50 protein-coding genes and 1 pseudogene (2 of these 51 running past the window's edge) are annotated in these 57554 nt (G+C 63.3%); 30 read left to right on the top strand and 21 right to left on the bottom strand.

Annotated features, from left to right (window positions below; all coding sequences use genetic code 11):
- From treY to BTW08_RS13480, 7 genes are all read right to left on the bottom strand, one after another.
- Positions 1-2226 carry the 5' portion of a malto-oligosyltrehalose synthase gene (treY, locus tag BTW08_RS13510; RefSeq protein ID WP_075563049.1) on the bottom strand. Its footprint begins 504 nt before the window's first position, so 2226 of the gene's 2730 nt are visible here — the first part of the coding sequence; the start codon lies at positions 2224-2226; its stop codon lies beyond the left edge, outside the window.
- A complete protein-coding gene (gene malQ, locus BTW08_RS13505) occupies positions 2223-4445 on the bottom strand; it encodes a 4-alpha-glucanotransferase (protein ID WP_075563048.1) in 2223 nt (740 codons plus the stop codon). Before malQ ends, treY begins: the two co-directional genes overlap by 4 nt.
- Positions 4442-6193, bottom strand: coding sequence for a malto-oligosyltrehalose trehalohydrolase (gene treZ, locus BTW08_RS13500; protein WP_246837746.1), 1752 nt, complete (start codon positions 6191-6193; stop codon positions 4442-4444). The genes malQ and treZ overlap by 4 nt, the downstream gene beginning before the upstream one ends.
- A 134-nt stretch (positions 6194-6327) precedes the next feature.
- Complete coding sequence (locus tag BTW08_RS13495; protein WP_075563047.1) at positions 6328-7551, bottom strand: alpha amylase C-terminal domain-containing protein; 1224 nt, start codon at positions 7549-7551, stop codon at positions 6328-6330.
- Positions 7552-7823: 272 nt separating this feature from the next.
- Positions 7824-9314 (bottom strand): glycogen synthase GlgA, encoded by a 1491-nt coding sequence (glgA, locus tag BTW08_RS13490; RefSeq protein ID WP_245392087.1) that lies wholly within the window; start codon positions 9312-9314, stop codon positions 7824-7826.
- A gap of 494 nt (positions 9315-9808) precedes the next feature.
- Complete coding sequence (locus BTW08_RS13485; protein ID WP_075563046.1) at positions 9809-13000, bottom strand: multidrug efflux RND transporter permease subunit; 3192 nt, start codon at positions 12998-13000, stop codon at positions 9809-9811.
- Positions 13000-14289: an efflux RND transporter periplasmic adaptor subunit gene (locus BTW08_RS13480; RefSeq protein WP_083627871.1), complete on the bottom strand. Its 1290-nt coding sequence runs from the start codon at positions 14287-14289 to the stop codon at positions 13000-13002. The genes BTW08_RS13485 and BTW08_RS13480 overlap by 1 nt, the downstream gene beginning before the upstream one ends.
- A gap of 174 nt (positions 14290-14463) precedes the next feature.
- Between BTW08_RS13480 and BTW08_RS13475 the strand changes: the two genes are divergently transcribed.
- A complete protein-coding gene (locus tag BTW08_RS13475; RefSeq protein WP_075563045.1) occupies positions 14464-15096 on the top strand; it encodes a TetR family transcriptional regulator in 633 nt (210 codons plus the stop codon).
- A gap of 235 nt (positions 15097-15331) precedes the next feature.
- On the top strand, positions 15332-16285 hold the full coding sequence (locus BTW08_RS13470; RefSeq protein WP_075563044.1) for an SMP-30/gluconolactonase/LRE family protein: 954 nt from the start codon (positions 15332-15334) through the stop codon (positions 16283-16285).
- A 78-nt stretch (positions 16286-16363) separates the two neighbouring features.
- Here BTW08_RS13470 and BTW08_RS13465 read toward each other — a convergent pair whose 3' ends face one another.
- The 3 genes from BTW08_RS13465 to BTW08_RS13455 form a co-directional block, all read right to left on the bottom strand.
- Complete coding sequence (locus BTW08_RS13465) at positions 16364-17206, bottom strand: fructosamine kinase family protein (RefSeq protein ID WP_075563043.1); 843 nt, start codon at positions 17204-17206, stop codon at positions 16364-16366.
- Positions 17169-19037, bottom strand: coding sequence for a monovalent cation:proton antiporter-2 (CPA2) family protein (locus BTW08_RS13460; RefSeq protein ID WP_075563042.1), 1869 nt, complete (start codon positions 19035-19037; stop codon positions 17169-17171). The genes BTW08_RS13465 and BTW08_RS13460 overlap by 38 nt, the downstream gene beginning before the upstream one ends.
- A gap of 108 nt (positions 19038-19145) precedes the next feature.
- On the bottom strand, positions 19146-20318 hold the full coding sequence (locus tag BTW08_RS13455; RefSeq protein WP_075563041.1) for a GNAT family N-acetyltransferase: 1173 nt from the start codon (positions 20316-20318) through the stop codon (positions 19146-19148).
- A gap of 202 nt (positions 20319-20520) precedes the next feature.
- On the opposite strand from BTW08_RS13455, the gene BTW08_RS13445 reads away from it, so the two are divergent.
- Positions 20521-20820, top strand: a complete 300-nt coding sequence (locus tag BTW08_RS13445) for a DUF4190 domain-containing protein (RefSeq protein ID WP_246837743.1) — start codon at positions 20521-20523, stop codon at positions 20818-20820.
- A 124-nt stretch (positions 20821-20944) separates the two neighbouring features.
- Positions 20945-22120, top strand: a complete 1176-nt coding sequence (pncB, locus tag BTW08_RS13440; RefSeq protein WP_075563038.1) for a nicotinate phosphoribosyltransferase — start codon at positions 20945-20947, stop codon at positions 22118-22120.
- A gap of 118 nt (positions 22121-22238) precedes the next feature.
- On the opposite strand, the gene BTW08_RS13435 is transcribed toward pncB, so the two are convergent.
- The 4 genes from BTW08_RS13435 to gap all read right to left on the bottom strand — a co-directional run bounded on the left by BTW08_RS13435 (position 22239) and on the right by gap (position 26266).
- Positions 22239-23042: a dienelactone hydrolase family protein gene (locus BTW08_RS13435; protein ID WP_075563037.1), complete on the bottom strand. Its 804-nt coding sequence runs from the start codon at positions 23040-23042 to the stop codon at positions 22239-22241.
- A 74-nt stretch (positions 23043-23116) separates the two neighbouring features.
- Positions 23117-24421: a GGDEF domain-containing protein gene (locus tag BTW08_RS13430; RefSeq protein WP_075563036.1), complete on the bottom strand. Its 1305-nt coding sequence runs from the start codon at positions 24419-24421 to the stop codon at positions 23117-23119.
- 63 nt (positions 24422-24484) lie between these two features.
- Positions 24485-24892, bottom strand: coding sequence for a hypothetical protein (locus tag BTW08_RS13425; RefSeq protein ID WP_139313657.1), 408 nt, complete (start codon positions 24890-24892; stop codon positions 24485-24487).
- A 372-nt stretch (positions 24893-25264) separates the two neighbouring features.
- Positions 25265-26266, bottom strand: coding sequence for a type I glyceraldehyde-3-phosphate dehydrogenase (gene gap, locus BTW08_RS13420; RefSeq protein WP_075563034.1), 1002 nt, complete (start codon positions 26264-26266; stop codon positions 25265-25267).
- Positions 26267-26594: 328 nt separating this feature from the next.
- Between gap and edd the strand changes: the two genes are divergently transcribed.
- The 8 genes from edd (at position 26595) to BTW08_RS13380 (ending at position 35126) form a co-directional block, all read left to right on the top strand.
- Positions 26595-28445 (top strand): phosphogluconate dehydratase, encoded by a 1851-nt coding sequence (edd, locus tag BTW08_RS13415; RefSeq protein WP_083627869.1) that lies wholly within the window; start codon positions 26595-26597, stop codon positions 28443-28445.
- Entirely contained in the window at positions 28442-29401 is a 960-nt protein-coding gene (gene glk / locus BTW08_RS13410) for a glucokinase (protein WP_075563032.1), read from the top strand. The genes edd and glk overlap by 4 nt, the downstream gene beginning before the upstream one ends.
- Complete coding sequence (locus tag BTW08_RS13405) at positions 29398-30315, top strand: D-hexose-6-phosphate mutarotase (protein WP_075563031.1); 918 nt, start codon at positions 29398-29400, stop codon at positions 30313-30315. Before glk ends, BTW08_RS13405 begins: the two co-directional genes overlap by 4 nt.
- Entirely contained in the window at positions 30312-31187 is an 876-nt protein-coding gene (locus tag BTW08_RS13400; RefSeq protein ID WP_246837742.1) for an aldo/keto reductase, read from the top strand. The genes BTW08_RS13405 and BTW08_RS13400 overlap by 4 nt, the downstream gene beginning before the upstream one ends.
- Positions 31188-31296: 109 nt before the next feature.
- Positions 31297-32265 carry a carbohydrate kinase gene (locus tag BTW08_RS13395; protein WP_075563030.1) on the top strand — a complete coding sequence of 323 codons (969 nt, stop codon included), beginning with the start codon at positions 31297-31299 and terminating at the stop codon, positions 32263-32265.
- Between the two features lie 318 nt (positions 32266-32583).
- The gene (locus BTW08_RS13390; protein ID WP_075563029.1) at positions 32584-33285 is read left to right on the top strand and encodes a CoA transferase subunit A; all 702 of its coding nucleotides are present in this window, start codon (positions 32584-32586) and stop codon (positions 33283-33285) included.
- 1 nt (position 33286) lies between these two features.
- Positions 33287-33934, top strand: coding sequence for a CoA transferase subunit B (locus BTW08_RS13385; protein ID WP_075563028.1), 648 nt, complete (start codon positions 33287-33289; stop codon positions 33932-33934).
- A 16-nt stretch (positions 33935-33950) separates the two neighbouring features.
- Positions 33951-35126, top strand: coding sequence for an acetyl-CoA C-acetyltransferase (locus BTW08_RS13380; RefSeq protein ID WP_075563079.1), 1176 nt, complete (start codon positions 33951-33953; stop codon positions 35124-35126).
- A gap of 102 nt (positions 35127-35228) precedes the next feature.
- Here the strand turns inward: BTW08_RS13380 and BTW08_RS13375 are convergent, their stop codons facing one another.
- The 3 genes from BTW08_RS13375 to zwf are packed head-to-tail and all read right to left on the bottom strand — an operon-like array spanning position 35229 to position 38099.
- Positions 35229-35891 (bottom strand): bifunctional 4-hydroxy-2-oxoglutarate aldolase/2-dehydro-3-deoxy-phosphogluconate aldolase, encoded by a 663-nt coding sequence (locus BTW08_RS13375; protein WP_075563027.1) that lies wholly within the window; start codon positions 35889-35891, stop codon positions 35229-35231.
- Between the two features lie 32 nt (positions 35892-35923).
- Entirely contained in the window at positions 35924-36628 is a 705-nt protein-coding gene (gene pgl, locus BTW08_RS13370) for a 6-phosphogluconolactonase (RefSeq protein ID WP_075563026.1), read from the bottom strand.
- Entirely contained in the window at positions 36615-38099 is a 1485-nt protein-coding gene (zwf, locus tag BTW08_RS13365) for a glucose-6-phosphate dehydrogenase (protein ID WP_075563025.1), read from the bottom strand. Before zwf ends, pgl begins: the two co-directional genes overlap by 14 nt.
- 233 nt (positions 38100-38332) lie before the next feature.
- On the opposite strand from zwf, the gene hexR reads away from it, so the two are divergent.
- From hexR to BTW08_RS13345, 4 genes are all read left to right on the top strand, one after another.
- On the top strand, positions 38333-39193 hold the full coding sequence (hexR, locus tag BTW08_RS13360) for a transcriptional regulator HexR (protein ID WP_075563024.1): 861 nt from the start codon (positions 38333-38335) through the stop codon (positions 39191-39193).
- Between the two features lie 137 nt (positions 39194-39330).
- Positions 39331-40185 (top strand): putative selenate ABC transporter substrate-binding protein, encoded by an 855-nt coding sequence (locus BTW08_RS13355; RefSeq protein ID WP_075563023.1) that lies wholly within the window; start codon positions 39331-39333, stop codon positions 40183-40185.
- A 5-nt stretch (positions 40186-40190) separates the two neighbouring features.
- Positions 40191-40925, top strand: a complete 735-nt coding sequence (locus tag BTW08_RS13350; RefSeq protein WP_075563022.1) for an ATP-binding cassette domain-containing protein — start codon at positions 40191-40193, stop codon at positions 40923-40925.
- A complete protein-coding gene (locus BTW08_RS13345) occupies positions 40922-42418 on the top strand; it encodes an ABC transporter permease (protein WP_075563021.1) in 1497 nt (498 codons plus the stop codon). Before BTW08_RS13350 ends, BTW08_RS13345 begins: the two co-directional genes overlap by 4 nt.
- A gap of 279 nt (positions 42419-42697) precedes the next feature.
- Here the strand turns inward: BTW08_RS13345 and BTW08_RS13340 are convergent, their stop codons facing one another.
- On the bottom strand, positions 42698-43009 hold the full coding sequence (locus BTW08_RS13340) for a DUF6482 family protein (RefSeq protein WP_075563020.1): 312 nt from the start codon (positions 43007-43009) through the stop codon (positions 42698-42700).
- A gap of 14 nt (positions 43010-43023) precedes the next feature.
- On the bottom strand, positions 43024-43239 hold the full coding sequence (locus BTW08_RS13335; RefSeq protein ID WP_075563019.1) for a DUF2945 domain-containing protein: 216 nt from the start codon (positions 43237-43239) through the stop codon (positions 43024-43026).
- A 178-nt stretch (positions 43240-43417) separates the two neighbouring features.
- Between BTW08_RS13335 and BTW08_RS18995 the strand changes: the two genes are divergently transcribed.
- Together BTW08_RS18995 and BTW08_RS13330 are read left to right on the top strand one after the other, a co-directional pair.
- Positions 43418-43657, top strand: a complete 240-nt coding sequence (locus tag BTW08_RS18995; protein ID WP_139313656.1) for a hypothetical protein — start codon at positions 43418-43420, stop codon at positions 43655-43657.
- A gap of 356 nt (positions 43658-44013) precedes the next feature.
- Entirely contained in the window at positions 44014-44160 is a 147-nt protein-coding gene (locus tag BTW08_RS13330; protein ID WP_083627867.1) for a DUF4113 domain-containing protein, read from the top strand.
- Positions 44161-44643: 483 nt separating this feature from the next.
- On the opposite strand, the pseudogene BTW08_RS18990 reads toward BTW08_RS13330, so the two are convergent.
- Positions 44644-45156: pseudogene (locus tag BTW08_RS18990) on the bottom strand (SOS response-associated peptidase); the annotation flags it as partial.
- Between the two features lie 223 nt (positions 45157-45379).
- On the opposite strand from BTW08_RS18990, the gene BTW08_RS13320 reads away from it, so the two are divergent.
- A complete protein-coding gene (locus BTW08_RS13320) occupies positions 45380-45811 on the top strand; it encodes a hypothetical protein (RefSeq protein ID WP_139313654.1) in 432 nt (143 codons plus the stop codon).
- A 606-nt stretch (positions 45812-46417) separates the two neighbouring features.
- Here the strand turns inward: BTW08_RS13320 and BTW08_RS13315 are convergent.
- Positions 46418-46726 (bottom strand): hypothetical protein, encoded by a 309-nt coding sequence (locus BTW08_RS13315; protein WP_075563017.1) that lies wholly within the window; start codon positions 46724-46726, stop codon positions 46418-46420.
- A gap of 293 nt (positions 46727-47019) precedes the next feature.
- On the opposite strand from BTW08_RS13315, the gene BTW08_RS13310 reads away from it, so the two are divergent.
- From BTW08_RS13310 to BTW08_RS13260, 11 genes are all read left to right on the top strand, one after another.
- The gene (locus BTW08_RS13310; protein WP_075563016.1) at positions 47020-47709 is read left to right on the top strand and encodes a beta-ketoacyl synthase chain length factor; all 690 of its coding nucleotides are present in this window, start codon (positions 47020-47022) and stop codon (positions 47707-47709) included.
- A gap of 149 nt (positions 47710-47858) precedes the next feature.
- A complete protein-coding gene (locus tag BTW08_RS13305) occupies positions 47859-48125 on the top strand; it encodes a phosphopantetheine-binding protein (RefSeq protein ID WP_075563015.1) in 267 nt (88 codons plus the stop codon).
- A 16-nt stretch (positions 48126-48141) separates the two neighbouring features.
- The gene (locus BTW08_RS13300) at positions 48142-48828 is read left to right on the top strand and encodes a hypothetical protein (protein WP_210403250.1); all 687 of its coding nucleotides are present in this window, start codon (positions 48142-48144) and stop codon (positions 48826-48828) included.
- Positions 48815-50638, top strand: a complete 1824-nt coding sequence (locus BTW08_RS13295) for an AMP-binding protein (RefSeq protein WP_075563013.1) — start codon at positions 48815-48817, stop codon at positions 50636-50638. Before BTW08_RS13300 ends, BTW08_RS13295 begins: the two co-directional genes overlap by 14 nt.
- Positions 50628-51383, top strand: a complete 756-nt coding sequence (locus BTW08_RS13290; protein WP_075563012.1) for a glycosyltransferase family 2 protein — start codon at positions 50628-50630, stop codon at positions 51381-51383. The genes BTW08_RS13295 and BTW08_RS13290 overlap by 11 nt, the downstream gene beginning before the upstream one ends.
- The gene (locus BTW08_RS13285) at positions 51380-52399 is read left to right on the top strand and encodes a glycosyl transferase (protein ID WP_075563011.1); all 1020 of its coding nucleotides are present in this window, start codon (positions 51380-51382) and stop codon (positions 52397-52399) included. Before BTW08_RS13290 ends, BTW08_RS13285 begins: the two co-directional genes overlap by 4 nt.
- Before the next feature lie 60 nt (positions 52400-52459).
- Positions 52460-53014, top strand: a complete 555-nt coding sequence (locus BTW08_RS13280; RefSeq protein ID WP_075563010.1) for an outer membrane lipoprotein carrier protein LolA — start codon at positions 52460-52462, stop codon at positions 53012-53014.
- A 32-nt stretch (positions 53015-53046) separates the two neighbouring features.
- The gene (locus tag BTW08_RS13275; RefSeq protein WP_075563009.1) at positions 53047-55434 is read left to right on the top strand and encodes a hypothetical protein; all 2388 of its coding nucleotides are present in this window, start codon (positions 53047-53049) and stop codon (positions 55432-55434) included.
- Between the two features lie 18 nt (positions 55435-55452).
- Entirely contained in the window at positions 55453-56754 is a 1302-nt protein-coding gene (locus BTW08_RS13270; RefSeq protein WP_075563008.1) for an NAD(P)/FAD-dependent oxidoreductase, read from the top strand.
- A complete protein-coding gene (locus BTW08_RS13265) occupies positions 56751-57383 on the top strand; it encodes a DUF3261 domain-containing protein (RefSeq protein WP_075563007.1) in 633 nt (210 codons plus the stop codon). The genes BTW08_RS13270 and BTW08_RS13265 overlap by 4 nt, the downstream gene beginning before the upstream one ends.
- Positions 57380-57554: the 5' portion of a beta-ketoacyl-ACP synthase gene (locus tag BTW08_RS13260; protein WP_075563006.1), read on the top strand. 1007 nt of this gene lie beyond the right edge of the window; 175 of the gene's 1182 nt are visible here — the first part of the coding sequence; its start codon is at positions 57380-57382; its stop codon lies beyond the right edge, outside the window. The genes BTW08_RS13265 and BTW08_RS13260 overlap by 4 nt, the downstream gene beginning before the upstream one ends.

The raw sequence follows: 57554 nt of genomic DNA, 5'->3' as shown, positions 1-57554 counted from the left end.
ATCGGGCACGCCCGGCGAACAGAGCCTCAACACCGCCTGCGCCAGACCGTTGATCGCACCCGGCAGATCCAGCAATGCCGCCGTCTCGGCCAGTTCGCGAGTCAGCTTGTCGCCGGTCAGGGCGCGACGAATGGCATCTTCGCCGGCCTGCTCGTAGCTTTCGTCGGGCGCCAGCCAATGGCTCTGCAGTTTGGCTTCCCGCATTGCTTTCTGCTGCCAGGCGACGAGACGATCGGCGAAGGCGCTCAGCGCCTGGCGGCGGCGGGAGACGAATTCGGACTCCAGGTCCGCCCCGGGTTCCAGCTCGGGGCCGGACTCCAGCCCCAGCGGCCAGGCCGCCAACAGCAGCTGGAGCATCATCAGGCGATCCCCGCCGCTGGGAATTTCGTCGCTATCGTACAGACGTCGATCATGCGCCCAGGCGTGCATTTTCGGCACTATTATTTGGGTCAATTCGCTGAGTGCCGCCAGCCGTGCCCGAACATCCTCGCCACGCTTGTGGTCGTGGGTCGCGGTGGTCAACATGCCGCGTGGGAATCGCCGCAGACGCTCCTGATTAGCCGCATGCAGACGGTGAGGCGTGTAGGCGAAGTGATCTCCCTCGCAGCCGACGTCGTTGCGGGACAGCAGCACCGCCGAGCGATAACCGGCGGTATCTTCCACCGCTTTGGCCGCCAGCGGCGAAGTCAGCTGTTGAAAGCGCGTCATCGCCGTCAGGCGCAAATCCCGCTCGGGCTGTTCGAAAGCGGCCGGGGCACTCCCGCCGAGCCAGTCATCGAGCCGTTCGAGCCAGCCGGCATCGGCCGAGGACAGCCGCGAACGCGCCGCGCACAGGGCCTGGTCGAACGCCTCGGCGTCGAGCTCGGGTCGCCCTTCGAGGTCGGCATAGCTGCGATAGACCGGGTAGCCGACCGCCAGCGCACCGACGACCCGTCGAATCGCCGGCAGGCTGAACTCGCGCGTGCCGGGGTTGGCACTGGCCAACGCGCCGACCGCTCTGACGCAGCGCTCGAATTCGGTCGTCAGCGGGCCGTCGAGCATCTCGCGGCGAGCCGTCTCGACTTCGCCGGCGACCCCCCCCGAGCGACCGCTGATATCTCGCCACAGTCGGGTCAACGGTTCACGCCCGGCCGGGTCATGCTGAACGCCCGAGACTAGGTCGAGAAACTCGTAGCCCGTGGTGCCGTCGACGCCCCAGTCGGTGTGCAGATGCTCGCCATCGCCGAGAATCTTCTCGACATAGATGGGTAGATGGATCGGTGGATGCAGGTTTTCCCCGGCGCTGTCGCCACGCCGTTCGGCAATCGCCTCGAGCCGCGCCCGCAGACGCAGCGCATAACCTTTGGGATCGGCGAGCCCGTCGATGTGATCGATGCGTAGCCCCTCGATCCACCCCCGCTCGACCAGCGACAACAGATAGGCGTGGGAGAGATCGAACACGCTCTCGTCCTCGACGCTCACCCCTGCCAGCTCGGTAATATCGAAGAACCGCCGCCAGTTGAGCGCGTCGTTGGCAGTACGCCAGTGGGCGAGTCGATACGCCTGGCGCTCCAGCAACGCATGCAACCGCCCCCGCCCCTCGGCGGTCGCGGCATCGTGCCGGGCGAGAATCGCGGCGATGGCCGGGTCGTCGTCGCTCGATTCTTGGCGATCACGCGCCGTACGAGCGTCGTCGGGCAGGGCCGCCAGCAGCTCGGCGGTATGCGCCGGGTCCAGCGGAAAGCGGTGCTCGTGATAGCCAATGAAGAAGGCGCCGAGCGCTGCGTCCCATGCCAGCGTCAGTTCGCCGTCATTCAGCACCTGGAGATAACGATCTCCCAGGAACGGCAACAGCAGCTTGCCGTCGGCGCCGGGCTGCTCCCAGTCGATATCGAAACAGCGGGCGTAATCGCTGTCGCGGCCGTGAGCCAATACATCCTGCCACCAGGGGTTCTCGGCCCCCACGGCCAGATGATTGGGCACGATATCGGCCAGGATACCCATATCGGCCGCCTGCAACGCCTCGACCAGCCGCGCCAGCCCCGCTTCGCCACCCAGCTCGGGGTCCACCCGAGTCGGGTCGACGCCGTCGTAGCCGTGCGTTGACCCCGTTCGCGAGGCGAGAAACGGCGACAGATAAAAATGGCTGACGCCCAGGGCCGCGTAGTAGTCGACCTGCCGACGAGCATCGTCGAAGGTGAATCCGGCATGGAGCTGCAACCGGATGGTGGCGCGGATAGACCTCATGTTCGACGCTCCCGACGCACGCGATCGATGCGTGCCAGACGTTGTTGTACCGCGGAATCGTTCAGCGCCTGCGGCGCGGGCGCCGGCAAGCGCCGTCGCCAGTTGGGGTGCTCGTCGAAAGTGCCGGGAAGATTGGCCTGCTCCTTCAGCCCCAGCAAATCTTCCAGCGGAAACAGCGCCAGCGGCGTCGGGGTCGTGGCCACATGCACCAGTACCGCGTCGATGACATCGTCGACGTTCACGCCCTCGTTTGAACCGCCACTCGAATCGTCACTCGAACCGTCACTCGAATCGTTAATGACGTCGTCCGAATCGCCATGGGCTTTTTCCGAGCCGACGGCGGTGGCGATCTCGTCGAGGCCGCACACGCTGGCCAGCCGATGCCGATCCTGGCGGCGCTGCTCACTCAGTTCGGCAAGCGTCTCTTGCGGTGCCAGTAGCCCCAGCCGATCGCGCCAGCGCAGATCATTCTCCAGCCACCACCCCGCCACCGTGGGCAGATCGTGAGTGCTGGTAGTGGCCATGGTGGTCTCGCGCCAGGCGTTGGCGGGCAGAAACGCTTCGCCATCGCGTTCGAACCACATCACGCTCATACCGAGCACGCCGCGTGCCGCCAGTTTCTCGCGCAGCCCCTCTTCGACGGTTCCCAGATCCTCGCCGATGACGATGGCGCGGTGGCGCCAGGACTCCAGTGACACCAGGCGCAGCAGATCATCCAGCGGATAGCGCAGATAGGCACCCTGTTGCGCCGACGCCCCTTCCGGCACCAGCCACAGCCGTGACAGCCCCAGGACATGATCGATACGCAAGCCGCCGGCGTGGGCAAGGCTGGCCCTCAGCATGGCCAGAAAACCGCGATAGCCGCTATCGACCAGCCCCTCGGGCGAGAACGCCGCCACGCCCCAGCTCTGACCCTGGGCGTTGAAGGCATCCGGCGGTGAACCGACGCTCAACCCCGGGAACAGCTCGGAGGGATCGCTCCAGGCCTGACTGCCGGCCGGATCGACACCCACGGCAAGATCGGCGATCAGCCCCATTGCCATGCCGGCCCGACGCGCCTCGGTCTGGATCCGGTCGAGCCCGGCGGCGACCAGCCACTGCAGGAACACGGCAAAGGTGATCGCCTCACGGTGCTGCTCGGCGAAGGCTTCGACCGTATCGCTGCCGGGGTCCTGCCACGCCTGGGGCCACTGGCGCCAGTCGGCGACGTCGGCATGCGCCTGCAGCACTTCGAAACGGCAGTGGCGCTCGAGACCGTCACCGCCATCGCGACGAAAGGCGACCAGCTGCGAGCGCCAGGCCAGCGCACCTTCATCATGCTGAACATGCACGAACAGCCGTTCCAGCATCGACAGCTTGAGCCGCGCGCTGGCGGGCCAGTCGATCAACTCAAGCGTTGCCTGCTTCGCCATGGCCTCGCTGAACGGCGCCCGCGCCTGGCTCAACGTTTGCTCGTCAAACAGGCACTCCGGCGCCGCGTGCCAGACGTTGTAGAACAGTCGGCTGGAGGGCGAATAGGGGCTGAAACGTTCGGGATGCGCGGCAAACAGCGCATGCATGGGGCTGATGGCGACGGCATCGGCGCCCGCTCGCGCGATACTCGTACACAGCTCGGCGAGCGCCTGCAGATCGCCGATACCACCATCGCCGTCACGCCGAAGCGCGTAGAGCTGTACCGCGACGCCCCAGTAGCTTGGCCGGGCCTCGCCCTGCTCGCGGGCAGTATCGTCGAGGGTGAAGCAGCGCGGCGGCGCCACCGCCAGCACCCGGGTTACGCTCTCGTCACCGCGCTCGGTAAGGAAACTCACCCGGTGATACCCCGTTTCCTCGATCGCGGGTAGACAGCCGCTGGCGTCGAGATGCCCATCCAGCGTCTCCCCGCTTTCCAGTCGCAGGGCGAAAGCGCAGCCACTGCCGTCGACCACCGGCACGCGCCAGGGAGCGCCCTGATCGGCAATCAGCAGCGGCGGCAGTTGTTCGAATGCCGCCGGCCGGTGGCGTGCCCGCCATCGCGCCAGACTGGCGGCAATCTCGTCCTCGTCGCCGGCCGGCCAGCCGAGATGAGTGAGCATCTCGCGCTGACGTGCTGGCGACAGCGACTGCGGCTGGCCGTCGCTGCCGGTCCAGTCGATCAACAAGCCGACCGCTTCGGCCAGTTGCTGCAGCGAGCCGCCGGGCGGGGCTGATGATTGAGGGCGATCATTGCGATGGTTCGTCATGCGCGCGACGCTCCCGCCGAGCCATCCGATGGCCGCAGCCAGACGACGCTGGCCAGGGCCGGCAGCTGGCCGCTCGCCACGGCATCGGTCACGTCCTCTCGCGAGCAGACCAGCGGCGCGCCCTGCGGCTCCACAACAACCGCTTGCGAAGAGAGGTTGATGACGATAGTCAGCATCTGCCCGTCGTCCAGCTGCCAGCGGGATTCCACTGCCTTGTCGGCGACGACCCGGGCACCGATCGCGCGGGCACCCTCGAGTCCGGGAATGATGTGCCGATGTCGCAGTGCCAGCCAGCGACGAAAGCGTTCGCGGACGCGACGGTGTTCGGGCGCGGCGGCCTCGGCGTCGTCGAGGCAGGACGCCTCGAACGTGGCCGCGGCATTGGGGTCGGGAATGCGCTGTCGCTGTTCCGGATCCTGGAACGCGGGGAAATCGGCGAACTCTTGGCGACGCCCTTCCCGCACCGCGTCCGCCAGCGCGTCGTGGTGATCGGTGAAGAACAGAAACGGCCGCGTCGAGCCCCACTCATCGCCCATGAACAGCAACGGAATGGCGGGCGACAGCAGTAACAGCAGGGTTGCCGCATCGAGCGCCTCGGGTTCGGTCAGTAGCGGCAGACGCTCGCCCAGTGCCCGGTTGCCGATCTGGTCATGGTTCTGAAGGAAATTGACGAATGCGGTGGGCGGCAGATGACCGCTGGGTTCACCACGCGCTTCCCCCTTGCGAGAGGGTTGCCCCTGATAGACGAACCCTTCGCCCAGCGCGGTCGCGAGCTTCTGCGTCGCGTCGTCGACGAAGTCGGCGTAGTAGCCTTCGCGCTCACCGGTCAGCAGCACATGCAGGGTGTTATGCCAGTCGTCCGCCCACTGCGCATCGTAGAGCCCCGGCGCCAGCAGGCTGGCCTGATTGTGCTCGTTTTCCAGAATCAGATGGCAGTGCCGGTCGGGGCCTACGCGCTCACGCAGGGTTTGGCCCAGCTCGACCAGGAAATTCCGCTCGCTGATGGCATGAACGGCGTCGAAACGCAGCCCGTCGAAACGATATTCGAGCAGCCACATCAGCGCGTTGTCGATAAAGAAACGCCGTACCTGAGGCCGCCGGAAATCGATGGCGCCGCCCCATGGCGTCTGCAGATCGTCACGGAAGAAAGGCTTGGCGTAATGCGTCAGGAAATTGCCATCCGGCCCGAAGTGGTTATAGACCACGTCGAGAAAGATCATCAGACCGTGGCCGTGGACCTCGTCGATCAGGGCCTTGAGCTCATCAGGCGATGCGTAGTAGGCAGCAACGGCGTAAGGCTGGACACCGTCGTAGCCCCAGTTGCGCTCGCCCGGACACTCGGCGAGCGGCATCAGTTCGATCGCGGTAATCCCCAGCTCCACCAGCGCCGGCAGGCGATGACGCAAACCCTCGATGCCGCCGCAGGCCCCCAGATGCACTTCGTAGATCACCGTCTGTTGCCACGGCCGGCCGGTCCATTCGGGATGCCGCCAGGCGTAGCGGTCGGGATCGACCACGCAGGTCGACCCATCGACGCCGTCGCGCAAGGCTTTCGATGCCGGATCGGGAACTGCCATGCCGTCGTCGTCACCCTCGACGAAAACCCGGTATCGATAGGCCGTCGACAGCGAACATTCGAGTTCGAGCTCGAAATCGCCGTCTCCCATGGGCCTCATCGGCTGCGGGTCCAGCCCCTCGCACTCCAGGTCGACGCGTTGCGCGCTCGGCGCCCACAGCCGAAAACGAATACGCCCGTCGGCGACTGGCGAAGCACCGTAAGACGGTGTCCACGACGCCCTTCTCGGCTCGCCGGGTTGCCCGGTGATTCCTGTTGACTCACCCGCTGACTCACCCGCGGAGTCCCCCGCTTGAAACGACGCGCTCATGAACCATCCTCGAACCAGATTTCGTGGCGCAGGAACAGTGCCGCCATCGGCGGTACTGTCACGGCGAGAGACTGGGCGTGACCATGGCTGGGTATCGGCTCCGTCATGGCGCCGCGGCCGTTGCCCACATTGCTGCCGCCGTAGAAGACGCTGTCGCTGTTCAATGTCTCGCGCCACCAGCCGGCGCTGGGCACGCCCAGACGATAGCGATAGTGAACACAGGCCTGAAAATTGCACACGCAGACCAAGCTGGCATGGCCGCTCTCGGCATGGCGCGCGAAGACGATCACGCAGTTGTCGCTATCGTCGTCGACCAGCCACTCGAAGCCGAGACGATCCTCGCCGCGAACCTGCAGCGCCGGCTCGTTGACGTAGAGACGGTTGAGATCGGCGACCAGACGCAGTACGCCCGCATGACGACTTTCGAAGAGCAGCGGCCAGTGCAGCGCAGCTTCCCATGGCTCGGCCAGAACCTGGCCCAGCTCGACGCCCATTGCCACCTGCTTGTCGCCAGGCAATGCCCACATCAATGCCAGACACGTCCTGAACGCCGCGAAACGCTGCCAATCATCGCCATGAACCTGCAAGCGCCACTGCCCCAGCGCGGTGGTGTCATCAGGCACCTGCTCCAGCAGGCCGCGACTGAGTTCACGGGGCGTCAGCGCGGCAATCCAGGCGGCGTGTTGCCGACAGCGCTCGGCGGGAGACAGTGCCAGGTAGTCGGCACTGGCAAGGCGCCATCGCACCCGAGGATCGAGTACCAGCACCGGCTCGGTGGTCTTGCTCAGAAACAGTCGGCATTCGGCGCCGCGGCCCTCCCCGGAGTGATCGATCACCTCCTCGTAGCCATCGATATGACAGCGATCACACCACGCCAGAAATTCCGGCTGGGTCATCGATGATAGCGGCGAATAGACGATGACCACGCCGACACCGGCAATGTGACAGGTCTCGATGAACTGGCAGACGACGCTATGCGGCTGGCCGATCAGCGCGCCGTCGAGGACGATATGCGTGAAGCCCAGATCGGCAACATAGGGCACCAGCTCCTCGGCGAGCCGATTCCAGTTCATCGGCAGGGCAAAACGGGAGAGATACCAGTCGAGTGCGCGCAGGCGATAGAAAGCCAGCGGCATCTCGCCCCCGTGGCGTCCGGGTCTGGCTCGCATCCAGTCGCCGTCGTCCCAGGACCAGGTGCCCAGCCACTCACTGCTTCTCATCTTGCTCCCCGGACGCGCGGCGTCACGCGGCGTGGGGACGGACGAGGAAACGGATGACGAGGCAGCGGACAAATCAGCGGCGATCGGCCGGATACCCGGAAGCGTCGAAGTCCTCTGCGCAGGGGCGTTCAGTTCAGGAGGACCGGATTCGTTGTCTCTCTCGGCGCTTTCAACACTTTCGGCACTCTCGGCACTTTCAACACTTTCAACACTTTCAACACTTTCAACACTTTCAGTACTTCCGGCACTGGCGCGCCCTGGGCGGGAATTCGTCATCGTCGTGCCGCGACGTCGTCGGATCGGACGGTCGCCTCCGAGAGCAGATCGGCGTAAAGCCGGCGGTAGGGAATCACGGCCTGGCGCCAGTGCAGCCGCCCCGCCATCGCCGCCCGGCGCATGGCGTAGAACAGATCGGTCGCCCGAAACAGATCGAACGCCCGCAGCACGGTGGCACGATAGTTTTCCACGCTCATATCATCGAACAGCAAGCCGTTGATGCCGTCCTGAATCGTATCCGCGAGCCCGCCGGTTCGGTGGGCGATCGGCAGCGAGCCAAAGCGCTGCGCGTAGAGCTGGCTGAGTCCGCAGGGTTCGAACCGCGATGGCATCAGCAGGAAGTCGCTTCCGGCATAGATCTGACGCGCCTCACCCTCGTCGAAACCGATGTTGACGCCCACCTGACCCGGATAGCGCGTTGCCATCTCGACGAGCGACTGCTCGATGGCATGTTCACCCTGGCCGATTACGACCAGCTGGCCGCCGGCCCGCACGATGGCGTCGGTGACCTCGATGGTCAGATCGAGCCCTTTCTGCGCTACCAGCCGCGAGACCACGGCAAACAGCGGACCGCCGCTGGGCGCGAGCCCGAACATGCGACGCACACGCTGGGTATTGGCGCGTTTGCCGTGCCAATCGTTGATGCCGAAATTGGGCGCCAGATGCGGGTCGGTACGCGGATCCCAGTGATCGTCGATGCCGTTGAGCAGCCCGCTGAGACGCCCTTCCAGCGCGCGCTTCTTGAGCAGTCCCTCGAGGCCACAGCCCAGCGCCGGCGTTGTGATCTCGACGGCGTAGTTGCCGCTGACGGTCGTGACGTGGGAGGCGTAGGAAAGCCCGGCCTTCATGAACGAGAGCTGGCCATGAAACTCGACCCCATCGATATGAAAGGCCGTCGCCGGAATGCCCAGTGCGGGCAGTCTTTCGGCGGGAAAAACGCCCTGATAGGCGAGGTTGTGAATGGTGTAGACCGAGGGCACGTAACGTTTGCCGAGCCAGCGCACGTATCCCGCTGTCAGCCCGGTGGCCCAATCGTTGAGATGCAGCAGGTCGACCTGCCAATCGAGCAGGGCAACATCGTTGACGAGCTCGGCCGCGGCCATTGCCAGCCGCGCAAAGCGAACGTCGTTGTCCGCCCAGCCCACGCCCAGCTCATCGCCGTAGGCGTTGCCCACCCGATCGTAGAGTTCGGGACACAGCACCACATAAATAATCAGGCCGTCTTCACACAGCAGACGGCCGATTTCGCACGCGGGCAACTCGTGGCGAGCAGGTAGGCTGGCGACGTGGACGATCGGGCGTCCAGCGGTGAGTAGCTGACGATAGCCGGGCATCAGAACCCGCACATCGTAGTTGGGTTTCAGCGCGCGTGGCAGCGCCGCGGACACATCCCCCAGCCCGCCGGCCTTGATGAAGTCGGCGATCTCGGTCGTCACGAACAGCACACGCCGGTGGCGCTCCGGCGCGACGGGAATGGGTCGCGACAAGGCACTTCGGGAAGCGTTTGCTGCCCCTTGGCCGGACGCCGATGCGAGCCAGTGGGACGTCTCCCCACCTCTTGCTGCCGTCCGGCTGTTCTTTCCATGAACCACGGCCTGCGTCATATCCAGCCTCCCCCGAACATCCGGTCCACCAGTGGGTAGCAACCAGCGTCGACCCATCATCGTGCGCTCCGATACCACTCAACGACGATAACCGGCGTTAATAAAACGGGCCAACGGCTGTAATGACGGTTCTCCTGGGGATAAAGGATGAAAAATGAGTCGAGCACGAGGCGCGCTCCGGTAGACGCTCCGCCCACCGAGCCACGCACTGCTCGCGCAAGGATGTCACTAGGTACAGATATATGCCACTGCCTGGAAAGCGTCAAAGTCCGTTTGAACGGCTGTGGAGAGAAGTGGATGAACAACCATAAAAAAGGCAACCCCCATGGGAGGTTGCCTGTCGAGGACTGGATTTTCAGTATCGCTTGCGGGCCCCGTTAATGGCTTTCGCGCGACTCCGGCGACTGCCGATCCTTGCCGGACTTGTTCCTGCCCAGTCTGGACTGCAACCCATGCGTGACCTTCATGATCAGCACATAGGTCGCCGGCACGAAAATCGTCGCCAGCAGCGTGATCGAGATCATGCCGCCCACCACCGGCGTGCCGATCTGATTACGACTCGCCGCGCTGGCACCCGACGCCAGCGCCAGCGGCAAGGTACCACCGATGAACGCCAGCGAGGTCATCACGATCGGGCGGAAACGTTGACGCGCCGCCACCTTGGCCGCATCGACCACCGAAAGCCCCGCGTGCTTGCGCTGCTGCTCGGCGAACTCGACGATCAGGATGGCGTTCTTTGCCGCCAACCCAACGACCACCAGCAAACCCACCTGCAGATAGACGCTGGTGCTCAAGCCTGCCAGGTAGACCGCGAGAATCGCGCCGACGAAGGCGAACGGCACCGCCGACACCACCGCCAGCGGCAAGGTCCAGCTCTCGTACTGCGCCGCCAGGATCAGGAACATCATGATCACACCGAACGACAGTGCCAGCGTCGCCGCGGTGCCGACGTTGACCTGCTGATAGGCCTCGCCGCTCCAGCCCATCCCGTAATTGGTGCCCAGGGTATCGGTCACCACCTCCTGCATCGCCTGTACCGCTTCACCCGAGCTATAGCCCGGTGCCGGCCCGCCGGAGAATTGCGCAGCCGAGTAGGTGTTGTAGCGCTGCAGCACCGACGGCGCCTTGCCACGGGTCAGGGTCACCAGTTCCGACAGCGGAATACGCTGACCGTCGCCACCGCGCACGTAGACCTTGCTCAGGTCGTCCGGATTGCGCCGGAAATCGTCCTCGGACTGGAGATAAACCTGAAAGTTACGGCTCGAGCTCGTGAAGTAGTTGACGAAGGAGCTACCGAAAGTGCTCGCCATGGTGGTATTCAAGTCCGTGATATCCACACCCAGGCTGCGCGCCTTGTCCGTATCGACATCCGCCTCGTAGACCGGCACGTTGACGTCGAGTGACGAGAAGACACCCGCAAGTTCCGGCCGCTCGGCCGCCGCCTGCATGACCTTTCCAGCCGCCTCTGCCAATTGCTGAGAGGTATCGCCGCCGTAGGACTGCAGATAGCCGGTGAACCCGCCGGTGGGCGACAGACCCTGGATCGGTGGCAGGTTGAAGGCAACCGTCTTGCCGCCCGGAATCTGACCGCCGATCTGCATGATCTTCTGGGTCAGCTGATCCACCGTGATGTCACGATCCGCCCACGGTTTCATGGTGACGAAGACCGTACCCTTGGCGGTATTGGGCGAACTCGAGAGGATATCGAAGCCCGGAATCCCGGTGACGTAGTTGATGCCCGGCACGGCATCGCGCAGCCGCTGACTCAACTCCTGCACGTAGGCGTCGGTGCGCGCTACCGACGACCCCGCCGGCAGGCTGACCGAGGCCAGAGCCACACCCTGATCCTCGGAAGGCAACAGCGCCGCCGGCAACTGGGCGAAGATCATCCAGGAGACGATACCGGCAGCCGCCAGCCCCACCACCACCAGCCACAGCTGATGAATGATGAAATTGGTGATCGCCATGAAGAAGTCGGTGATCTTGTCGAATATCTTGTTGAACCAGTCGAACGGCTTGCGGATGGCCCGCACGAACCCGGACTGCTGCATGCGATCCTGGTGCTTGAGAAAGATCGCGCCGATCGCCGGAGTGAACGACAGTGCCACGATCGCCGAGATCGCTACCGAGATCGCGATGGTGATCGCGAACTGCTGGTACATCTGGCCGGTCAGACCGCTCATGAAGCCAACCGGCACGAACACCGCCGCCATGATGAACGCCGTCGCGATGACCGCGCCGGAAACCTCCTTCATCGCTTCGAGTGCCGCGCTGAACGGCGTCGCCTCCTCGTCCTCGTCCATGATCCGTTCGATGTTCTCGATGACCACGATCGCATCGTCCACCACGATGCCGATCGCCAGTATCATGCCGAACAGCGACAGCAGGTTGATCGAGAAGTCGAGCAGATACATGCCGGCAAACGTCCCCACCACCGAGATCGGCACCACCGACATCGCCACCAGGGTGGAACGCCAACTCTGCAGGAACAAGAACACGATCACCGCGACGAGAAGCAGAGCCTCGATGAAGGTGTGCTCCACCGATTCGACGGATGCATCGATGAACAGCGTGGTGTCGTAGGGAATCTCGAAGTCCAGCCCCGGCGGGAATCGCGTCTTGAGATCCGCCATGGCGTCCTTGACTTCCTTGGCGACGTCCAGCGCGTTGGCACCCGGCTGCAGGTAGATCGCGATCGGCGCGATCGGCTTGTTGTTGACGTAGGCCTGGATACCGTAACTGTTCTTGCCCAGCTCGATCCGGGCGACATCGCTCAGCCGCAGCGAGGAGCCGTCAGCATTGGTGCGCAGAATGATGTCCCGGAACTGATCGACGCTGTCAAAACGCCCCTGGGTCGTGATGGTGTACGTGTATGGCGTCGGATCGCTCTGGGGCTCGGCACCGAGCTTGCCACCCGCCACCACCGCGTTCTGGGCCTGGATTGCCGAAGAGACTTCGGCCGGCGTCAGGTCGTATTGCGCCAGCTTGTCCGGATTGAGCCAGACGCGCATGGCGAATTCCTGGCTACCCAGTACCTGCGCCTGCCCCACGCCGGGAAGCCGTGACAACTCGTCCGTCACGTTGATATTGGCGTAGTTGGTCAGGTAGAGCGAATCGTAGGCATCCGTGGTCGAGGTGATACCCACGAACAGCAGAATGCTCGACGAGCGCTGCTCGACCGTCACGCCCTGGGACTGCACTTCGCTGGGCAACTGTGACAGTGCCCGCTGGACCCGGTTGTTGACGTTGATCGTCGCCGTCTGCGGATCGGTACCGATGTTGAAATAGACGCTCATCGACATCTGACCGCTGTCGGAACTCGACGAGGTCAGATAGATCATGTCTTCGGTGCCGTTGATCTCCTGGGCGATGACCGAGGCGACCGTGTCGGAAACGGTCTGGGCGCTGGCACCGGGATAGGTCGCCGACACACTGATCGTCGGCGGCACCACCGGCGGATACTGCTCGATCGGCAAGGTGCGCATCGCCATCAAACCGATCAGCGTGATGATGACCGAGATGACCGTGGCAAAAATCGGGCGCCTGATGAAAACGCTGGCAAAGTTCATCAGTTGGCTCCGTTCTGTCCGTCGTCTGCCTCTTGGGCATCCCGCTTGGCGCCCTCGACGCCTTCACCGCCCTGCGCGTCAGGGTCCTGGGAAGGATTTTCACCGGCGTTGTTCTGCGGTTCCGGCACCTTGCCGCTGAACGGTTGCGCATCGATCTTGTCACCGGCGGAGATGCTGCCGATCGCCGAAACCACGACGCGATCGCCGGGCTTCAGTCCATCGGTAATGATCTGCCAATCACCGGCGATCTCGCCCAGCGAGACGAACCGCGCCCCGGCCTTGCCTTCATCGTCGAGCACGAAGACCTGCGGCCCCTTGAGTCCCTCGGTCACCGCAATCGCGGGAACCGCATAGACGTCGTACCGCATCACGTTGGGCAACGCGACCCGTACGAACTGGCCGGGCAGGAAAACCTGGTCATCGTTCTGGAACACCGCTTCGGCCTGCACCGTGCTGGTGGATTCATCGACCCGGGAGCCCAGAAAATCCAGTTTGCCGCGTAGTTGAAGCGCATCGCGGGAGGCGCTTTCCGTACCGGGCGCGGTCAGCACGGCCACGTTGGCCTGCTCGGTATCGCCCTGCTGACGTTGCTGACGCAGCGAAAAGGCGTCGTTGGCCGGCAGCGAAAAGCGCACCTCGATCGGATTCAATGGCGTGATCGTGGCCAGCTCCTGGGGCGGCTGCACCAGGTTGCCGACATTGACTTCACTCAGGCTGATCATGCCGCTGACCGGGGCGTTGACCTCGGTATAGCTGAGATTGATCTGGGCGCTGTCCAACGCGGCCTGGGCCTGGGCCTTAGCGGCCCGGGCCGTAATCAGATCCGCCTGGGCCTGATCGCGCTGCTGCTGGCTGATGGAGTTCTGCTTGTAGAGACGGTTGTAGCGCTCGGCATCGCGCTGGGCGCGTGACACTTCCGCCTGCGCACTCTGCACGTCGGCCTGATTCTGCTTGACCGTGGCTTCGTAGGGCGCCTGCTCGATGGTGAACAGCTTGTCACCCTTCTCGACCATGCTGCCCTCGCGGTAATGACGCGCTTCGAGGACACCCTCGACGCGACCCATCACGGTGACCTCCTGATTGCTGCGAACCTGGGCGGGATATTCCTTGGAAAGCGCGACATCGTGCGCCTCGACGTTGATCACTTCCGCCTTTGTCGGCGGCTTTTGTTGTTGCCCCCCGCCTTGCTGAGCATTTTGCGAGTCGTCGTCGCCACAGCCGGCCAGCGCCAACGAGAGCAACAACGCCCCACCGAAACCGAGGGTGCATTTCACGAAATTAGGGCGCATGAGTCTCCGTCCTGGAAGGATGATGCCTAGGTTAATCCCGCGAGCTTACAGGCATACATACATGAATGTAAACTTGCAGAAAATTGGTTATGCTCTTGTCACGGCGGTTTTAACCTCAACATAAGAAATGCCGGTCTGACGTCATGCACCCACTCACCTGTCGATGACACCATCATGCCCAAACGCACCAAGGCCGAAGCCGAGGCAACCCGCGAAGCGTTACTGGACGCTGCCGAGGTCACTTTTCTCGAGCGCGGCGTGTCACGAACCTCGCTCGAGCAGATAGCCCGGCAAGCCGGCATGACGCGAGGCGCGGTCTACTGGCATTTCAAGAACAAGTCCGATCTGTTCCACGCCATGCTCGATCGCGTCAAGATGCCACTGCGTCAGTTGCTGGATGATGTCGAGGATCCCGACCAGCCCAATGCGCCGCTGGAAAGCCTGCGCCTGGCGACGCTTCACGCTCTCGGGCGGCTGCAGGGCCCGCGCTCGCGTCGCGTCCATACCATCTTGCTGCACTGCAGCGAATCGGCCAGCGATGTCGACATTCTCGCGCTGCAGGACCAGCTGGCCTGCGACTGCTACGAGACAATGCTCGAGCGCTTCGAAAAAGCTCACAACACCGGCACCCTCGCCGCCAGCATCGAGCCGGAAATTGCCTGCCGCATGCTGATGTCGATGTTTCTGGGACTCATGCATGACTGGCTACGGGATCCCGAACGCTACGATATCGGTGAAATTGGACCCCGCATGATCGACACCTTCTTCGAGCGCATCAGCGTGACGCCAGCAGGCTTTCCCCGATGACCAGGACGACCTTTCCACCGATGACCAGGGCGACCTTTCGCCAATGACCACGACGACGCGGTGCGAACCGCTCGATAGGTCATGACGAAGCTCGTCGATGGCAGTGTCATCAGCACATTGTCATCGATAGAACTTTCGTCTCAATGACAGCCGATATCGCAGCGACAAGACTGTGTCGTCCTAGATTTTGCTAGGCCCTACATTCTGATCGGTCTCATATTCTGAAGGTGGCTGCATGCAATATCCCGATGGGTACATCGTCGACGACGTTCGCTTTACGTCGCTGATCCTCCCCAACGCTCAGCTCGAACGACTCTGGAGCGGCGGTCGCTGGTGCGAAGGCCCCGTCTACGACCCCGCCGGGCGTTATCTCCTGTGGTCCGACATCCCTAATGATCGTACGCTGCGTTACGACGAGTGCGATGGTCATGTCGCGGTCTTTCGCCAGCCTGCCGCCTTCGGCAACGGCCAGACCCGGGATCGAGAAGGCCGCCTGATTACCTGTGAACACGGTTCGCGCAGCGTCACGCGCACCGAGCACAACGGGCGCATCACCACGCTGGCGGATCGATTCGAGGGCCACCGGCTGAACTCGCCCAATGACGTCACCGTCAAGTCGGACGGCTCGATCTGGTTCACCGATCCCAGCTACGGTATCGACGGCGACTACGAAGGCGGCCTGCGTGACGCCGAGATGGGCTGCCACGTCTACTGCCTCACCCCCGAGCATCGACTGATCCGCGTCGCCGACGATTTCGAAAAGCCCAACGGCCTGGCCTTCTCGCCCGATGAAGCCTGGCTCTATGTCTCGGATACCGGCGCCACCCATCGCGATGACGGCCCGCGCCATATTCGTCGATTTAGGGTCGAATCGGATCATCGTCTTTCAGGCGGCGAGGTTTTCGCCGTTTCGTCGGACGGCCTCTTCGACGGCTTTCGTCTCGATCTCGCCGGCAACCTGTGGACCAGCGCCGGCGACGGCGTGCACTGCTATGCCCCTGATGGCACCCGACTCGGGCGCATCGTGATCCCGGAGACCGTAGCCAACGTCTGTTTCGGCGGCATCAGCCGTAACCGGCTGTATATCTGCGCCACCACCTCGCTCTATGCGCTGCATCTCAATACCCGGGGCCATGACGTGCTGGGTGAACCGGTTGGCCCCTCGGACATTCGCGCTCCCGAGCGGTGATACGCCGCTGCCGGGAGGCAAAAAAGAACATCGGCGACATGGATGACAGAAAAAGACTCAATGGCACGCCGAGCCGCCTTACTCGGCCAGGGCCCGGTCCACGGCTCGCTGCACGCCGCCGAGATAACCCCGTCCAAACAGATATAGGTGGTTGAGTAGCGGATAGAGCTGGAACAGCGCCTCGCGACGTTCCCAATCCACGGGGCGATCGCCATCCCAGTAGGCCTCGAAAAAGGCCTCTCCCGGCCCGCCGAACAGGGTCAACATGGCGACATCCACCTCCGGATAATGGCGATAGACCGCCGGGTCGATGATCGCCGGCCCAGCGGGCGTGAACAGCACATTGCCCGACCACAGATCACCGTGGACCAGGCAGGGCGGCGTATCGGGCAACCACCCTTCCAGCGATTCGGCGAGGCGCTCGATACGCGCAGCCAGCTGGGCGTTCAGTGCCCCCTGTTCGCAACAAAGCGTCACCAATGGCAACAGCCGGCGTTCGCGCTGGAAAACCCGACCATCCTGCAGCGGCGCATTGGGCTGGGGCGTCAGCCCGCAGGCGTTGTCTCGTGGCCAGCCATGGCCCGCCTCGGCATCCCGGGAATCCTGGTGCATCTGACGTAGCCCTTCACCCAGCGCGGCGCCATCGCGCTTCCCCGTGTCGTCCAGCGCCGGCATGACCAGCAAGTCATCATCCTGCGCCAGCACCGCGGGCACGATGAGCAGACGACAGGCCGACTGCAGCGCCCGCAAGCCGTCCGCTTCACCGGCTACGCGCTCTGGCGAATCCCGCTTGACGATACGCGGCGTCCCGCCCTCGATTCGCCAAAGCCCCGCCCCGCTGTCACCGCCGGAGAGCGGCGTCAGACCACCGTCCGTCGACACGTCAAGCGCCGCGAGTCGTCGTTTCAGCGTCTGCGTCATGATGGGTCTCCTTCTTTACGTCTTCGCCATCGCTGGGTACGACACGCTCGTCACGAGGACTCTCCCTGCCACGGCCTCGGTTGAGCGCCTGCTGAAACAGCGACTGCAGTTCGGCCATGGCCGCCTGTTCGGTCGCCATCAGCTGCTCGGTGTCATTGCGATGGGCGTAAGTGTCCTTGAGCAGTTGATTGTCGAAATCGCGGAACGTGCGCACCGCATTGATCGCATTGGCACTGGGGTAGCCCAGCCCCTTGAGCACTTCGACGCTCATCTCCATGCTCGAGGCGAACGTCTCGCGCACCACGCTATCGACCCCGACCTCCATCAGCTGCCAGGCGTGATGACGGTTACGCGCTCGTGCATAGACCGTGAGATGCGGAAAGTGGGTCTTCGCCAGCCGTGCGATGGTCAGCGCGGCACTTTCGCTATCCACCGCGATGACCAGCAGGCGCGCCTTATCGATGCCGGCCGCGCGCAGTAGATCCAGCCGGGTCGCATCGGCGTAGAAAATGCGCGAGCCGAAGCGGCGAATGAACTCGACCTGAGTGATATTGGGATCCAGCGCGGTGAAATTGATCTCCTGCATCTTGAGCATCCGCCCGACCATCTGGCCAAAACGGCCAAGCCCCGCAATGATCACGGGCGGCGTGTCGTCGCCGAAGTCGGTGTCGTAGGGGCGGCTCTCCTTGAGCCGATTGCCCAGCCTTTCCCCCAGTCGATACAGAAAAGGCGTGGCCGCCATGCTGAGCGTGACCGCCGCGATACACAGACTGGCAATGCGCTGGTCGATGACCCCGGCGGCCACCGCGGCGGTCAGCAGCACGAAGTCGAACTCTCCGCCCTGGGCAATGATCGTCGCCAGCCGGGGAATTTCCGGGCGCGGCAGCCGCGTCAGCAGCCCGATAATCGCCAACACCGCGGTCTTGGCCAGCGTCATCGCTACGGCCAGCCCTACCACCAGCAGCACGTTGTCCAGTACCAACGTCAGATTGACCGACATGCCGACAGCGATGAAGAAGAGCCCCAGCAGCAAGCCCTTGAACGGCTCGATATTGGCCTCGAGCTCGTGGCGATACGGGGTATCGGCCAGCATGACGCCACCCAGGAAAGCGCCCAGCGCCATCGACAGGCCCGCCCACTGCATCACCAGCGCCATCGCCAGCACCAGAAACAGCGCGGCGGCGGTAAAAATCTCGTGAACGTCGCTGCGCGCGATCAGCGACAGCACGCGGGGGAACACCAGCCGCCCGAAGGCAATGGCGGCGATCACCACCCCGATACTGCGCGCGATGACCCAGCCGTCGTCCGGGCTGGCGTCGGCGCGACCGGCCAGAAACGGCAACAGCGCCAGCAGCGGTATCACCGCCAGATCCTGGAACAGCAGCATGGCGAAGGCGCTCTGGCCGTGCGGCGTTGCCAGTTGGCGACGTTCGTTGAGCACCTGCAGCGCGAAGGCGGTCGACGACAGCGCCAGCGTCAGCCCCAGAAAAATGGCGATACTCGGCGGCAGGCCCAACAGCAATCCGATCGGCATCAGCAGTGCCGCGCAACCCGCCATCTGCAGCGTTCCCAGCCCCAGCAGGCGCTTGCGCATCGACCATAGCCGCCGTGGCTCGAGTTCCAGCCCAATGATGAACAGCAGCATGACCACGCCGAATTCGGAAAAATGCAGAACGGTTTCCGGTTCGGACACGAAGCCGCTGATCGAGGGGCCTGCCAGCAAGCCGATACAGAGATAGCCCAGAATCGATCCTAGACCGAGGCGTTGGAACAGCGGCACCGCGATGATCGCCGCACCCAACAGCACGGCCGCTTCGTTGAGAAAATCCATCTCGCTCGTACCCTCGTTGCCGCGACGCGTGCCGTAGTGGAACTCGCCATCGTGGGCCTTCTATAAACTCGAACGGCTCGAACGGCTCGAGCGCCGCGCGCTATCGACTCAATCGACCTCGGTCTTGAATGGCAGACGCAGGCGACACTGTTCGAAATAGGCTTGGACGTGACGCCGCTCCTCGCGGCAGAACTCATCGACGGCATCCCGAAACCCCGGATGATCGAGATAATGCAGCGAACGACTGATGACCGGCGCAAAACCGCGCGTGAGCTTGTGTTCCCCCTGAGTGCCGGGATCGAATCGAGTCAGACCTCGCTCGAGGCAGTGCTCGATGCCTTGATAGTAACAGGTCTCGAAATGCAGAAAATCGGCCTCGACCTCGCTGCCCCAGTAGCGGCCATAGAGCGTCCCATTTCCGTCGGGACTCCGCCCCTCGAGTCCTCGTCCTTCAAAACACAGCGCCGCCGCCACCGCCCGCTCGCCGACGCTGGCACGAACCAGCACCAGGGCATCGGCCATACCGTCGCGCAGACGGGTGAAGAATTCCAGACTGAGATAGGGCCGCTGCCCCCGCTCCAGATAGGTCATGCAGTAGCAGCGATAGAACTGGGCCAGCGCGTCGTCGTCGATCCGGGGGCCGGTGAGCCGATCGAAGACGAACCCCTGCTCGGCCAGCTTGCGACGCTCGCGCCGGATCTCCTTGCGCTTGCGCGAACTCATCCGGGCCAGAAACCCCTCGAAGTCGCCGAAGTCATCGTCTTGCCAGGCAAACTGCACCGCCTGTCGCTCCATCAGCGGCGCGTCGAAAGCGGCCTGCCAGTCGTCGACCTCATCGCTGTCGGCAAACAGCAGATGCCAGCTCTGGAGCCCGGACTCACGAATCACCGCCCCCAGCGCCGCGATGACCGCGCGCCGATCGGCATCCTCGGCGATCGCCAGTCGCGGCCCCGTCGCCGGCGTGAACGGTATCGCCGACAACGATTTGGGGTAGTAGTCGCCGCCGGCTCGCTCCCAGGCGTCGGCCCAGGCCCAGTCGAAGACATACTCGCCGCGAGAGTGATGTTTGGCGTAGCGCGGCAACACTGCAACCGCGCGCTCCCCGTCGACGACCATCAGGTGATCCGGCTCCCAGCCAGTGGCCGTATCGGCGCAGCCACACGCTTCCAGAGCCGCCAGAAACTCATAGCGCAGGAAAGGATAGCGATCGCCGACGACACCGTTCCAGCGCGCCGCACTCGTGTTGGCAAGACTGCCGATATTCTCGACCCGCAACACCATGTTGCTCTCCTGTTTTCCGCTGCCGGCCTGTGCTCTAGGTCGTCAGATCAAAGCGATGACAATGTGGATAACATCCTGGGCCGAAAACTTCGAGAGCCGCGGGCAAGCGTGCGATACTCTGTCCATGCCCAAGGTCCATAGTCCATAGCCCAGGACCGATAATCCCAGGTCGACAATCCAAGATCGCGAGACGCTTAGCCCGATGACATTCGCCTCTGCCCCTTCCGGCCAACCTAAGCCACCGCCGGCGCCGACCAACATCATGGCGCTGGTTGCCTTCGCGCTGAGCGTGCTGGGGACGCTGGTGCCGCCGGCGGCACTCGGTGGCGTCGTCTGCGGGCACCTGGCTCGGCGGCAGATTCGCCGGAAACAGGAGTCGGGAGACAGCTGGGCTCTCGCCGGTCTGATATTAGGCTACTTGCTGATCTTGCTATCGCTGGCCGGTCTTTTATTGTTCGGGGGTTTCGTCGCGGCGATGTTCGGTGTCATGGCCTTCCTTTAGCGGACCGAGGGACGAAAGCCGTACCGATGAACGAAAGCCATAGCGATGGCCCGACCCGTACCCATGGAAGAACGCTTGCCGGGCTGCCGATCGCGCCCTTTGCTAACGCTGATGATGGATTTTCATGCTGACTTCGCTTCTCGACAACGATTTCTACAAGATCACGATGCAGAACGCCGTGATCAAGCGCTTCCCTTACGCGCAGGCGCGCTACGCCTTCATCAACCGCGGCGATCATGCCTTTCCCGCAGGCTTCGGCGAGGCGCTACGGCATGAAGTGGACGCGATGGTCGACCTGGTCCTGACCGAAGCCGAGAAGCAGTATCTGGAAGTCACCTGTCCTTACCTCGATCCGACCTACCTCGATTTCCTGGCCGGCTTTCGCTACAACCCGGCCGAAGTCATCATCGAGCAGACGGGCAGCGAGCTGTCGGTGACCATCGACGGGCTCTGGTATCGCACCATCCTGTGGGAAGTCCCGCTGATGGCGTTGATCAGTGAACTCTGGTATCGCCTGCGCGGCGTGGAGCGTGACGACGACGCAACGGTGGAGGCGCGCACCCGTGACAAGATCGAGCAATACCAGCGGATGGGGCTGAAAATCGCCGAATTCGGCACGCGACGCCGGTTTTCCTTCGAGGTTCATGACCGCGTGGTCGGTGCGCTGCGCCGTCACGGAGGCGAGGCGTTCAGCGGCAGCAGCAACATGCTGCTGGCGATGCGCCACGGGGTCAAACCCATCGGCACCCACGCTCACGAGTGGTTCATGTTCCACGGCGCACGTTTCGGCTTCAAGATGGCCAACAGTCTGGCGCTGGAGCACTGGGTCGACGTCTATCGCGGTGATCTCGGCATCGCCTTGACCGACACCTTCACCACCCAGGCCTTCTTCGAAAGTTTCGACAAGAAATTCGCCAAGCTCTTCGATGGCGTGCGCCACGACAGCGCCGATCCGATCGACTTCGCGGCCTCGACCATTGCCCACTACGAGAAGCTGGGAATCGATCCGCGGAGCAAGACGATCATCTTCTCCGACGCGCTGACCCCGGAAAAGGTCGAGCGAATCCAGGCGTTCTGCCATGACCGTATCGGCATGGCCTTCGGCATCGGCACCAATTTCACCAACGATGTCGGTGTCGAGCCGATGAACATGGTGGTCAAGATGGTCGAAGCCAGGCCGGAAGGCCAGCACTGGCTGCCCGTGATCAAGCTGTCCGACGTGCCGGACAAGCACACCGGCGACCCGGAGATGATTGCCCTGGCCAAACGCGTACTGGCCCTGAGCCGCCCCCACGACTAGACACCGACCAAGACCCCACGAAAAAGCCACGAACCCGATCGTTCGTGGCTTTCTCTCTTCTTCTGCCTTACTCGTAGCTCGTAGCTCGTAGCTCGTAGCTCGTAGCTCGTTCGCCAGTCTACTGATTCAGCGCTTCGTCCAGCGTCAGCAGCGCGGCCTGCCAGGAGGCGGCATCCGCGGCGGCATTGTAGCCCAGCGGCAGATCGTCCTCCTTGGCCAGCTTGTCAGCATCAGGATTGGTGAAAGCATGCTTGGCGCCGGGATACTGGACCACGCGTACATCGGCGCCGTCCTGGGTCAGCGCCGATGCCATGCTATCGAGCGCATCGGGGTCGACCAGCGTATCGTCCTGGCCGTTGTAGATTCGCACCACCCCATCGAAAGGTTGCGGGCTGGAAACCACCTGGGTCGGGCTGCCGTGGAAGCTGATCACCGCATCCAGGGGCATGCCGGCCAGCGCCATGTTCATCACCACGCCACCGCCGAAACAGTAACCGATCGCTGCCATGCGATCCTCACGCACCGCGGGGTGCTTTCGCAGTGCCGACATCGCCGCTTCCAGCCGCGCCCGCGCAGACGGCCAGTCCTGCATGACCTGACTGGAGAACGCCTTGGCATCGGCGGGATGCTGGGCCACCTTGCCATCGCCGTACATGTCGACCGCCAGGGCGACGAACCCCAGCGCGGCCAGCTGGTCGGCCTTGTGCTTCATGTAATCGTTGAGACCCCACCACTCATGCACCAGCAGCACGCCCGGGCGGGGCTGATCGTCGCTGGCGTTGTAGGCAAGGTAACCCTGGTAGGTCTGACCGCCGGTGGAGTATTCGAAGGTCTGTCCCTGGACGTGGGGCCCCTCGACCTCATCGGCCCACGCCGATACGCTTATCAGGCTAAGCAGCGAGGCCAGCAGTAGTCTTCCCATCGTCGTTCTCCTTGTTCGACTGGCTTGGCCAAGGCTTTCGATTGGCCTGGCGCGAGGATTGGTCGCTTTTTTCTTCATGGCGCCTGCTGTACACGGTCTCTTCCGTTGCGCTTGGCGGCTTTGACACCCGCCTCGGCGCGCGCCAGCAGGGCTTCCGCGGACTCATCCGCACGGCGTTCGGCGACCCCAAGACTAACCGAGAAAGCCAGCCAATGACCATGAAACTCCACTCGGGTCGAGGCGAACCGCCCGCGTAGCCGCTCCGCGATGGCAGCGCTCTCCTGCAGCGACTTGCCGCTCAGCAGCAGCGCGAAGGTATCGTCTTCCAGCCTTCCGAAACTGAAACGCTCCTTCAGCGTCGCCCGACACATCTCGCCGATGCACGAAAGCACGAGATCACCGCCTTCGCGTCCCCAGGCGGCGTTGATATCGCCAAAATGATCGACGTCGAAGACGATCAGCGTGAACCGGGCGGTGGCATCGCCGCTCGAGAATGCATGGCTCAACAGGCCCATGAAAGGCTCTCGATTGAGGGCCGACGTCAATTCATCCGTGGCAGTGTACGCATCCCACTGCAGCGACTGTTGCCGGCGCTGGGTGATGTCCCGCGCGACGGCGATCCAACCCGGCATCTCCGAAGACGTCAATGTCAGCGCCGCGGGTAACGGACACGGCGAGAAATGGATCTCAAACCAGCGGTACCCGCGATCCCGGTGCCTCAACCTCAGCTCCAGCATCTTCGAGGTCGCCTCGGCCGCGCCCTCCGCCAGTAACCGCCGAACCCGCGAGCCATCCTCGGGGGCCATCAGGCCGAACAGTGAACTCGAGCGCAGCGATGCCACGGCGATGCCGAGCATGCCCTGGGTATTGCCCGCCACGTCGCAGCAGTTGAGATCCTCGTCGAGCGCCATGATCACGTCGTCGCTGTAATCGAGCAGTGCCTGGAGGGACAGACTTTCGCTCGCGACGGGTTCGATCTTTTGCGGCAACAGGAAACCCACCAGCGCGACCACCGCGCCGTCGGCATTGCGCAGGATGCTGAGGCTGTCGTCGACCTCGCACTGCGAGCCATCCTGCCTTTCCACCACGTAGGAGAGCCGCGCCGCATGATCGCCGCGCGCCAGTGCCTGCTGCAGCTGTTCGAGTAACGGCCAACGCTCGGGCTCGGGAATCTGGGCCAGCCATCGGTCGGGCTGAGACCAGTAATCCGCCGCCTGGCGCTGACCCAACGTGCTGATGGAATCGGCGAGGAAGTGGAGCTCGCCCAGCCACCACGCCGAATCGGTGACATAGGCCGTGCCCGGCAACGATTGCAGCCAGTGCTGCGCTTCCGCACTCAAACTGCCATCGGCATGCACGAAGGCGTTCAGTTGACCCATGCACTCCGGCCTCATCTAGCCGCAGTACCATGACGCGCGGCTGGGTGATAAAACGAAATCGCGTCAGCGTGAGCCGACACGACGTTGATTCAGTTCCGGCGAAACGAACGTGGCATCTTCGAGCGATGCCCCCGTGTCGTTGCTCTTGCGCTCGGCTTTGGTACCGTGGCCTGTAGAACGGGCACGGCCACAGGCCTCGGCCAGTTGACGCAGCTCGTCGCGCGTCAATTCGAAACGCTGTATGCCCGACTGCTCCTGCCAGATCACGAAAATCACCGGCACGGCACGCGACTGATCGACACCGACGATCCGGCCGCGGCGCTCTGTTTCGGGTTCGTGGATGGTCTCGCCGATCAAACGATGCGCATTGATGATGTTGTCCTGCATGACGCCGCCGACCTCTGTGCGTAAATGAAACGATGCGTGGATGAAATGATGCGTAGATAAAATACGCGTGAATAAAAATGACATTCGTTCAGCGCTACATTAGAGGGTCGGCCCGGCAAGTCCAAGCCCGCAAGCACATTTGCCCAGCTTACACGCTCTATCGACACCTGATCGAACGACTTGAGCGCAAATCAGGCATGACTTCGGCGCTAAGGGACACGATTTCGGGATTCTACGAACCGGGCCACAGGCTCAGGTCAAACCGCACAATCACGGGCAGCAGGCGAAGCGCTCGCAGCAGAAAAACTGCGGGAAAAAGAGATAAAGTAGCAGAAGGGATGACACAGCAGAGGAAAAGGTCACGGAGCACGGACTGCGCCATGCTCGCACGGAAAACGACATCGGGCGACAGCCATGCTGTCGCCCGATGTGTTCAGATCCCGGATCCGTCCGAAATCAGCTGGCAGCCTGCATTGCCAGTGCGGTATCCAACATGCGGTTGGAGAAACCCCACTCGTTGTCATACCAGGCCATGACCTTGACCAGACGCCCGTTGACGCGCGTGTGGTTGGTGTCAAAGGTCGACGAGTTGGCATCATGGTTGAAATCGATCGAGACCAGTGGCTGCGAGTTCACCGCCAGCACCGCCGACTTGGCAGCCGCTTTCTCGACGATCTGGTTGATCTCTTCCTTGCTGGTATCGCGGCCGGCGGTGAAGGTCAGATCCACCAGCGACACGTTGATCACCGGCACACGAACCGCCAGGCCATCGAGCTTGCCGTTCAGCTCTGGCAGCACGATACCGACGGCCGCGGCGGCGCCTGTCTGAGTCGGGATCATCGACTGGGTCGCGCTACGCGCCCGGTACGGATCCTTGTGATACACGTCCGAGAGGTTCTGATCGTTGGTGTAGGCATGCACCGTGGTCATCAGACCGCTCTCGATGCCGACCCCTTCCTGCAGCGCCTGTGCCACCGGCGCCAGACAGTTGGTAGTGCAGGAAGCGTTGGAGACGACGCGATGCTCGGGCTTGAGCACATGCTCGTTGACCCCGAATACCACCATGGCATCGGCGTCACCGCTGGGCGCGGAGATCAGCACACGCTCGGCGCCGGCTTCGATGTGCTTGGCGGCAGCGTCACGCTTGGTGAACAGCCCCGTGCACTCCATCACCAGATCGACGTTCAGCGATTTCCAGGGCAGCTGCGCCGGATCGCGCTCGGAGAGGATCCGGATGCTATCTCCGTCTACGCTCAGAGTATCGCTATCGTGAGTGACCTCGAATCCAAAATGCCCGTGGACGCTGTCGTGACGAAGCAAATGGGCATTGAGCGCCGGATCGCCCAGGTCGTTGACGGCGACGACTTCGATCCGATCCCGATAGCCGTTTTCATACATGGCACGAAGCACGTTACGGCCGATGCGGCCGAATCCATTGATGGCGACACGCAATGTCATGGTGCTCTCCTCTTGGTGACGTAATTCGAAAGTTCAGCTGCGTGGCATAGCCGCGCCCTCGTGGCAGCCTCTCTAGGCAAGCGCTGTGAAAGCCTGAAACGTCAGGTTCTGCTAGCGCCTGCATTGGCAGACACCTGGGCGACGCCGGATCGAGCGCCAAGCTCGATCACCGTGGAGCTCGTGAACAGTCTAGAACACGCAGTCTAGAACATTGCCGCATGAAAAAATATTACTCCGAAAGACTAATACAAAAGGCTCATTCGCGAACAAATGCGATGTTTTTTTGGTAAGTTTACCAAACAAACCTGACAGCTCGATGAGGCACACCATGAAGCTCAATTCTACAGTCGACCGTGTGACGCGACGCATCGAGGAGCGCTCAGCCGATCGTCGCCGCCTCTATGAAGAACGCATGCAGCAGCAGCATCGTCGCGGCGTTCATCGCGCCGAGCTCTCCTGCGGCAACCTGGCGCATGGCTTCGCCGCCTGCAACGCCGGCGACAAGAACAGCCTCAAGCTGATGAACAGCACCAACATCGGCATCGTCTCCTCCTACAACGACATGCTGTCGGCGCATCAGCCTCTCGAGCAATTTCCCGCACTGATCAAGCAAGCCGCCCGCGGCATGGGCAGCACCGCCCAGTTCGCCGGCGGCGTGCCGGCCATGTGTGACGGCGTGACCCAGGGCCAGCCGGGCATGGAGCTGTCGCTGTTCTCCCGCGACGTGATCGCCATGTCGACGGCGGTGGCGATGTCGCACAACATGTTCGACGGTGCACTCTATCTTGGTGTGTGTGACAAGATCGTGCCAGGACTGTTCATCGGCGCGGCGCGCTTCGGCCATCTGCCGGCCGTGTTCGTTCCCGCCGGGCCAATGCCGAGCGGCCTGCCCAACGCCGAGAAATCTCGTATCCGCCAGCTCTATGCCGAAGGCAAGGTCGGACGTGACGCGCTGCTGGAAGCGGAGTCGGAGTCCTACCATAGCGCCGGCACCTGCACCTTCTACGGCACCGCCAACTCCAATCAGCTGATGCTCGAGATGATGGGCCTGCACATGCCGGGCACTTCCTTCGTCAATCCGGGCACCCCGCTGCGCGACGCGATCACTCGTTTCAGTACCGAACAGGTGATCCGCAACAGCGATCAGGGCGGTGACTATCATCCGTTCTACAAGCAGATCGACGCCCACGCCATCGTCAACGCCATGGTCGGACTGCTCACCTCCGGCGGTTCGACCAACCACACGCTGCATCTGGTGGCGATGGCTGCCGCGGTCGGCCTGACCATCACCTGGGACGATTTTGCCGAGCTGTCGACGGTGATCCCCGGGCTGACTCGCATCTATCCCAACGGCCAGGCTGACGTGAATCACTTCCATGCCGCCGGCGGCGTCAGTTTCCTGGTGCGCGAACTGCTCTCGGCGGGCTTGATGCACGCCGACGTGCGCACCGCCTTCGGCACCGACATGAGTGCCTACACCCAGGAGCCGTTCCTCGATGGCGATCGTCTGATATGGCGCGAAGGCACGCAGCAGAGTCTCGATGAAGACGTGTTGCGACCGGTGACCCGACCGTTCTCGTCCACCGGCGGCCTCGCCGTGCTCGACGGTAATCTGGGCCGCGGCGTGATCAAGGTGTCCGCCGTCAAGCCGGAGTTTCGCCGGGTCGAAGCGCCGGTGCGAATCTTCGATGACCAGAGCCAGGTCAGGGCCGCGTTCGAAAGCGGCGAAATGGACCGGGACATCATCGTCGTCGTGCGTTTCCAGGGGCCGCGCGCCAACGGCATGCCGGAGCTTCACCAATTGACACCGTTTCTGGGCGTGCTGCAGGATCGCGGCCACAAGGTCGCGCTGGTCACCGATGGGCGAATGTCCGGTGCCTCTGGTAAGGTACCCGCGGCGATCCACGTCACGCCGGAGGCGGTCGACGCAGGCCCCCTCGCCTATCTGCGCGATGGAGACAGAGTGCTGTTAGACCCCGACAACGGCGTGCTCGAAGCTCTCGTCGATGCCGAAACCTGGGCACAACGGGAACCGGCGTCCTGCGATCTGGATCATTATCATCATGGAATGGGTCGCGAGCTGTTCGCCGGTTTCCGCCAGCTGGTCGGTGGTGCCGAGGAAGGCGCGGCTACCTTTGGCGGCTTCGAGGCCGCCGACTTGCCCGGAGGGCACAAATGACCACTCCCGCCCTGATCGGCGACATCGGTGGAACCAACGCGCGCTTTGCCCTGGTCATGCCCGGCAGCGTCGAACTGCAGTCGATCGAAACGCTTCCCTGCACCCACTACGCAGGGCTGGTCGAGGCCATTCAGGCCTACCTGAAGAAGGTCGGCGCCGAAGCGCCCGAGGAGGCCTGCCTGGCCTTCGCCTGCCCGGTGCATGAAGACTGGGTCAAGATGACCAACAACGATTGGGCGTTCTCCAAGAAAGCGGTTGCCGAACAGCTGGGACTGTCGAATTTCAAGGTCATCAACGACTTCACCGCTCAGGCGCTCGGCATTCCGCATATCGACGACACGGATCTGGTCAAGATCGGCGACGGCGAGGCCGAGGCCCACCGCCCTCGTCTGGTCATGGGGCCCGGCACGGGGCTGGGCGTGGCCGGCCTGGTTCCCAGCCGGCGCCACTGGATCCCGCTGACCACGGAAGGCGGCCATGCCACCTTCGCCCCCACCGATAAGCGCGAACGTCAGCTGCTCGGCTACTTCCGCGCCCGTTACGACCGGGTCTCGATCGAGCGCCTGCTGTGCGGCCAGGGGCTGCTCGATCTCTACTTGGCTCATGCCGCGCTGCTCAACGTCACCGCGCAGTACAATACGCCGGCCGAAGTCACCGGCGCCGCCCGTGCCGGCGATCGCGTCGCCCGCGAGGCGCTGCTGCGCTTTCTCAAGATTCTCGGCAGTTCGGCCGGCGACGTCGCCCTGACGCTAGGCTCGCTGGGCGGTGTCTACCTCTGCGGCGGCATCATTCCGCGTCTCGTCGATTGGCTGCCACGCAGCGACTTCCGTCGCGCCTTTGCCGACAAGGGCCGCCTGAGCGCCTACAATGCCGGCATCCCCACCTGGGTGGTGACCGCGCCGTGGACCGGACTGCTGGGCGCGGCGGAAGCTCTGCACAACGAGGAGGTGACATGATCCCGGATACGCTGCGGCAGTTGATCGATGCGACCGATGGCCAGCGAGAGGCCGAGTGGGAAGGCCGACGTCTTCTGCTGCTCAACGCCCAATGGGGCGAGCTTGCGATCTCGCTGCAGGGCGCGCAGGTTCTGCACTTTTTACCTTTCGCCGACGAAGCCGGGCGAGCCTCGAGCACCCGACCGGCTCCCGGCACGGAAGATGGCTGGCTGTGGGTGACGCCGACGCCGCAAGCCATGCCGGGCGCCATCCGCGGCGGTATTCCCGTCTGCTGGCCGTGGTTCGCCGACGAGTCACCGGATGGCAAGGGGCCCATGCATGGCCCCGCGCGCACGGCGCCGTGGCGTGTCGACGCCGTGGACGACAGCGTTTCCGGCAGCGGCGTCGAGATTCACCTCTCTCCTGAAGAGCGCCTGCACGACCAGCTCGTTCCCAACGTCGTGATTCATGCCAACGACAAGCGTCTGACCGTCGAATTGATGACCCGCCATGCCGGTACCACACCGGTCAAGCTGACCGGAGCCCTGCACAGTTATTTCGCCGTTGCCGATACCCATCGGTGCCGCGTCGAGGGGCTGGCGGGCGCGCGCTATCTGGACAAGCTCGAACACTTTGCCGAGCACCATCAGCAGGGCGAACTGGGCATCCGCGGCGCGCTGGATCGCATCTACCAGTCCAATCGCGCTGTGGTGCTGGACGACGGCCAGCGCCGCCTGCTGATCAGCAAACAGGGCAGCGACTCCACGGTCGTGTGGCATCCTGGCGACGGCCTACCGGACGATACCCCCGCCTCGGCCGGCTTGCGCTTCGTCTGTGTCGAAGCCGCCTGCACCCGGGTCGATCCGGTATGGCTGGTCCCCGACAGTCAACACCTGCTGTCCACCACCATCGTGCGAGAGGAACAGCCGGCGTGAGTGACGATCTGATTTTCGATTCGCCCTTCATTCTGGGCATGATGCGCCTTTACGAGCGCCCCGAATTCGACGATGTCGAAAAGTTCGCCGACTGGCTGGAAGCGCGAGTCGACCAGGGCCTGCACTGGTTCGATCACGCCGACAGCTACGGCAACCACCTGGGCGAACAGCGGTTCGGCGAGGCATTGGCCCGCCGGCCGTCGCTCAAGTCCCAGGTTCGGGTGGTGACCAAGGGTAATATCGTCCTGCCGCATCGCGACACTTCCCCGTTCGGGGTCAAGCATTACGACACTTCCGAACGTCATCTCACCCAGGTCATCGACGGTTCCCTGTCTCGTCTCGGCGTCGATCGTCTGGATCATTTCATGCTGCATCGCCCCGACCCGCTGATGGATACTGAAGCCGCGGCACGAGCACTGGACGACGCCATCGCGGCCGGCAAGGTCGGTGCGGTGGGCGTGTCGTACTTTCTGCCGGAGCAGTGGCGACGCCTGCAGGCTGCGATGGACAATCGGCTCGGCGCTCATCAGCTCAAACTGTCGCTGGCACATCCAGATGCCTTGTTCGACGGCTTCTACGACGCCGTCCTCGCCGACGGGATGGCACCGATGGCTTCGTCCCCGCTGGGGGGTGGGTCAGTGTTCGAAGACGTGCTGGGCAGCGCGCTGTCTCGACTGGCGGAACAGCTCAACTCGACCACTGCGGGGCTGGCACTGGCCTGGCTGAGACGCCTGCCGGGCAGACCGGTGCCGGTGACCGGCACGTTGGATGAAAGACGTATCGACAATCTACTGCTGAGCAGTAATCTCGAACTCGATCGCCCGACCTGGTTTGCACTGCTTGAGGAAGCTCGCAGCCACCGGGTGCCTTGATGACGTTTGATGCGGCGTCTTGCTCGACAGGCCCGGCCGACAAGACCAGATTCGAAAAGACCAAGTACGCCGCATCAGGATTCCCGCTAGAGAAGAGAGTCGGTAACCCATGACCCCTATCATCGCCTTCGGCGAAGCCCTCGTCGACATGCTGTCCAGCCGCCTCGGCACCGACAGCGGCCCCGAGTCTTTCACCCCCTACGCGGGCGGTGCACCGGCCAATGCCGCCGTAGCGTGCGCCAGACAGGGCATTCCCAGTCAGTTTCTCGGCATGATCGGCGATGATCGCTTCGGCGATTTCCTGGTCGATGAGCTCAATCGCTACGGCGTCGACACCCAGCACGTGGTAAGGACCCGCGAGGCCCGCACGGCGCTGGCCTTCGTTTCCCGCGACGCCCAGGGCGAGCGTCAGTTCGACTTCTACCGTCCCCCCGCTGCCGACCTGCTGTATCGCCGCGAGCACCTGCCATCCGGCATCTTCACCGAGCCGGCGCTGGTTCACCTGTGCAGCAACAGCCTGACCGACACCGCCATTGCCCGCACCACGCTGGACCTGGCCAGTATCGCCCGCCGCGGCGGCTGCCTGATCAGCGTCGACGTCAATCTGCGCGCGATGCTGTGGCCACAGGGCAACGTCGATATCGGACTGGTCGAGCAACTGCTGGAACGTGCCCACGTCATCAAGCTTTCCACCGAAGAGCTGGATACCCTGCGCGGCGATCGCGGCGTCGACGAATGGACCAGCGCCAGGCTGGCCAAGGGCGCCCGACTGATCGTGATCACCGATGGCCCGGGCCCGGTAATCGCCTATCAGGCCGATCGTCAGCAACAGGCAATACCGCCAAGCGTGCAGGCAGTCGATACCACTGCCGCCGGCGATGCCTTCATCGGCGGGCTGCTGGCTTCCCTGTCACGAGACGACGTGACCTGCGAGACACTCTCCGACTGGCTGGCCGACGAGGCCCGGCTGAGCGAGGCGCTGACGTTTGCCTGCCGCTGCGGCGCCTTTGCCGCCACCCGTGCCGGGTCTTTCGTCTCGCTGCCCGGCGCCGAGGATCTCGACGACCTGCCACGCTAGGACAAGCTGCCCCCCCAAGGTGCCCTCGCCGTGCTTACACGCTGTCGCGACGCTCATGTCGCCAAGCTCGTGTCGCGAAGCCACCCGACGCCGTCCTGTCGCGACGGCGTCTACTCCTATCGTCTAATCGACCTTCGGCGCCCTGCCTCGAATGGTAATGTCTCATCAACCGATCGCCTGCGAGAGCATCATGTTCGGACATTCACTCGAGCCTTGAGTCGAACGTTCATTCGGACATCGAGTCGAATATTCACTCTGACATCGGCCACGAGGTTTCCAGGCGATCCCTGCGCGACTTCCGTTTCAGGACGAGGACACATGAACAAACTGTTTGGCAGCGCCGATGAAGCGCTGGAAGGTCTCATCAAGGACGGCATGACACTGGCCGTCGGCGGCTTCGGGCTGTGCGGCATCCCCGAATCGTTGATCGTCGCCCTGCGCGACACGGGCAAGAAGGATCTGACCGTTGCCAGCAACAACGCCGGCGTCGACGGGTTCGGTCTCGGGTTGCTGCTCGAATCGCGCCAGATCAGGAAAATGCTCTCGTCCTACGTCGGCGAGAACAAGGAGTTCGAGCGCCAGTATCTCTCCGGCGAGCTTGAGCTCGAATTCTGCCCGCAGGGCACGCTGGCCGAGCGGCTGCGCGCCGGTGGTGCCGGCATCGCCGCCTTCTTCACCAAGACCGGCTATGGCACCAAGATCGCCGAAGGCAAGGAAGTGCGCGAGTTCGACGGCGAGCACTACGTGATGGAGCGTGGCCTACCGGTCGATGTGGCACTGATCAAGGCCCAGGTCGCCGACAAGGCGGGCAACCTGCGCTTCAACAAGACCGCGCGCAACTTCAACCCGTTGGCGGCGATGGCCGGCAAAGTCTGCGTGGTCGAGGTCGAGGAGATCGTCGAGACCGGTTCCATCGACCCCGACGACGTCCATCTGCCGGGGATCTTCGTGCACCGTATCGTGCACAACCCGACACCGGAAAAACGTATCGAGAAACGCACGCTCAGGGAGGCGAACTGACATGGCCTGGACCAAGGAACAGATGGCCGAACGCGCCGCGGGCGAACTGCAGGACGGCTACTACGTCAATCTCGGCATCGGCCAGCCGACGCTGGTAGCAAACTATATTCCCGAGGGCATGGATGTCTGGCTGCAGTCGGAAAACGGCCTGCTCGGCATCGGCCCGTTTCCGACCGAAGAGACCCTCGATCCCGACCTGATCAACGCCGGCAAGCAGACCGTCACCGCCCTGCCCGGCTCCAGCTACTTCGATAACGCCGATTCCTTCGCGATGATTCGCGGCGGCCACGTCAATCTGGCGATACTCGGCGCGATGCAGGTCTCCGAAAAGGGCGATCTCGCCAACTGGATGATTCCCGGCAAGATGGTCAAGGGCATGGGCGGCGCCATGGATCTGGTCGCCGGCGTGCAGCGCGTCGTCGTGCTGATGAGCCACACCGCCAAGGGGGAACACAAGATTCTGGGAGAGTGCAGCCTGCCGCTGACCGGTGTCGGCGTGGTGGACCGCATCATCACCGACCTGGGCGTGATGGACGTCACCGAAAACGGCTTGGCGCTGGCCGAACTCGCGCCGGACGTCACCCTCGAGGAAATTCGTGAAGCCACCGGCTGCGAACTGATCGACCAGCGGGAGACGGCCCATGTCTGAAGAAACGGCAGCCACCATGCGCGACGTCGTCATCGTCGCCGCCACGCGCACGCCGATCGGCACCTTCCAGGGTGGCCTGTCGAGCGTTCCCGCCGTGACCCTGGGCGCGACCGTCATCCGCCGCGTGCTCGAGGGCATCGATCCCGCCGGTATCGACGAGGTGATCATGGGCCACGTGCTGCGCGCCGGTTTGGGCCAGAATACCGCGCGTCAGGCCGCGATCGAGGCGGGCTTGCCCGACAGCGTGCCGGCGATGACCGTCGACAAGGTCTGCGGCTCGGGGTTGAAGGCAGTGCACCTCGCGGTGCAGGCGATTCGCTGCGGTGACGCAGAGGCGATCGTCGCCGGCGGCATGGAGAGCATGAGCCTCGCGCCCTACGTGCTGCCCAAGGCCCGTACCGGGCTGCGCATGGGCCACGCCGAGCTGCTCGACAGCATGATCAGCGACGGCCTGTGGGACGCCTTCAACGACTATCACATGGGGATCACGGCGGAGAACGTCGCGGAACAGTGGGATATCTCCCGGGAAGCGCAGGACGCCTACGCCGCCGAGTCCCAACGGCGCGCCTGCGCAGCGCGGGACGGCGGGCGCTTCGACGCCGAGATCACCCCGGTGAGCGTGCCGCAGCGACGCGGCGACGATATCCTCGTCGAGCGCGACGAGCAGCCCCGCGACGGTGTTACCGCCGAGTCGCTTGGCAAGCTCAAGCCGGCTTTCTCCAAGACTGGTAGCGTGACCGCCGGTAACGCCTCTTCGCTCAACGATGGTGCCGCCGCGCTGTTGATCATGAGCGCCGAGCGGGCCGCCCAGCTCGGGCTACCGGTTCTGGCGACCATCCGCGCCTATGCCAATGCCGCCGTCGATCCGGCCACCATGGGCATCGGCCCGGTGCCAGCGACTCGCCGCTGCCTGGAGCGGGCCGGCTGGACCATCGACGAGCTGGACCTGGTAGAGGCCAATGAAGCTTTCGCCGCCCAGACGCTGGCCGTGGCCAAGGATCTGGGATGGCGCGACGACAAGGTCAACGTCAACGGCGGCGCCATTGCACTGGGCCATCCGATCGGCGCCTCCGGCGCGCGCATCCTGGTGACGCTGCTGCATGAGATGCAGCGTCGCGATGCCAAGCGCGGTCTGGCGACGCTGTGCATCGGCGGCGGCCAGGGCGTGGCAACGGCGATCGAGCGCGGCTAAGCGCCAGGCACTTGCTCCTCGAGACGCGAACCTTAAAAGCGAAGGCCCGATCCATGGATCGGGCCTTCTTTTATAGCGGTGTCGTTGTCGTTCAGTGAATCATCAACGCGGATAGCGCTGCGTCGCGGCCCGCGTCAGTTCGGTGATACCCGCCCAGTCTTCGTTATCGATCAGGGATTTCGGCGCCATCCAGGAACCGCCCACGCACATCACGTTGGGCAGTGCCAGATAGTCGGCGGCGTTATCCACGGTGACCCCGCCAGTCGGACAGAACAGCGCTTCCGGTAGTGGGCCGCCAAACGACTTCATCGCCTTGGCACCGCCGTTCGATTCCGCCGGGAAGAATTTGAAACGACGGTAGCCATATTCCCAGCCGGTAACGACTTCGGAAACGGTGGCCACGCCCGGCAATAGCGGTACGCTGCTGTTGACGCCGTACTCGAACAGCGCCGGCGTGGTGCCCGGCGTCACCACGAAGTCGACGCCGATCTCCTCGCAAAGTCGATACTGGTCGATGCTGAGCACCGTCCCGGCACCGATGGCCGCGTCCGGCAGCGCTTGCTTGATCTGCTTGATAGCCTCGACCGCGCAGTCGGTACGCAGCGTGATCTCGAGCACGTCGAGACCGCCGTCGACCAGCGCCTTGGCTAGCGGCACGGCGTGCTCGAGACGCTCGATGACCAGCACGGGAATGATCGCGCCCGAGCGACAGATCGCATCCAGACGTTCGATGTGAGCGGTGGGAAAGCGTTGTTCGGATGACATATCGAAATGGTTCCTTTGAAAGAGGTCCGGCGCTAGGGCGCCCAATAGAGGGTCAGCGGACAGGTCAGGAAAGCCCGGATCGGCAGTTCGCGGACGTCGTCTCCGCTGAGCGCCTGGGCCAGCACTGCCTTCTTGGCATCACCGACGAGATGCAGCGCATGGCGCCGCGCATCGTGCAGTCGCGCGGCGCTCAGGGTAATCCTGGGCTGCGACACGCTGGGCGCTCTCACGGCCACGACGCTGTCATCGGTACTCAGCGCCAGAGAGAGCTCGCCGCTATCCGGGAACAGCGACGCGGTATGGCCGTCGTTGCCCATGCCGAGAACGACCAGGCTGGCCGGCCAGGGCAGCGCGGCCAGACGCGCGGCGACCGCCGCCACGCCCTGTTCCGGTGTGGGATCGTCCGTGGTCAGCGAATGGAACGTGGCCGCCGCCGCCGGACCAACGAGCAGCGTTTCCCGGACCAGGCGGGCATTGCTGTCGGGATGATCCGCGGCCACCCAGCGCTCGTCGGCCAGCGTGACGTCGACCCGCGACCAATCCAGCGCCTGCTCGGCAAGACGTTGAAAGAACGGCAGCGGTGTCGACCCGCCCGAGACGACCAGCAGCGCGCGCGGCTGGTCGGCGAGATCGGCCGTCAATGCGCGAGCGGCGGCCTCCGCCAGCTGGACGGCGATCTGCTCCCGTGGGCCCCCGATCGCCTTGGGCTCGGTAGACTGGGTATCAGTAGTCTTCATACCAGGAACGTCCGTCCTGCGTGATCATCGCAATGGAGGCGACCGGGCCCCAGGAGCCAGCGGGATAGCGACGCGGCGGGATGTCGCGCTTTTCCCAGCCGTCGATCAGCTGATCGACCCATTTCCAGGCGTATTCGACCTCATCGCGGCGCACGAACAGATACTGCTGGCCTTTCATGACTTCCAGCAGCAGGCGCTCGTAGGCATCCGGGATCCGCTCCTTGGGGAAGGCGTGGTTGAAATCCAGGTGCAGCGGGCCGGGGCGCAACCGCATGCCCTTGTCGAGACCGCCATCCTTGGTCAGCACCTGCAGCGCGATGCCCTCTTCCGGCTGCAGCCGGATCACCAGCTTGTTGGCAGCCAGATTGCGCTGATCGGGATCGAAGATGTAGTGCGGCTGCTGGCGGAAATGAATCACGATCTGTGAAAGCTTTTCCGGCAGACGCTTGCCGGTGCGCAGATAGAACGGCACGCCGGCCCAGCGCCAGTTGGCCACTTCGAGACGCATGGCGACGAAGGTCTCGGTGGTACTGGAGGTGTTGGCGCCCTCCTCGTCGAGATAGCCCGGCACGCTCTCGCCGCCCATGGTGCCGGCCACGTACTGGCCGCGCACCACGTGTCGGTTGAGGTCTTCGCCTTCCAGCGGCTTGAGCGCCTTGAGCACCTTGACCTTCTCGTCGCGAATGGCGTCCGCGTCGAGATTGGCCGGCGGATCCATGGCGAGCATGGTCAAGAGCTGCAGCAGATGGTTCTGGACCATGTCACGAAGCTGGCCGGCCTTGTCGAAATAGCCCCAGCGCCCTTCGATGCCGACCTGCTCGGCCACGGTGATCTCGACGTGCGAGATCTGGCTCTGGTTCCACTGGTTGCCGAACATGGGATTGGCGAAGCGCAGCGCGATCAGGTTCTGGACGGTCTCCTTGCCCAGATAGTGATCCATCCGGTAGATGCGCGACTCGGGAAAGACCGCGCCGATGGCGTCGTTGATCTCATGGGAAGACTCGAGATCGTAGCCGATGGGCTTTTCGACCACGACGCGGGAGTCGTCATCCAGGCTGCCGCTCTGCTGAAGGTTGGCGCAGATCGCCCCGTAGATGCTCGCCGGCACCGCCAAATAAATCGTCAGCGGACATGTCGCATCCGGACTCTCGGCGTGCCAATCCCGAATCTTTTCGTAGCCCTCGACGGTATCGAAGTCGAGCCGTGAATACTCGAGCCGCGCCAGAAAGCGATCGAGACACTTCTGCTCGAGCTCCTTGGGCTTGACGCGCTTCTTGAGCATATCCAGCACCAAGCCACGAAAACTGTCGCCATCATGCTCGTGCCGAGCCAGCCCCAGGATTCGAGTATCGGGGCCGAGCAGACCGTCGCGATCCAGGTGATAGAGCGCGGGATAGAGCTTGCGCAGCGCCAGATCGCCAAGGGCGCCGAACAGCGCCAGATCCACGTTGGGCGTTGCCTCTCTAGTCATTGCCTCCCTCCGCTAAAGTCGTTAATTTACGAATAAAATACGCCACTCGTGTGACATTTGACATTCAACTTCGTAACTAAATTACCGATCTCTCGTCAGTATACCGTGCCTCGGGATCTCGGACTGGCGCCCCCTGAGTATCGGCGCTTGGCGCACCTGTCGGCAAAGGCTAGGATGCAGGGCCTGCTCGATGAAAAGCCTAGTCATTCCGCCGCAAGGAGATGCTCGTAGCCATGGCAGTCCACGATCTGATTGCCCGCATTCGTTCGCGGGTCGACGAACTGAATCGTTCGGAGCGCAAGGTCGCCGACGTCATCCTTCAGGATCCCGATGCGGCGATTGGCATGAGCATAGCCACTCTGGCACAGGCTGCCTCCGTGAGCGAACCCACCGTCAACCGTTTTTGCCGAAATTTCGAGACCAAGGGTTACCCGGATTTCAAGATTCAGCTGGCTCAGAGTCTGGCCGGCGGCACGCCCTATGTCAGCCGTAGTGTCGAAAGCGACGACAACGCCACGGCCTACACCGACAAGATCATCGGCGCGACCATCGCCGCATTGGACGAAGCCCGCCGCGAGATCGATCCCAAGCGGATCGAACGGATCGTCGATCATCTTTCCCAGGCGCGTCAGATCAGCTTCTTCGCCTTGGGCGCCTCGGCGCCGGCGGCGTTCGATGCACAGAACAAGTTCTTCCGCTTCAATCTGCCGGTTGCCGCCTACAACGACGTGCTGATGCAGCGCATGATCGCGGCGGCCTCCCATACCGGCGATGTCATCGTCGTCATTTCCTATACCGGCCGCACTCGTGATCTGGTCGAAGCCGCCCAGCTCGCCCGCGACAGCGGCGCGCTGGTCATCGGCATCACCCGCGATGGCTCGCCTCTGGCCGATGTCTGCACCGACATACTTCCCGTCGATCTGCCGGAAGACACCGAAGTCTACATGCCGATGAGTTCGCGGATGCTGCACATGGCGTTGATCGATGTGCTCGCGACCGGTGTGACGCTGCGCCGGGGCGAATCGTTTCTGCCCCACCTCAAGAAGATCAAAGAGAGCCTGCGGCCGACCAAGTTCGCGCCGAAGGCGCCCTGAGCGCTTCCCGCCAGCGCGTCTGCGAGGTCATCGACGCTGGGGGGATCCTCGATCTCCTACGACCACTCGCGGCTTAATGCCGTCACCCGAATCCGGTTATCATGGGCGCCTTCTAATACCCGCGAGGCCGTTTTCTCATGCGCTGGATGCTTGCTCTAGTTCTATTGCTCGGTTGTTCGGCCGCCAACGCCGCCGACACCTTTCGCTTCACGGCGATTCCGGACGAGGACCAGTCACGCCTGGTCGAGCGTTTTTCCAAGGTCGCCGACTACCTCTCTAAGCAGCTCGGCGTCGATGTCGAATACGTCCCCGTTACCTCCTACGGTGCCGCGGTCACGGCCTTCCGTAACGACCAGGTTCAACTGGCCTGGTTTGGTGGATTGTCCGGGGTCCAGGCACGCCAACTAGTGCCGGGGTCGAAAGCCATCGCCCAGGGCAAGGAAGACGCCGCTTTCAGCAGCTACTTCATCGCCAATACGTCGACCGGCATCGAACCGGAGCAGGACGAACTGCCGGAATCGGTCAGCGGCCACTCGTTCACGTTCGGCGCCAAGACCTCCACGTCCGGTCGCCTGATGCCCGAACATTTCATCCGTCAGCGCTTCGACAAGGCCCCGGAAAAGGTCTTCTCCCGCGTCGGTTTCTCGGGCGATCACTCGCGCACCATCGCACTGGTGGAATCCGGCACCTACGACGTCGGCGCGGTGAACTTCACCGTGTGGCAGGCCGCCGTCGCGGACGGACGTGTCGATACCGACAAGGTCGAGGTGATCTGGGAATCCCCCACCTACCCGGACTATCAGTGGACGCTGCGCGGCGACGCCGACGAGCGTTACGGCGACGGCTTCACCGACAAGGTCCAGAAGGCGCTGCTCGACATGACAGACCCGGAGCTGCTGGAGAGCTTCCCGCGGTCGGGCTTCATTCCGGCCAGCAATGACGATTACGGTCCGATCGAATCGGTGGGTAAATCCATCGGCCTGCTGCGCTGAGGCCCATGTCGCTACTGCGCTTCGAAGACGTCGACCTGGGGCACGGCACGCACGTCGTGCTACCGGCGCTGACGCTGTCGTTTCAAGTCGGCGAACGCGTCGCGCTGTTAGGGCAGAGTGGCGCCGGCAAGTCGACGCTGCTCGCCGAGATTCGTCGCCGCCTGGGCAATACCGCCGCCTGGTGTCCCCAGGGGCATGGCCTGGTGCCGCTGCTGTCGGTCTACCACAACGTCTACATGGGACGGCTGGAGCGACATTCCGCGCTGGCCAATCTCTTCAACCTCGTCAAGCCCCGGCGGGAAGCCTGGCAGACCGTCGAGACATTGACGCATGAGCTGGGTCTCGAGGGCCTGCTACGCCGGCCGGTGGAGCAACTTTCCGGCGGACAGCGCCAGCGCGTGGCAATCGCCCGGGCGTTCTACCAGCAGCGCGAGATCTTCCTAGGCGACGAACCGCTGGCCAGCGTCGATCCCCACCAGGCGCTACGACTGCTGGAACGTATTCAGGCTCGCCATGCCACTAGCATTATCGCCCTGCATCAGCACCGCCTGGCGTTGGGTCACTTCGATCGGATCATCGGCCTCCGTGATGGCCGCGTGGTGCTCGACGCCCCGACCCGCGAGCTGACCCTGGCTCGGCTCGACGCGCTCTATCCGGATTCGGCCGCGACCCAGGGCGACACGAAAGATGAAACGCCGGGCGAGGCGAAAGGTGAGGACAGGGCAGCATCGTCGACATGAGTGGCGCACCGGGTTTATTGCGAGGCAACAGCCCCGGGTTGACGCTGGCACGCCGATCGCTGGCGCTGATCCTGCTGTGCCTGCTACTGCTGCCCTTCGCCGATCTGCGGATCATCGCTGTCGATCCGTGGGGAGAGCTGTGGCGCATGCTCCACGGTTTTGTCTGGCCCGATTTCCTCGGCCTGGAAAACCCGCTACGGGCGATCGCCCTGACCGTCAGCGTCGCGCTGTGGGGCACCTTCATCGGCGCGATACTGGGCTTCCCGTTGGCGCTGCTGTTTCACCATTCGAGAATGGTGCGAGCCTTCTGCGCGTTCGTCCGTGCCATTCACGAACTGTTCTGGGCCTTGCTGTTCATTCAGGTCTTCGGCCTGTCGGCAGTCACCGCCCTCGCCGCACTGGCCATTCCCTACGCTGGCATCTTCGCCAAGGTCTATGCCGAAATTCTCGAGCTCACGCCCAGAGCGCCAACCGACGCACTGCCCGGCGGGGTCGACCGGCTGTCGCGCTTTCTCTACGCCGAGTTGCCGCTGGTGTGGGAGCGTCTCGCCAGTTACACCCGTTACCGTTTCGAATGCGCCATGCGTGCCAGCGTGCTGCTCGGCTTCGTCGGGCTGCCAACCCTCGGCTTCTATCTTGAAAGTGCGTTCCGCGAAGGGCGTTTCGGTGAAGCCGGCGCCCTGCTGTGGGTCTTCTATGCGCTGATCGCTACCCTGCAGTGGTGGGGGCACCGCCGCCTGCTGCCGGTACTGCTGATTGGCGCGCTGTTTTGTCTGGGGCCGTGGCCGGAAGTCGACGGTGACCTGCTGTGGCGATTCGTCAGTCAGGATCTATGGCCCGCGCCCCTGCTCCAGGGCGATCTGGCCGGCATGGGCAGTTGGCTGGCCGGCCTGCCCGATCTGCTGCCGGCGATCGGCAATACGCTGCTGCTGGCACTCATGGGCACTGCCGGCAGTCTGGTTCTGGCGCTGCTGCTGTGGCCGCTGGCCAGCCGCCATTTCGGGCGACCATGGCAACGCGTTGGCGGGCGGCTGATCCTGGTCGTGCTGCGCTCGACCCCGGAACTGATGCTGGCGTTCATCTTCCTGCTGATGCTCGGGCCTTCGATGCTGCCGGCCTGGCTGGCGCTCGCCCTGCACAACGGCGCCGTGATCGCCTTTCTGGTCGCGCGCCATGCCGACGGCCTGAAAACCGGAATGGCCGATCTACCGGCTTCCGGGCGCTACGCCTACGAACTACTGCCCAGGCTCTACCCCAACCTGCTGGCGCTGATCTGCTATCGGGCGGAAGTCATCATGCGCGAGACCGCCCTGCTCGGCATGCTCGGTGTCGCCACACTCGGCTTCTACATCGATTCCAGCTTCCAATATCTGATGTTCGACCACGCCTTCTTCCTGCTGCTGATCACCGCTGTGCTCAACATCGGCGTCGATGCCCTCTCCCGCCGTTTCCGGCCCCGCGAGGTCCCGCTGGACGATCCGTGTAGTCGGTGAGGTTGGTGGAATGCGGTATCGACATACAATTCGACGTACAAAAGACATTCCGCGAATGGGGAAGAATCGCCGCGAGCGGGAGCGATACGAGCGCATCAAGGACACGCCCGACTCCGATCCTGTCGACTACGCTGATCACCTCCGTCGCAAGCGAGAGTGGTATCAATCGCTGAGCGATGATGACTATCGTCGGATCTACGTCCAACCGCGGCGGTCGCGCTGTGTGGGGCGCAATCGAGCGCTTCTCGGAGGCACGAAAAAACGCCCCTACCGGAGCGGTTATAATCCTGAATGCAATGTCATCGGCGTTTTGTGGCTCTCGCTGTTGGAATCGAGGCCGATCATCTCGTCGTAGGGTGTCTCCTGCACGAGGAACAGCGGGACGTCCTCCAGGCCCCCAGCATCGATGAGCCATTTCCGAGCGTGACCCAATGACTGCGGGTGAAGAGGCACACCATTCTTATCCATCAGTACGTGCTTTTCCCCTTCGACGTAGGCGCAGTAAAGGAAAATGTCGCCCTCCAAGGATTCGACATGCAACTCCTCTACCCTGGATTCGTGGGCAAGCTGTACAAATTCTTCAAATGTCATGCTCGCTTCCTCTGCTATGCCTTCTTGATCTCAGTGTGCAGCTTGAGCACGCGGCTACCGTCTTCCTGCTTGATCAGATAGGCGGGGTTCTTCTCGCTGCCTTTTCGCGTGACCTCGCTGCCTTGCAGCTTTCGCGTCACCGTCTCTTGATACTTCCGGGTGATTTGGCCTTTCGCCCAGTTGTCACCCCACTTCCACTTGATCCACTCGCGCTGTTTGAAATCTGCCATGACTTAACTCCACCTTGTACACGAACATAACTCTTGTACAGGTTTTGAAATCGTGCCAGTATCAATTGGCCAGCACGGAACGCTGGCAGAAAGCCGGGAGGATTGAACCGGCACAAGGGCGTTACTCAGACATCGACTGGCCAGGATGGCCGGCAGAAGCAAGCCAAGGATGGCTACCATGAATCATGAGATCTCATGCCCCAGATGCGGGCACCACGAAGCAGCCTCAGACGATACCGCTCAAGACTGGGACGAAATAAATTGCCTGGCATGCGGTGAGTTTATTGGCACCCGTGACCATCAATCAGGCTTCGCCTCCCCGAACCACCGGATGTATACCCTGAGCAAATCGCTGGAACTCCTGATCACAATGGCTCGTGATGACGCGCGCAGCGGCGTCACCGCGGAAGCGGCGTAGTTACCGTCACTCGAATTTGCAATGTTCGTTCCCCATTATGCCGCTCTCCCCGAGCGGCTTTTTTATGCAAGCGAGAAAACTCTCTGAAGTGAAGTAACTGATTGTCGTCGCTCGACAAACAGCATGAACAGCTGATCGTTCGGTCGGCTTTCCAGCGACGTTCACGAGGCGCGTCAAGCGATCCGCGCGCACGCCGCCCAAGCGGCCCTCAAGCGTATGTGGCGCGATGGGTACCGATACATGAACGCCAGCGTCATGATACTAGACCTCGTCCAGAGTGACGCAATGCAGCCCGATATTTTCGATTCACCAGAGAGTGACGAAGAACGCGAGCGGTCGGCCAAGGCATCGGCGGGATGGATGAGCTGAACAAACGTATGGGGAGTGGCAAATTGCGCCTGGGCGGCACGAAGGGCAAAGCGGATTGGAAGCTGAAAGCCGAACTGCTGACGCAGCGCTATCCAACGAGGTGGGATGAACTGTCAGAGATAAAACTCTATTGATGCGCAGCGAAAAAGAGACCCCGGTTCAAGCAAGTCTCAAGTGCGCTGCTATCCCTGCAAACACTCCACGGCATCCTGCCGTGCATCCGTGTGATAACCGCTTCCTGCAGCTCCATCCTTGGTTCAGCGCCTTCCTAGCGCTGGCGCCACAGTGGACCGAACAGGTCGCAAATGAGTTGATCTAGGTTAAGTGATAGAAAATAGAGTTAGGACACAAAGGAAAGGCCGGCCGTCTCCAGCCGGGAACATCCACACCAAGCCTCCCGCAGCTTCCATTCTGCGCGTCCCTGGCTGCGTGTTAGATGTGTGGACCGCGCGTCGTCCATGACGCTGACATACTGTGGTCCAGTGGAGAGGTTTACGCCACAAAAAAACCCGGCCAAAAGGCCGGGCCAATACGCAGGTCCAAATCTATGGACTCGTGGCTAGTCTACAAGATCAGCCATCATCCCTTAGGACCAGTTTTCTAGTACTTTGAAAGCCTTAGGGAAAGAAATGGCACACAGTCATGTAGGAAACTGGCTTGAGCGGATTGATTAGCTGCGCGCTACGATCGTCTCCGGGCTTGTCGACTAAAGGACTCACCGGCCAGTGTCGGATCAGGCCGGCGTCGATATGCCGAGTGACGCCACGGATGGCGTCGCGCTCCGTGAATTCAGGATCCAGCCAAGGCTCGACCGAGTCATTATCCAGCGCCAGCGGCATCCGATCGTGAACCTCTTTAGCACTTCCCCGCGCTGGCTCGGTGATGATGGCCACACCAAGTGGCTTGTCCTCGCCAAGCTCGGTCCAAATGCCCGAAAGATATAGCGTCTGCTCATCAGATCGGGTGATGAAATGTGGCTGCTTGCGACCATCGACGGATAGCCACTCTTACCATCCATCTGCGGGAATGAGACACCGGTGACGCTTGAATGCCGGCGCGAAGTAACGCGAGGTGGCCACGGTTTCAGCTTTGGCGTTGATCGGCTGCGGCGCTGTAGCATTGGCCCACGCCGGCCGATATCCTCACCAGAGCTGCTCGATCGTGACGGGCGCGTCTTCGTCAGCGCGGCGCGCGACACTGATCAACGTGCCCGGCGGCACGTTGTACCGGGGCTCGGCGACAGCGAAGAGGTCGGGCTGGGCCACCGCCTCACCGAGCGCTGAGAAATCGAGTGAATGAAAAGCGAATCGTCCGCACATACTGACCAATGTAGACCAGTGTTAGAGAGATACAGTGATGCATAGAGAATTCGTCGAGTATGCCAGACTGACCCGGCGTTACCTAGAACGGCATCGCGGAATGATCGATCTACCTATGGTGTTTCAGTTTCCTAATGATTGCTGTGAAACGACCTCGATTCTGTTTGGGCTAGTCATCCTGAAAATAAATAAAGAAGCGGACATTCAGATAGTCAGATCAAAGCGGCATGATGGTAAACATGGGCGGCATATATGGATTGAGATTGACGGCTCGATATTCGATATTACAGCTGACCAATTTGGTTTGAGCTATCAGCCAATCTACGGAGAACCAACGATGCCTTTGTTGGAAATCTTCAAGGTCTACGAGAAAAAGACCATCATAGAAGCTACGGCCCTGAACGGATGGCTAGATAAGCTGCAAATTTTTGATGAGGTTGCAAACCAAATTATCAAGCTTAAGTAGCGAACCCATGCTCAGTGCAACACCACTTGCGCCGGTCGCTTCTCTCTACCGTTACTCCTCAATGGTACTCGGCGTACCGGCAACTTGGCTAATTAGGCGACAGCCCTAAAATTCAGAAACCCGGCCCTTTTCGGGCAGGCGCGATGCTCTTAGACTCTCGAAAAGCGTCGTATTTTTTGAGACGCCAGTCTAGTTACAAATGAATGAATAGGCACAAGGCGTTTTACAACGGTTTCTAGAGCGCATCGGACTGAAGGTGGACTCCACCATTCAGTGCCAGCGAAACGGCGATAGCAAATGACCTAGCCCAACTCAAAATACCAGTAGATTTTCCGTTCTTCATAGGCAACCTCCTTCTTTCGAGCTTTGCAGGTTTATTCGCTTCTACCTCCAGGGCAGTAACCACAATTTCGGTGAGAATCGAACTCACAGATAGACAAGCTTCTAACTCAACAGTACCGCTTTCGTAAGTTAGGCAGGCATCGCTATCACCTTCACTCCGATGCACTCTGAGACTTGTTTTACTACAAACCCTGTAACTCGTACAAGGCGTGCGTGAGTGGTGTCACACCCACGCCGGCCGCTCCTCTCTTTATCGATCGCCGGTTATTCCGCTTCGACCCATAGCTGCGCCTGGGCCTGGCCGGCCAGCGTCAGGGCTTCTTTCAATTCCGCCCTGGTGACTTGAATCACGGAGTTGTCTGCCAGCACCCAGCGGATCGTGTCGCCATCTTCTGCCATGGCCACGAAGCGAGCCATCTGGTTCTGGCTGGTTTCGTCGCCATCGAAGACGTTACCGGATTCGGTCGTCACCTTGATGCGAGCAACCCTGGCGGCGCGCTCGGCAACGAAAGCCGCGCGCCTGGCGGCGATCGCTCGGGCCGCGCAAGACTCTTCGATCAGGTTACGGAGCATCGAGCACGAATTGCGAAGGATTGCGCATGACGACGAGTCACATTCGGCTTTTCCATCGACGCCGGTTCGATAACTTAACCTGTATCAAGTCCATTTGGGGTGACCGAAGGTAGGCTTGTCCGGCCCACGGGATCGTCCTCCCAGGGCGCGTCGGACTCCGGTTCGGCGCTTTGTCTCGCCTCGCCCCCCTGCAGTCAGCTCCCCGCTAGAATGCATAATGCTTGCACCGCGTATGCCTGCTTTTCCGTTATGATGCGTAAAGTTTTGGCAATACGGATCGTTACAACGGCGCTATGGCAGATCTTTACTTACACGATTGGCGAGGCTGGACCCCGCATCGCGTAGCCGATGACGAGCCCCGACTCGACACGCGGGACAAACCAGACGGCACCGCCGTTCCGTCGATGTTGCGACGTCGTCTCAACCTGCTCGGGCGAGCGGTCTGCGACATGCTCGCGGCGATCGACCCCGATGCCGACAGCCTCGTCCTGCATGCCTCGCGCCATGGAGACGGCGAGCGCACGCTGGAGATGCTGTACGGCCTCGATGAAGGTGAGCCGTTGTCTCCGGCCCGCTTCGGTCTGTCGGTACACAACGCCACCGTGGGCGTCTATTCCATTGCCAGTGGCAACCGACGCAGCCAGCAGGCGATCGCCGCCAGTGGCGGAGAGTGGGCGGCACTGGTCGCGGAAACCCGTGGCTATCTTGCCGATCACCATTCGAGCCTCGTGGTCGTGTTCAGCGATCAACCGGTGCCAGAGCGATTTGCCGCTTACGCTCCCGAGTCGTTCTCCGCCGCCGTCGTCCTGCGCTTCGGCAGAGAACCCGCGGCAGGTGCCCGGCGTCTGACGGAAACGCCGTTGGCGCTCGACGGCCCGACCGTGCAGCCGCTCGATATCATCGACTGGTTGATGGACCGGCGTGAGCGTGTGACATGCCCGATCAGCCAGCGCGGTTGGCAATTCGCGGGCCTTCCGTCATGATCCGCGGCCCACGATGCAATATCCTCGAGTGGTGTCTCATTCCTACGTCATGAGATGCCGCTGCTGCCGGCCGACACCGGCACCGCGCCTGGTTCGAATTCAGGCGACAGTAATTGATAATGAATGAGTAATAGGGACGATCAAGACCAATGGCGACGACCGCGCTGGAACACGAACTCAAAGAGATGATCATCGAGACGCTGGAACTCGAAGACGTCACCCCTGATGACATCGATCCCGAAGAGCCGCTGTTCGTCGAAGGCCTGGGGCTCGACTCCATCGACGCGCTGGAGCTGGGGTTGGCGCTGCAGAAACGCTACGGCATCACGCTGGAATCCGAAGCGGAATCCTCGCGCCAGCATTTCGCCAATCTGAAAAGCTTGGCGTCTCTGGTCGAATCGCGTCGCCAGAAATGAACCCGGCGGTGTCAGCGTGATTCCGACAGCCTCTCTCAACGGCCCCAGGCGCCTGCTCTTGCTGGCGCTGGGCATCATCGGCCTGCTCTGGCCGCTGGTGGTCCACTTCCTCCTGCCGCATTACGGCGCCTGGCCGCTGCTGATCGGGCTGGCCGCCGTTGCCTGGTGGCGACTGCCGCCGTCTCAACGCCGCTGGGGCTGGCTCCTGCTGCCATTGCTCGTTCTGCTGATGGCAACCGGTCGCGCGGAACTCGGCCTGCGGCTGTGGCCGGTGGTCGTCAACCTGGGGCTGCTGCTGCTCTTTTCTCACGGCCTGCGCCATCCGCCCACATTGATCGAACGCTACGCCCGCCGACAGGAACCGGCTCTGCCGCCGCACGCCGTTCGCTATACCCGGCGCGTCACCCAGGCCTGGTGCGTCTTCTTCGTGATCAACGGCAGTATCGCCTTGGCCACTGCGATCTACGCCGATCTCGAGACCTGGGCCTGGTACAACGGCGGCATCGTCTACGGCCTGATGCTGGCCATGTTCGTCGGCGAATGGTGTATCCGTCAGCGCGTCAAGCGCCGGGCCGAAGCCGGTCTGGAAGAAGCCGGTCTGGAAGAAGCCGGTCTGGAAGAAGCCGGTCTGGACGACGAGCGCCAGAACGAGGATCTCGATGACGATGCTCGTCCGGCAAAGGTGTCCCATGACGTTTCGTGAGCTGAGCGAGCGACCCTGGCGCGAGCCCGCCCCGGCAACGCCCATCGCCTGGTTGCCACCGGAAAACGGCGGCCCGGCTCGCTGGCTGACCGTCGGAGAGTGGCACGGGCGCATTGGCGCGTGGCAGCAGCGGCTGGCCGGCACGCCCAACCCGAGCGGTCGCTGGCGACTCTACGAACCGGACCCGGTCGAGTTCAGTGCGGCGCTGGTTGCTATCTGGGAGCGTGGCGATCACGTCATCCTCCCTGCAGACAATCAGCCCGAAACGCTTCGAAACCTGAGCGACACGGGTATCGCGCTGGGTCAGATCGTACCGGCGTCGGGAAGCGAGAAAGCTGCGGCATCGGGAAGCGAAAAAAACGCGGCACGGCCGCTCGCCAGCCAGCCGCCGCAGTGGTCTACTCGACCGCTGCCCGAGATCGCCGTCTCGCTCTACACTTCCGGCTCCAGCGGCGAGCCACAGCGGCTGGACAAGCGCTTCGATCAGTTGGATGCCGAGCTGGCGACGCAGGCCTTGCTGTGGCCGTTGAAAGGTAATCTCGTCGTCAGCCAGGTCAGTCATCAGCATATCTACGGCTTGCTGTTCTCGATCCTGCGGCCGCTGTGCGAGGGCAGCCCCTTTTCGGCCCAACCCTGTCGCTACCCGGAAACCTTGCGTACCTGGCTGCAGAGCTGCCGGGACGAGGAGTTGCGGATGGTTCTCGTCAGTGCTCCACCGGCACTGTCACGTCTGCCGGAAACGCCGGACTGGGCACCGGTGAGCGGCGTGCTCGACACGATCTACAGCTCGGGCGCACCGCTATCGCGAGACGCCAGCGATCAGGTCGAAGCTTGTCTGGGAACGGCGGTCTACGAAGTCTATGGCAGCTCCGAGACCGGCGGCATCGGCTGGAGAGTGCAGCAGCGCGGTTCGACCTGGACCCCTTTTCCCGGCGTCGAGGTCGATCAGGATGCGGACAGTCGCCTGTGGCTGCGCTCGCGCCATCTGGAGTCGCCGGATCGATGGCAGCGCCAGGCCGACCTGATCGTGCTGACGGATGACGGATTCGAGCTGCTGGGCCGGACCGATCGCATCGTCAAGATCGGCGGCAAGCGCATCTCGCTGACCGCCATGGATCGCGCCCTGGCCCAACTGCCCGGCGTCGAGCGCGCGCAGACGCTGACCCTGCAGCGGCGGGATCTACGCCTGGCCGCGATCATCCAGCTGGCCCCGGAGGCGCTGCCTCACGATCACGCTCAACATCGCGAGATGGTAAAGCACCTGCGCCGGGCGTTGGCCGCGCACTTCGAGACGCCCGCCCTGCCCCGCTACTGGCGCTTCGTGAGTCACTGGCCTACCAATGCCCAGGGCAAGTTGAGCGCCGACATTCGCCAGCGCCTGTTTCAGGACCTGGACGACCGTCGTGCGCCACGCTGGCTGGGTGAATGCGCGCTGGAGGATGGCTGGCAGATCACGCTGGAAGTCCCCGAGCGCTGTGCTTATGTCGACGGCCACTTCGATGGCCATCCGGTACTCCCCGGTATGACGCTGGTGCACTGGGCCATGCAGCAGGCTCGCCGACTGTTCGCGCTGACCGCCGATTTTGCCGGCCTCGAGCGCTTGCGTTTTCCCCAGCCACTGCTGCCCGGCGACCGTTTCGTGCTGACGCTCCGCCTTCGCCAGGATGCCTCTCACCAGGGAGACGCAGGCGCGAGTCTGCGCCTCGAGTGCGATAGCCACCGCGGCAAGCATGTCACCGGTCGCGTCGCCCTGGTGAGCCGGCCAACGTTCGACAGCAAACCTTCGAGGGATGGCGCCCATGCCGAGTGACAACCCCGCCAACATTGCCGTACTGATTCCCGTCTACAACCATGCCGAAGCCATCCGGCAGACCGTGGATCGGCTTCGACGGCTACAGTTACCGATCATCCTCGTCGACGACGGCAGCGACGCGCACTGCGCCGCGGTGCTGGATACGCTTGCCGAGGCGGGCAACGTCGAGCTGGTCCGGCTGCCGATCAACCGTGGCAAGGGCGCCGCCGTGAGAGCGGGCCTGGCACGAGCCGCCGACCGCGGACTGAGCCATGCGCTCCAGGTGGATGCGGACGGCCAGCACGAAGCCGACGATCTGCCACCCTTCGTAGAGGGGGTCCGCGCCGACGACGAAACCCTGCGGATCGGCTATCCCCGCTTCGATGCCAGCGTGCCCCGACACCGCTTCTACTCTCGCTATATCACGCACTCCCTGGTTTGGCTGGCAACGCTATCGTTCGCGCTGCGCGATACCATGTGCGGAGTCAAGCTCTACCCGGTCGCGGCAGTCAACCGGCTGATCGCCGAGCATCCCTGTGGCAATCGCATGGAGTTCGACAGCGAACTGCCGGTGCGCTGGGTCTGGCAGGGCGGGCGTGTCAGCAATCTCCCCGTGCGGGTTCGCTATCCGACCGATGGCGTCTCCCATTTCAAGCTGTGGCGAGACAACGTACTCCTCGCCGCGATGCATTCGCGTCTGTTGCTCGGCATGCTCAGGCGCCTTCCCGATCTCTTGAACCGCCGCCAGGAACCCCTCTCATGACACCGGTCAGCAGCAATCCCAACCACTGGTCGAGAATCCGTGAAACCGGCACCGCCGGCGGCGTTCGCACGATGGTCTGGATCCGACGCAAGCTGGGCCGGCTACCGTTCCAGATCATGCTGGCGCTGGTGATCGTCTACTACTACATCGCCCATGGGCTGCACCGACGGGCATCGCATACCTACCTGACCCGGGTATGGCGTCATCTTCACGGCGAAGCGCCCCAGCATCTGACCTGGCTCAGCCTGCGCCACTTCCGCAGCTTCGGGCAGAGCCTGATGGACAAGATCGACGCCTGGAGCGGCATTCCGCCCGCGCTCAGTTTCGAAGGCGATACCCGCGAGCGATTCCGTCAGGCAGTGATGAGCGGACGCGGCGGCATCATGTTCGTTTCCCATGTCGGCAACATGGAAATCTGTACCGCCATGAGCGACATGCAGGACGACTTCCGCGCCACGCTGTTGATGCATACCCGTAACGCCAGCCAGTTCGATGAGGTACTGGCCCGCTCGACTCACCGGGAAAATCCGCCGGAAATCATCGAGGTCAGCGAAATCACGCCCTCGACCGCGATGAAGCTGGGTCAGCGAATTGCCGAAGGCGGCTTCGTGGTCATCGCCGCCGACCGCGTGCCGATCAGCGACAGCGGCCGCGCCCGTACCCTGCCGTTTCTGGGCCACCCGGCGCGCTTTCCCGAAGGCCCGTTCTGGCTGGCCAGCCTGCTGCGCTGCCCGGTCTACACCATCGGCTGCTTTCGCGAAGCGACCAGCTACCGGATCGATTTCGATCACTTCGACGACACCAGCGACCTGAGCCGTCGGGATCGTTCGGCGTGGATCGACAGCGCCATGCAGCGCTACGTCGACTGGCTCACTCGTCAGTGCGAGAAGACGCCGCTGCAGTGGTTCAACTTCTTCCCCTTCTGGCTGGACTGCGCCGACGCTCACGCCGGTGCCGACACTCACCATGACGCTTATCACCATGACGACCCCAAAGACGAGCGTTCGATCGGTTGACCCGGGCTGTTTCAGAAAGCCCCGATCACTCGCACGATGAGACACCACAAGGATTCGACCATGCCGCTTCATCGAGGGTTTATCACGCTTCTGCTGTTGCTGCTGCCGATGAGCGCCCAGGCTTTCGATCTGGAGGATCTGCAGCGCCAGCTCGCCGCCACGCCTTCCGTGGCCGGCCGCTTCGAACAGCAGCGCGAACTGGCGGATCTGGATAGTTCGCTGACAAGCCGGGGCACGTTCATTTTCGAGCGCGGCAAGCGGGTCGTCTGGCAGCTGGAGACGCCGGTCGAGGAGCGCATCGAACTGACCCCGGAGGCGATCACCAATGGCAGCGGCAAGGCCACGCCGCCGGGTGGCGAGCAGGTCGCCCAGCTGTTCCTGCAACTGCTGGAAGGCGACTGGCAGGCGCTGGAATCGCGCTTCACGCTGAAGCTCTCCGGTGACCGGGACGCCTGGCAGGTAGCGCTGACGCCGAAGGAGGCCGCGCTGCGCGAACGTATCGCCGACATCACCCTTCGCGGCGATCGCACCATCGACAATCTCGACATGCGCACGCCCGATGGCGATCGTCTCGAAGTCCGCCTGTTCGACCAACACCCGCTGAACGATTCATGAAGCCTGAGCGAATCACGAAGTCTGGGCGAATCATGAAGTCTGATCGATTCATCACGACCTTGGGCTATCGCCGGCTGGGCTGGCTCTGGCTCGTCGTATTGGCCTTCTGCGCCGTCTGGCTGGGCTGGATGCTGCGCCAGGGATTGCCCGCCGATACCGATCTGACCGCTCTGCTGCCCGCGGATCGCCAGGCGCCTTTGGTGGAGAAGGCGGATCGCGAACTGGGCCGCGGCTTCGAGAATCGCTTCCTGTTGCTGCTCGGCGACGACGATCGCGTCGCGACGACACAGGCACTGGGGCGATCGCTGCAGCAACTGGTCGATGATGGCCAGCTCGCCAGTATCGACTGGCGCGAGCTGGATCTGGCCGATGCCGATCCGCACGAGTGGATGGGACCATGGCGCTATCGCCTGCTGACGCCTCAATGGCAGCAGGCCATCGACACCGACGCTGGCAGCACGCTGGTCGACCCGGCGTTGCGCCAGCTGTTCTCGCCGACGGCGCGACCGGATCCCGTCGCCGACCCTTTCGGCCTGCTGGATGCCTGGCTCTCACGGCTGCCGCAGAGCCCGATCGGCCCCGCCGACGGCCTGCTGACGCTGGACCGGAGCCATCAGCCCGACAGCCAGAAGTGGAGCGTGCTGATCGGCGAGCTCAAAGGCTCGCCCTACGATCTGCCGATGCAGACGGCGCTGCACACTACGCTCGAGCAGTTTCAGCAGCAGCATCCCGATGCCGAGCTGCTGCGCTCGGGCCTGGTCTTTCACGCTGCGGCCGGCGCCCGCCAGGCCAAGCACGAGATGTCCACGATCGGCGCGGCGTCGCTGCTCGGCGTGCTGTTGATCATCGGGTTCGTGTTTCGCTCGCCCCGTGTACTGCTGCAATTGATGGTACCGCTGCTGGCGGGTTCGCTGTTCGCGCTGACCCTGACCCTAGGCATCTTCGGCCGCCTGCATCTACTGACCCTGGCCTTTGGCGCCAGCCTGATCGGTATCGCCATCGACTACGTGCTGCATCTGCAGTGCGATCGCGCCATCGAAGGCCGAGGTTTCAGGCTGCGCCGGCTGTTGCCGAGCCTCACGTTGGGGCTGATCTCGAGTGTCATCGCCTACGTGGCTCAGGCGCTGACGCCGATGCCCGGCTTACGCCAGATGGCCGCTTTCGCCGCTTTCGGGCTGATCGGCGCCTGGCTCACCGTGGTGCTGTGGCTGCCGCGCTTTACGCTTCACGCCAGCCCCTTCACCGCCCGCCTGGCGACGGGCTGGTGGCGACTGTGTCAGCCCCGCTGGAGACTGTCGCCGTGGCTCGCCCTGGCCGGCGCCGTCGTGCTGATCGTCGTCTGTGCCCTGCGCCTGACCAGCGACGACAGCCTGGCGCTGCTCAACCCCTCGCCCGCGGCGCTGATGCAGGACGAGGCGCGCGTCCAGCAACTGCTCGATCGCGATACCGGCAGCCGCTATTTCCTGGTTCAGGCCGAAGATACCCAGGCGCTGCTGGCCCGGCTCGATGTACTGGATAGTGCTCTGGACAAGGCCATCGGCGAAGGGCTCGAGATCGACTACCAGTCGCTGGCAGGCTCCGTGCCAACGGCCGCCGAGCAGCAGGCCAATCTGGCGCGGGTGCGCAAGCTCTATGGCGCTCCGCTTGACGAACTCATCCAGCGTGCCGGGCTGCCGGCCGAGATCGCCGAGAAAGCCCGAGCCCAGCTCGAGAAATCGCCGATGCTGACGCTGGCGAATTGGCTCGAGACGCCGCTGGGTTCGCTCCAGCAGCGGCTATGGCTGGGCGAAACGAACGATGGCGGTGTCGCCGCGACGGTCGTCGTGTCCGGCGCCAGAAACGCCGATGTCGATAGGACGCTACGCGCGCTGGCCGAATCGCAGACCCACCAGGGAGCCACAGTCGAATACGTGGACCGGGTCAGCCGAATCGGCAGCCTGCTCGGCGAACTGCGGCGGCATACGGCAATGTGGGTGGCGCTCGCCATGGTGCTGATGACACTGGCACTGGTGGCGAGATACCGACGCCGCGCCTGGCGCGTCATCGTACCGCCTTTCGGCGCCACGCTGATCGTGTTGACGGCGTTCGCCGTGACCGGCGTTCCGCTCAACATCTTCAATCAACTGGGTCTGCTGCTGGTATTGGGAATCGGCCTCGATGCCGGTATCTTCAACGTGGAACACGCCAGGCGGCCGTCGGCCTGGCTGGCAATCACGCTGTCGACGCTGACCAGCCTGCTGGCGTTCGGGATGCTCGCCTTCAGCGCCACGCCGGCACTGCACTATCTGGGATTGACGTGCCTGATCGGTCTGGCGAGCGTCTGGGCGCTGGTCCCCTGGGTACGGCCGGCCGATGATGCGTATCCGACGCACGATTCTCCAAATCCGTCCTCACGGGAGATTGAGCATGGTTGGGGGTGAACATGACTGGGGTTGAGCATGATTGAAGTCGAGAAGGCTGAAGCCGACCACGACGTGATCGTCATTGGTGCTGGCCCGGCCGGCGCCACGGCCGCGGCAATGCTGGCCGCCCGAGGCCGGCGCGTGCTGGTGGTCGAACGTAGCCATTTTCCGCGCTTCTCCATCGGCGAGAGTCTGCTGCCGCAATGCATGAGCCATCTCGATGAGGCGGGTCTGCTGGATGGCGTGATCGCCGCGGGCTACCAGCCCAAGAACGGCGCCGCGTTTACCCGCGCCGGCAAGGAGACGGCGATCGATTTCCGCGACAAATCCACGCCGGGCTGGGGCACCACATTCCAGGTCGAGCGCAGCGACTTCGATCAGCGCCTGATCGAGGGGGCCCGCGCCCAGGGAGCGAGCGTCGAATTCGGCGTCACCGTCACCGCCTTCCGCGCCGACGACAGGCATCCCCAGATAGATGTCACCGATGAGGCGGGCCATTCGCGCACCTTGACGGCGCGCTTCGTGCTCGACGCCAGCGGTTATGGCCGCGTACTGGCCCGACTCGAGCGCCTCGAACGCGATGCGCGACAGGATCCGCGCACGGCGCTGTTCACACACGTCGAAGGCTGCCCCACCGAACCGAGCCACGATCGCGACAAGATCCTGATTGGCGTCCATCCCGACGACGCCGGCATCTGGTACTGGCTGATCCCGTTTCGCGATCAGCGCGCCTCGGTGGGCGTAGTAGGCGAGACGGAACGCATCAACGCTCATGGCGAGACTCCCGAAGCGCGCTTCCGCGCGCTGATCGACGTCGAGCCGCGTTTCCGCCAGCTGCTCGAAGGCGCCACCACCACCCGGCCCATCGGCGAACTCCGCGGCTATTCCGCCGACGTGACGCGCCTGCATGGCCCCGGCTACGCGCTGCTGGGCAACGCCGGCGAATTTCTGGACCCGGTGTTCTCCTCCGGCGTGACCATCGCCCTGCGCTCGGCCAGCCTCGCCGCACCGCTGGTCGACCGTCGGCTGGCCGGCGAGACGATCGACTGGCACAGCGAGTTCGAAAGCCCCCTGCGTGAAGGTATCGAGACGTTCCGCGCCTTCGTCGATGCCTGGTACGACGGCCGCCTGCAGACGATCATCTTTCACGCCGATGCGCCTCGGGAGATCAAGGCCCGCATCAGCGCCATCCTGGCCGGCTACGCCTGGGATCGCAGCAATCCCTATGCCAGTGCCTCCCGGCGCCATCTCGACACGCTGGCCGCCATCTGCGAGATACGAGCCGCTGCCGCGACGGAACAGACCGGTATCGATACGTCCACGGAGACCCGGCCATGAATCGCGTCGTGCGATCGCCAGGGACGCCGTGTCTGGCCCCGGTACTGATACTGGTACTGATGCTGTTACTGAGCGCCTGCAGCCTGACGCCGCCGGTATCGCCAACGCCCCCGCTGGCCGCCGCGACCACGGCCGACACGTTGAAAAGCCAACTGACCTTCCAGCCGGACGACGGTGAAGCCCGCACGCTGATCGCGTTCATCCGGATCACCCCCGAGCAGCTGCGTGCGGTGCTGGTCACGCCCTACGGCCAGCGCCTGACCACGCTGGTGCGCGATACCAAGGGCGCCCGATTCGAGGCCGGCGACGCGCCGGGCGAGTCTCCGCTGCCGATTCCGCCGCAGTGGCTGGCATCCCGTCTCGAATGGAGTCTGTGGCCGCTGAAGGCGTTGCGCCGATCTTTCGAGGGGAGCGCCTGGCAGGTCGTCGACAGCACCACGGACCGCGCCATTACCTATCGCGGCGAGCTGGCTGCGCGTATCACCCCGGTACCCGATCGCGAACACCCCACGACGCTGACCCTGGATGATCGCCAGGGCGGCTACCAGCTGACGATTGCGCCGATGCAGGGGGATGGTGACAGCAACGACGAGCCACAGAACGACGAACAGGAGAACGCCCAGCCATGAGTGCCGCCTTCGATTGCCGTCTTTCCCGGCCAGGCATCGTCTGCTCGCTGGGTGACGATCTCGAGACGATCGGCCGAGCGCTGTTCACGGGTGAGCGGGGGCTGACGATCAGCGATGCCTTCACCCCGGGCCGCCCGCTGCCGCTGGGCCAGGTCGAGGGACAACTCCCCG

It is taken from the genome of Salinicola sp. MH3R3-1 (assembly GCF_001937155.1).
In the GTDB taxonomy this organism is placed as follows: domain Bacteria; phylum Pseudomonadota; class Gammaproteobacteria; order Pseudomonadales; family Halomonadaceae; genus Salinicola; species Salinicola halophyticus.
This window is presented reverse-complemented; position numbering and strand designations above follow the sequence as displayed.

What these genes read in the sequence shown, in the direction of transcription:
- BTW08_RS13405 (WP_075563031.1), top strand. Translation starts at nt 29,398, where the DNA reads ATGATCCCGGATACGCTGCGGCAGTTGATCGATGCGACCGATGGCCAG.
- BTW08_RS13465 (WP_075563043.1), bottom strand. Translation starts at nt 17,206, where the DNA reads ATGACGCAGACGCTGAAACGACGACTCGCGGCGCTTGACGTGTCGACG.
- pncB (WP_075563038.1), top strand. Translation starts at nt 20,945, where the DNA reads ATGCTGACTTCGCTTCTCGACAACGATTTCTACAAGATCACGATGCAG.
- BTW08_RS18995 (WP_139313656.1), top strand. Translation starts at nt 43,418, where the DNA reads ATGAATCATGAGATCTCATGCCCCAGATGCGGGCACCACGAAGCAGCC.
- BTW08_RS13295 (WP_075563013.1), top strand. Translation starts at nt 48,815, where the DNA reads ATGACGTTTCGTGAGCTGAGCGAGCGACCCTGGCGCGAGCCCGCCCCG.
- BTW08_RS13470 (WP_075563044.1), top strand. Translation starts at nt 15,332, where the DNA reads ATGCAATATCCCGATGGGTACATCGTCGACGACGTTCGCTTTACGTCG.
- BTW08_RS13485 (WP_075563046.1), bottom strand. Translation starts at nt 13,000, where the DNA reads ATGAACTTTGCCAGCGTTTTCATCAGGCGCCCGATTTTTGCCACGGTC.
- BTW08_RS13380 (WP_075563079.1), top strand. Translation starts at nt 33,951, where the DNA reads ATGCGCGACGTCGTCATCGTCGCCGCCACGCGCACGCCGATCGGCACC.
- BTW08_RS13495 (WP_075563047.1), bottom strand. Translation starts at nt 7,551, where the DNA reads ATGAGAAGCAGTGAGTGGCTGGGCACCTGGTCCTGGGACGACGGCGAC.
- gap (WP_075563034.1), bottom strand. Translation starts at nt 26,266, where the DNA reads ATGACATTGCGTGTCGCCATCAATGGATTCGGCCGCATCGGCCGTAAC.
- BTW08_RS13395 (WP_075563030.1), top strand. Translation starts at nt 31,297, where the DNA reads ATGACCCCTATCATCGCCTTCGGCGAAGCCCTCGTCGACATGCTGTCC.
- BTW08_RS13425 (WP_139313657.1), bottom strand. Translation starts at nt 24,892, where the DNA reads ATGTCATTTTTATTCACGCGTATTTTATCTACGCATCATTTCATCCAC.
- malQ (WP_075563048.1), bottom strand. Translation starts at nt 4,445, where the DNA reads ATGACGAACCATCGCAATGATCGCCCTCAATCATCAGCCCCGCCCGGC.
- BTW08_RS13330 (WP_083627867.1), top strand. Translation starts at nt 44,014, where the DNA reads ATGGATGAGCTGAACAAACGTATGGGGAGTGGCAAATTGCGCCTGGGC.
- BTW08_RS13445 (WP_246837743.1), top strand. Translation starts at nt 20,521, where the DNA reads ATGACATTCGCCTCTGCCCCTTCCGGCCAACCTAAGCCACCGCCGGCG.
- BTW08_RS13345 (WP_075563021.1), top strand. Translation starts at nt 40,922, where the DNA reads ATGAGTGGCGCACCGGGTTTATTGCGAGGCAACAGCCCCGGGTTGACG.
- BTW08_RS13375 (WP_075563027.1), bottom strand. Translation starts at nt 35,891, where the DNA reads ATGTCATCCGAACAACGCTTTCCCACCGCTCACATCGAACGTCTGGAT.
- BTW08_RS13390 (WP_075563029.1), top strand. Translation starts at nt 32,584, where the DNA reads ATGAACAAACTGTTTGGCAGCGCCGATGAAGCGCTGGAAGGTCTCATC.
- pgl (WP_075563026.1), bottom strand. Translation starts at nt 36,628, where the DNA reads ATGAAGACTACTGATACCCAGTCTACCGAGCCCAAGGCGATCGGGGGC.
- BTW08_RS13290 (WP_075563012.1), top strand. Translation starts at nt 50,628, where the DNA reads ATGCCGAGTGACAACCCCGCCAACATTGCCGTACTGATTCCCGTCTAC.
- hexR (WP_075563024.1), top strand. Translation starts at nt 38,333, where the DNA reads ATGGCAGTCCACGATCTGATTGCCCGCATTCGTTCGCGGGTCGACGAA.
- BTW08_RS13355 (WP_075563023.1), top strand. Translation starts at nt 39,331, where the DNA reads ATGCGCTGGATGCTTGCTCTAGTTCTATTGCTCGGTTGTTCGGCCGCC.
- BTW08_RS13310 (WP_075563016.1), top strand. Translation starts at nt 47,020, where the DNA reads ATGGCAGATCTTTACTTACACGATTGGCGAGGCTGGACCCCGCATCGC.
- BTW08_RS13460 (WP_075563042.1), bottom strand. Translation starts at nt 19,037, where the DNA reads ATGGATTTTCTCAACGAAGCGGCCGTGCTGTTGGGTGCGGCGATCATC.
- BTW08_RS13435 (WP_075563037.1), bottom strand. Translation starts at nt 23,042, where the DNA reads ATGGGAAGACTACTGCTGGCCTCGCTGCTTAGCCTGATAAGCGTATCG.
- glk (WP_075563032.1), top strand. Translation starts at nt 28,442, where the DNA reads ATGACCACTCCCGCCCTGATCGGCGACATCGGTGGAACCAACGCGCGC.
- BTW08_RS13335 (WP_075563019.1), bottom strand. Translation starts at nt 43,239, where the DNA reads ATGGCAGATTTCAAACAGCGCGAGTGGATCAAGTGGAAGTGGGGTGAC.
- BTW08_RS13385 (WP_075563028.1), top strand. Translation starts at nt 33,287, where the DNA reads ATGGCCTGGACCAAGGAACAGATGGCCGAACGCGCCGCGGGCGAACTG.
- BTW08_RS13455 (WP_075563041.1), bottom strand. Translation starts at nt 20,318, where the DNA reads ATGGTGTTGCGGGTCGAGAATATCGGCAGTCTTGCCAACACGAGTGCG.
- BTW08_RS13475 (WP_075563045.1), top strand. Translation starts at nt 14,464, where the DNA reads ATGCCCAAACGCACCAAGGCCGAAGCCGAGGCAACCCGCGAAGCGTTA.
- BTW08_RS13350 (WP_075563022.1), top strand. Translation starts at nt 40,191, where the DNA reads ATGTCGCTACTGCGCTTCGAAGACGTCGACCTGGGGCACGGCACGCAC.
- BTW08_RS13340 (WP_075563020.1), bottom strand. Translation starts at nt 43,009, where the DNA reads ATGACATTTGAAGAATTTGTACAGCTTGCCCACGAATCCAGGGTAGAG.
- BTW08_RS13430 (WP_075563036.1), bottom strand. Translation starts at nt 24,421, where the DNA reads ATGGGTCAACTGAACGCCTTCGTGCATGCCGATGGCAGTTTGAGTGCG.
- BTW08_RS13305 (WP_075563015.1), top strand. Translation starts at nt 47,859, where the DNA reads ATGGCGACGACCGCGCTGGAACACGAACTCAAAGAGATGATCATCGAG.
- BTW08_RS13285 (WP_075563011.1), top strand. Translation starts at nt 51,380, where the DNA reads ATGACACCGGTCAGCAGCAATCCCAACCACTGGTCGAGAATCCGTGAA.
- BTW08_RS13270 (WP_075563008.1), top strand. Translation starts at nt 55,453, where the DNA reads ATGATTGAAGTCGAGAAGGCTGAAGCCGACCACGACGTGATCGTCATT.
- BTW08_RS13280 (WP_075563010.1), top strand. Translation starts at nt 52,460, where the DNA reads ATGCCGCTTCATCGAGGGTTTATCACGCTTCTGCTGTTGCTGCTGCCG.
- BTW08_RS13275 (WP_075563009.1), top strand. Translation starts at nt 53,047, where the DNA reads ATGAAGTCTGATCGATTCATCACGACCTTGGGCTATCGCCGGCTGGGC.
- BTW08_RS13265 (WP_075563007.1), top strand. Translation starts at nt 56,751, where the DNA reads ATGAATCGCGTCGTGCGATCGCCAGGGACGCCGTGTCTGGCCCCGGTA.
- BTW08_RS13480 (WP_083627871.1), bottom strand. Translation starts at nt 14,289, where the DNA reads ATGCGCCCTAATTTCGTGAAATGCACCCTCGGTTTCGGTGGGGCGTTG.
- edd (WP_083627869.1), top strand. Translation starts at nt 26,595, where the DNA reads ATGAAGCTCAATTCTACAGTCGACCGTGTGACGCGACGCATCGAGGAG.
- zwf (WP_075563025.1), bottom strand. Translation starts at nt 38,099, where the DNA reads ATGACTAGAGAGGCAACGCCCAACGTGGATCTGGCGCTGTTCGGCGCC.
- BTW08_RS13315 (WP_075563017.1), bottom strand. Translation starts at nt 46,726, where the DNA reads ATGCTCCGTAACCTGATCGAAGAGTCTTGCGCGGCCCGAGCGATCGCC.